The organism is Plantibacter flavus (assembly GCF_002024505.1).
GTDB lineage: Bacteria > Actinomycetota > Actinomycetes > Actinomycetales > Microbacteriaceae > Plantibacter > Plantibacter flavus_A.
In genome coordinates, this window is record NZ_CP019402.1 from 3,638,169 (window position 1) to 3,695,839 (window position 57,671).

Sequence of the window (57,671 nt, forward strand, 5' to 3'; positions counted from 1 at the left end):
CGAGGTCGCGGAGGAGCACGACGCGTCGGAGGCGGGCGATGTCGACGGGCAGGTACGAGCGGTAGCCGCTCCGGTTCCTTCCGGACGGCTGCGCGACGCCGATCTCGTCCCAGTGGTGCAGCGTCCGCACGCTGACGCCGATCTCGGCCGCCGCCCGACCGACGGTCACACCACCCTCGGCCCTCCCGTGCTCGTCCATCCCCCCAGCATCGCACCCGGGTCCGACCTGCGTCCTCTGCCCTCTGCCAGCGCGGTGCGCTGACGCGAATGCACCCGACCCGGCCCGAGCGCGCCCCACACCCGCGAGCGCGCCCCTCCGGAGACCCGCGCTCACGCGCCAGACCCGCGCTCGGCCCCAGCGCACCGCGCTGACACCGGTACCGAACTCGCCAGCGCGGTACGCCGGCGTGAGTGTGCCCCTCGGCGCGAGTGTGCATCTCCCGGCTTGAGCGCACCCCACCCGCGCGAGCGCACCCCTCCGGAGACCCGCGCCCACGCGCCAGACCCGCGCTCGGCCCCAGCGCACCGCGCTGGCACCAGGCCCGACGGGTGACGCGAACGGCCCCGGGAGCTGTGTGCTCCCGGGGCCGGCGGACGTTCAGTTGGTCAGGCCGCCCGGCGACGCGCTCGCATCGCGACGAGGACACCACCGAGGAGGACCAGCAGGACCCCAGCGCCGATCGTGCCGAACGGCAGCTCCGTCCCGGTCGTCGCGAGCGCCCCACCCGACGCCGCACCGTCGACGGTCGTCCCGTCGGCCGCGACGATCCGCACCTCGGTCCAACCGATGAGCGAGCCGTCCGCCGCGTAGACCGCGACCCGGTGGTCGCCCAGCGTCGCGTCGGCCGGGATCGTCGCCAGCAGGTCACCGGCGGCGTTCGTCGTACCGGCGGCGATCCGCGCCGGCGTCGAGTACAGCCACACCTCGACGGCCGTCGCGGCGAAGCGGTCCTCGAGGCCGACCGTCACGGTCTCGCCCCGCCGCACCGTGTCCGCCAGCGTGATCGCACCGCGGTTGGCCTCGGTGAGGCTCGTCCCGGGCAGTGGCGTGACCCCACCGGTCGGGGGCGTCACGGGCGGCGTGGTCGTTCCGGGCAGCGACCCGAGACGCAGGGCCTCGGAAGCGTAACCGTCGGCGAACCAGTACACGGGACGCTCACCGTCGACCGACAGGGAGGCCGGCGCGGTCGCGAAGCCCTCGTTGTTGAGGTTGGGCAGTCCCGCCGGACGCTCGACCTGAGCGATGCCGGGCTGCTCGGTCCCGTTCAGCGTGATCTGCGCACCGGTGCCCGCGCAGCCGTCGTCGCACACGGCCCACAGCACGCCGAGCGTCGTGTCGTAGTCGAGCGCCATGACCGCCGGGAGTCCCGGGTCGATCGTCGAGATCAGCGTGGCCGAGCCGTCGGCGTTCAGTGCGAACGCGTACACGTCGCCGGTGTCCTCGACGCCGACGAAGAACAGCCCGTCGCCGTGGCCCGCGTAGTTCGCCGGGTCGTACGTCGCCTTCGTGTTGTCGTCGAAGAGCTTGCCGGCGAGGTCGCCGTCAGCCACCCACTCGACGGCCTCGACACCGAGGTTCGCACCGACCGTCGGCAGCAGGGCCGTGAGGTCCCACTCCTGGGAGGCGACGACGTCGGGGCCTGGCGAGTTCGGGTCGACCTTGAGCACGGCGTTGAGCGTCGTGCCCTTCACGCTGTTGTCGCGCTCGACACCGACATAGACGGAACCTGCGCCGTCGACGGTGATGCCCTCGGTGTCGGGGCCGGCAGCGGCGGGGTTCGACGCGTCCTTCTGGAAGCGGGCGCGCTTGCCGTTCTCCCAACCGTCGACGAACGAGACCGAACCGTCGGCGGCGATCGCGAGCTTCCAGAACGAGCCGGTGCCGTTGTCGACAGCCCAGAGGAACGCGCCGTCGGCGGTGACCTGGGTGTCGAGTCCTGAGCTGTCCTCGAGGAACATCGGCGTGGTGTCGAGCACCGTCACGTCGGGCGAACCGGGCCACGGACCGACCGGGATCTCACCGGCGCAGACGTTGGCCGTGCCCTTGGTGGCCTCGGCCGTCGCAGCGAAGGCGCCGGTCGCGTCGGGGCAGCGTCCCCAGGTGTTCGCCGGGTGGCCCTCGCCCCAGGTGGTCGAGTCGAGCAGTGCGTCGCCCTCGAACAGGCGGACCGTGTCGCCACCGCCGAGCCCGAAGCCGAGGGCTGCGCGCTCGATGACGAGGTAGCCGCCGGCCGCGATGCTCGTGCCGGTGGGGATGGCGTAGGCGTGGGTGTCGTCGTCGTCCTTCACGACGATGCCGGAGACGTCGAGCGCCGCGGTCGTCGGGTTGACGAGCTCGATCCAGTCGTCGGGCGATCCGCCGTCGGACTCGACCTCGTTGATGCGCACCGGGTTGCCGCAGGCGTTGCGCAGGCCCTTGGTGGAGACGGCGGTGTCGACGAACTCGCCGGTGCCGTCCGGGCAGCGCGCGAAGACGCCGTCCGCGTGAGCCGCGTAGCTGTACTCGGCGACCGTCGCGCCAGCGGCGTTCCGCACGGTGGTGGTGTCGCCGTTGCCGAGCCCGAACGCGAAGTTCACGTTCTGGTCGAAGACGAAGTACGCGCCGGGCTCGAGGATCGTGCCCGCGGGCAGCGGGGTCGTGTCGGCGGCGTGGCCCACCGGGTCGTTGTCCATGAGCGTCCAGCCGGAGATGTCCAGCGCGGTCGCCTCGAGGTTGACGATCTCGACCCAGTCGGTCGTGTCCTCGTTCGACTCGACCTCGTTGATCGCGACGTTCGGGAGGACGCAGTCGTTCGCGGCACCCTTGGTGATGCGCGCGAGCGTGAAGTCGCCTTCACCGTCGGGGCAGCGGGCGAGCGTCGCGGCGATGAAGTCACCGTCGATGGCCGCGTGGCCACTCCACGTTCCCGAGCGGTCGATGAGGGTGCCGGTCGCGTCGAACAGGCGGATCTCGTCGGCGCTGCCGATGCCGATGGGGTCACGGAACGCGCCCTGCGTCTCGGTGCCGCCGACCAGGCCGATCGTCGCCTCGTCGACCACGAGGAACTCGCCGGGGGCGATCGACGTGCCGGGCAGGAACTGCCAGCGGTGATCGTCGGAGTTGTCGCGGATCTCGTAACGCGAGATGTCGAGGGCAGTGGTGCCGGGGTTGAAGAACTCGACCCAGTCGGACGGCTGGGAGTCGATCTCATTGATGCGGATCGCACCGTCGGTCTCCGGGACCTCGGGTGTGGTGAAGACGTTCGCGGCGCCCTTCGTCGCCTCGGTGGTCTCGGCCCAGCCGGCGCGGTCGGCGGTGACGCCGTAGGTGACCGGCGCGTGTGCGGTCCACGAGTATTCGTCAACGATCGCGGCGGTCGGGTCGAACAGCCGGACCGAGTCGTCCTTGCCGAGACCGAAGCCGAACTGCGTGTCGTCGATGACGAGGAACGCACCGGGCTCGACGACCGTGCCGGCCGGGAAGGCGTAGGGCTTGTCGTCCTTGTTGTCCTTCACGACCCAGCCGTCGAGCGTGACCGCGGTCGAGGCGGTGTTGGTGAACTCGATCCAGTCACCGGGGACGCCGTCGGAGGACTCGATTTCGTTGATCTGGAGCCCCGGCTCTGGGGCGGCGATGGCGGCGGCGGGCGTCGCGATGAGGGCGGTCGCACCGATGGCGCACGCGGCGGTCATCGTCAACACGCGGTTGAGGCGGGGCATGGGTCTCCAGGGCACGAAGGGACGGGGATCGTGTCCCATCCCATCGGCGCGGGGTGGCCGGGTGGAGGAGCGGGGGTGACCGGGAGGTGAACGACAGGTGGCTTCCCAGGCTGGACGTGCCACGATCCAGCAGATCTGACGCAGCGACCAGGACTACGCTCACCCCATGACCGACGACGCGACCACCGACACCGCTCCACGCGCAGACCTCACCGGCTGGGTGCGGACCCCGTTCACCGGCGGCGGCGTCACGCACGACCGCTTCGAGAAGGGGTCCGGGCCGGGTGTCGTCCTCATCCCCGAGCTGCCCGGACTCACACCCGAGGTCCTCGGGCTCGCAGAGCATCTCGTCGCGGAGGGCTTCACCGTCGCGATCCCCTCGCCGTTCGGTACCCCCGGCCACGAAGGGACCGTCGGCTACACCCTCGCCAGCGTCAGCAAGGTCTGCGTCTCCGCCGAGTTCAAGGCGTTCGCGACCGGTGCCCACCGACCCGTCGCCGACCACGTCCGGGCACTGGCCGCCGACCTTGCGGCCCGCACGCCTGGTCCTGGCGTCGGCGTCATCGGCATGTGCTTCACCGGCGGATTCGCGCTCGCAGCCGCCGTCGACGAGCACGTCCTCGCTTCGGTCATGAGCCAGCCGTCCACGCCGTTCCCCGTCAGCCGTGCCCGCCGCATCGACCCCGGGATGTCCGCCGCCGAGTTCGACGCCGTCGCAGCCCGTGCGGCTCAGGGCTCGGTCTGCGCACTCGGCCTCCGCTTCAGCGAGGATCGAGCCGTCCCACGGGAGCGCTTCGCCACCATCGCAGCCAAACTCGGCGACGCGTTCGAGGTCATCGAACTCGACTCCTCCCCCGGCAACGCAGCCGGCTTCTCGAAGACCGCGCACTCGGTCCTCACCGGCGAGGTCCGCGAGCACGACGGCCACCCGGCGTTCGAAGCACGCAAGCGCGTGGTCGCCTTTCTCCGCGAACGACTCGCGACACCGACCACGGCGGCCTGACCTTTCCAGCCGGCCGACACGCTGCGATCATCGACTCCATGACCTCGACACGACACGACCGCGCGACACCGAACCTGCCGTCTCGCAACTTCGACGCGACGGAGACGTTCTACTCGGCGTTCGGCTTCGAGCGCGCGTTCCGAGACGACGGCTGGCTGATCCTCGTCCGCGGTGGTCTGCAGCTCGAGTTCTTCCCGGCACCCGACCTCGACCCCGCGTCGAGCAGCTTCATGTGCTGCCTGCGTGTGGCTGACGTCGACGAACTCTACGACGCGGTCCAGCGATCGGGAGTCGTCGAGGCGACCGTCGGCGCGCCGCGACTCCACCCGGTCCGGATGCAGGACTGGGGACTCCGGGCCGGATTCCTGATCGATCCCGACGGCACGCAGCTCAGCCTGATCGAGCAGCGCGACTGATCCGCGACGGCACGATGTCCGCCGGTCGCTGCTCGGGACCGCCCTTAGAAGAAGGTGATCCCGTGCGGCGCGCGCGGCGTCTGGAGCATCGACCGCAGCAGGAGCGGCGCTGCGGGATCGGCCGCCTGCAGCACACCGGCTGCGGCGAGTGACACCGGCGAGACCGCTCCGAGCAGGAGCGAACCGAGGTCGGCCACGTCGAGCGCGAGGTCGGCGCCGGCAGCGTCGGTCTCGTCGCTCAGCTTCGTAGCCGTACCGCGGCCACCGGTCACCTCGAGGCGGAAGGTGCCCGCCGCGTAGCCGAGCGCGTCGGTGACGGCGATCGTCAACGTGCCGTCGACCGCGAACGGACGCGAGGCGAGGACGGCCGGAAGATCGAGGACGCGCAGCCACACGTGGTCCTCTTCGTGCTCGATGTCGTACGCGCGGTTGTCGCCGAGGGCCGAGACGATCGGGTCGTCGAGCCTGGCGCGGTTGTACTTCACGACGTCGTTGAGGTCGATGGAGAGCAGGAACTCCCAGAGCGACAGGTAGGCCGCGTCGGTCGCGTAGACGAGGTCGATGATCTCGATGCCGGTCTGTCCGCCGGGCTGCTCGACCATGCGCCACGTGACGTAGCCGTCTACCTCCTCGCCGTCGGCCGGGCGGTGCACGGCGGCGCGGGTGTCCTTCGCCGGTTCGCCGTCGCGACCCAGCGTGCCGAGGACCAACGGCCAGGATCCGGTGTTGCGGACCATGGACCCGATCGAGCGCTCGTCGAAGCGGTCGAACACTTGACGCGCGACGCCGTCGACCAGGTACTCGGGCGTGACGACGGACACGATGCCGCTCGTCGGCGCGAGGAACGGCAGCGCCTTCGCGCGCTTCACGACGACGTTGCGCTCACGGATCGCGGAGCCGAACCCGAAGCGACGGTAGATCGTGCCCTCGCTGGCGGTGAGGGCCGCGATCGCATAGCCGTCGGCGACGCCGCGCTCCAGAGCCTGCGTCATCATGCGGCGCAGGATGCCGCGCCGACGTTCGGTCGGGCGGACCGTGACGTCGGAGATCGCCTGCGTGTTGATGCTGGTGCCGTCGCCCCAGCTGAGCGTCTTCGGGAACCAGGAGAAGGTGCCGGCGGGCCAGGTCTCGTCGACCGAACCGGGCTGCGGCTTGCGGACGTAGGCGCCGAGCAGCACCGCTTCGTCGGCGATGAGGTCGTTCACCTTGCGCTTGCGCGCCTCCGGCTTCGGGGTGGGCTCGTGGAAGCCGAACCCGATGGCGTCGAGGGCCGCAAGGCTCTCGGGCGTCGGTTCGCCGTCGGCCCCGTTCGCGAACGGGAACTCACGGAGCTCGTAACGGGCGTCGAAATCTTTGCTGTTGGCCACGAGTCCACCCTAACGACCCGGCCTGACACGCCCCCGGGAAGCGCGTTGGGACCGCGACCTCACGGCAGGGTGATCGACACCTCGACCGTGTACTCGTCGGCAGTCTGGCCCAGCACCCGCTGCCGGAGCTCGGTGGTCGGCATCGTGATCCCCCGCTCCGCGATCGCATCGAACAGGGCGACCACCGCGGGGTGCGTCGATCCCTCCGGAAGCTCGACGCCCGGTTCGGGTCGCCAGACCGCAGCGAGTTCGGCCCGCTCGGGCAGCACGTCGACCGTGGTCTCGTCACCACCCCACGTCGGTTCGAGCTGCGACGAGGTCGGCCAGCAGCAGACGATCTCGACAGCCCCCTGCTCACCCGGTCTGAGCGCGGTCCAGAACGGCCCCGTCGGCCCGACGCCGGCCTCCTGCACGGCGACGTAGAGCTGCGAGAACTGCTCGTTCGCGTCGTCATCGGTCACCGAGTCCTCGTCGCCGCGCGGCACGGTGAGCACCCGGCCGACGTAGGGCTGGGGAGGGAGGGAGCGTTCGACGATCTCGACCGGTGCCGCGAGTGACGCGACGACCGCGCGGGCCTGTGCGAAGGCGTGGTCCTCCTGCTCCCGCTGCTCCAGGACGAGGCGGTGGTGCACGTCGATCGCGGTCGACGGATCCGCGCCGGCGACGGTCACGCCTACGGCGGCGAGCGGGACGCCGGCGTCGCGGAGTGCCTTCACGATCACGCCGGAACGCACCTGCTCCTCGCCGTAGCGGCGGTAGCCGGAGTCGGGATCGACCTCGGCTGGAACCAGCACGCCCTTCTCGTCGTAGTGGCGGAGCGCCTTCACGCTCAACCCGGTCATGCCTGCGAACTCTCCGATGTGCAACATGCTTCAAGCATCACGCCTCCCCCTACGGGAGGGTCAACTCCGGTCCGAGCGGCCTTGAAGTTGCGCCTAACAGGTTCCTTAGTGAAGGATAAGCACCTAAACTTCACTAAGAGCCCTCGTAACTGTAACTTGGGCCGGTTCAGGAGGGGATGATGACGACAGCCGTCGCGTATGAGCAGCGGCCCTGGCAGTCGCGCATCGCCCCCGACGCGTTGCCGAAGCGCCAGCGACTACTCCTCGCACAGCCATACGACGCCGCGGTCCCGCCACCGATCGCCGATCTCGACATCCGTCTGTCGGACGATCTCGTGGAGCTGCTGGGCGAAGCGCAGGAACGGATCATCCGTTTCGACAGCGAGGTCGGTCACATCACCGCACCCTTCTCGTCGATCCTGCTGCGGAGCGAATCGGCGTCGAGCTCGCAGATCGAGAACCTGACGAGCAGCGCGAAGGCGATCGCCGAGGCCGAGTTGGATGAGCGCGACACCGGGAACGCGCCGCTCATCGTCGCCAATGTCCGAGCTCTCGAGGCGGCACTCGCGGCATCGGAAGAGCTCTCCAACACGACGATCGTCGCCATGCAGGAGCAGCTTCTCGGCACATCGGCACCGGAGATCACCGGCCGGTATCGCGACGAACAGGTCTGGATCGGGGGCGGCAACTACAGCCCGCACGAGGCCGATTTCGTCCCGCCGCACCACGAGCGTGTACCGGCAGCGATGGACGACTTCATCGCCTACTCCCTCCGACCGGCACCCCTCCCGCTCGCTGCGATCGCCGTCGCTCACGCGCAATTCGAGACCATCCACCCGTTCCCCGACGGCAATGGGCGCACCGGTCGAGCGCTGGTGCAGGCCGCTCTCCGGCGAGTCGGGCTGACCAGCGGGGTCACTGTGCCCATCTCAGCCGGCTTCCTGCAGCAGCGTGACGACTACTTCGCTGCACTCACCAACTATCGGCAGGGCGACGTCGAGCCGATCGTCCGCGTGTTCGCCGATGGTGCGTTCCTCGCGATCGCCAACGGCCGGACGCTGGTGGAGGAGATCGAGACCATCCGGACGGCATGGCAGGAGGCCTTGCGCGACGTCCGCGCCGATTCGGCCGCGCATCGCATCACGGCACTGGCAATGGAACATCCGGTGATGAACAGTCGGCTCGTGCGCGAACATCTCGACGCCTCAGATCGCACGGTCTTCAACACCCTCGACACCCTCGTCGACCGTGGCATCCTCACGGTCGGCTCGTCGCGACAGCGGAACCGTCTCTGGACTGCGCCTCCCGTGCTGGCAGCGCTCGACGGGTTCGCTGCGCGCAGCATGCGACGCGGTTGACGGGAGCCCCCTCAGCGGGTCGATGGCGAAGTCACGCTTGAGGTCGAACGTCGCCCGCCCTCAGCGACGCCGATCACCCCGCCGAGTAGCCGTCGCACCTACCCCCGCGCCGCAACGAACGCGGCGACGCAGTCCTCGATGTCCTGCTCGCTGTGCGCGGCACTGATCTGCACGCGGATGCGGGCCTCGCCGCGGGGCACCACCGGGAAGCTGAACGGGATCACGTAGATGCCCTGCTCCAGCATCCGTGCCGCGACCTGGACCGCCTGCTGCTCGTCGTCGAACATCACCGGGATGATCGGGTGCGAGCCTTCCAGCAGCCGGAAGCCCTCCCCGGTCATGCGGGCACGGAACAGGTCCGCCTTGCGGAACAGTCCCTCGCGCAGCTCGTCACCCTCCGCCGCGAGCTCCACGGCTCGACGTGCCCCGGCGACCAGCGACGGCGCCAGGCTGTTCGAGAACAGGTACGGCCGGCCCGACTGCCGCAGCACGTCGACGATCTCCTGCTTCGCGCTCACATACCCGCCCGACGCACCACCGAGCGCCTTGCCCAAGGTGCCGGTGAGGATGTCGACCCGGTCCTGTACGCCGAACAGTTCAGGCGTTCCGCGACCACCCGGGCCGACGAAGCCGACGGCGTGCGAGTCGTCGACGAGGACCAGCGCGCCGTAGCGGTCGGCGAGGTCGCAGATCTCGTCCAAGGGCGCGTAGAAGCCGTCCATCGAGAACACGCCGTCGGTGACGATGACGGTGCGACGCGCGTCGGCGGCGTTCATGAGCTGCTGCTCGAGGTCGGCCATGTTGCGGTTGCGATAGCGCAAGCGTCGGGCCTTGCTCAGACGGATGCCGTCGATGAGCGACGCGTGGTTGAGCGCATCGGAGATGATCGCGTCGTGTTCACCGAACAGCGCCCCGAAGACCGCTCCGTTCGCGTCGAAGCAGGAGGAGAACAGGATGGTGTCCTCCGTGCCGAGGAAGGCGCTCAACTCCTGCTCGAGGTCGCGGTGGATCTGCTGGGTGCCGCAGATGAAGCGGACGCTCGCGAGCCCGTAGCCCCACTCGTCGAGCGCCAGCTTCGCCGCATCGACGATCGACGGCTCGTTGGCGAGGCCGAGGTAGTTGTTGGCGCAGAAGTTCCGCACCTCGCGGCCGTCGATCGTCACATGGCTGCCCTGGCGGGACGTGATCGCGAACTCCCGCTTCGTGAGGTCGTCGGCCTCGATGGCGTCGAGCTGGGCGCGCAGTTGGTTCTTGATGATGCCGTACATGTCGTCTCCTCGGGGTCGAGTGGGCGGTTGAGCTGCGTGTGGCGGTCGCTCAGGCGGCGGTCGCGGCGTTGGCGGTGACCGGTGCCTGTTCGTCGACGACGCCGGTGATGACGACGTCGCGGGTGTCGGTCCAGTCGATGAGCACCTTGCCGGCCGCTCCCCCGCGCGCGGTGTCGAAGGCGTCCTGCCAGGAGGCGAGCGGGAAGCGGGCGGTGACAAGTGATTCGAGGGCTTTTCGGAGCTCTGGGCTGTGGTCGACCATGGCGCTCGCGTGGTGCCAGGTGTCGAACATCTCGCGGCCGTAGATGCCCTTGATGGTGATCATGCGGGTGATGACCTTGGTCCAATCGATCTCGATGTTGGTCGAGGGGAGACCGAGGAGCGCGACCTTGCCGCCGGTGTTGAGGTTCTCGATGAGCTCGCTCGCGGCGGCGGCCTGTCCGGACATCTCGAGGCCGATGTCGAAGCCCTCGAGCATGCCGAGCTCGGCCTGGGCGTCGGCGACCCGCTCCTTCGAGACGTCGACCACGCGGTCGGCGCCCACGGCGAGCGCCTTCTCGAGGCGGTCGGCGACGACGTCGGTCGCGACGATGTTGCGCGCCCCGGCGACCCGGCAGACGGCGATGGCCATGAGACCGATGGGGCCGCAGCCGGTGATGAGGACGTCCTCACCGAGGATCGGGAAGCTGAGGGCCGTGTGGACGGCGTTGCCGAGGGGGTCGAAGAGGGCACCGAGGTCGGGGGTGACCTGGTCGCCGTGAACCCAGACGTTGGTGGCCGGCAGGACGACGTACTCGGCGAAGGCGCCGTCGAGGTTGACGCCGAGGCCGCGGGTGTGACGGCAGAGGTGGCGGCGGCCGGAGCGGCAGTTGCGGCACGTTCCGCAGACGAGGTGCCCCTCGCCGGAGACCGCTGCGCCGACCGGGATCCCCTCGACGCGGCTGCCGACCTCGACGACTTCGCCGGAGAACTCGTGGCCGGGGACGAGCGGGGCGTCGACAGCGCCGGCCGCCCACGGGTCCCACGACTCGATGTGGAGGTCGGTGCCGCAGATGCCGGTGCGGTGGACGCGGATGAGGACGTCGTCGGAGCCCATGGCCGGCATCGCGCGCTCGACGAGTTCGAAACCGGCGGTGTCGGGTCGTTTCCAGAGGGCGAGCAACGGCGTTCCTTCCTGCGGGAGCGGCGGCGGCCGGTGGTATCGGCTGACGCGGACGGGCGTCTTTGCGCTGTCCTGGTGACCAACGTAGTCAGATCGATCCGTCATGAATATTGAGGGTTTCCACGTGACCAGTTAGCTTGAGCTGATGAATCTCTCTCAGATGCGGATCATGCGCGAACTGGCCGAGCGCGGCACGATCGCGGCCGTCGCACGGCACTTGCATGTGACTGCGCCGGCGATCTCACAGCAGCTGGCCGCGCTGCATCGTGAGCTTGGCGTCGCGCTGACGTATCGGGTGGGGCGCGAGATCCGCCTGACCGAGGCCGGGATGGCGCTGGCCGAGATGGCGGGGACGGTGCACACGCTGATCGACCGCGCGGCCGAGACGGTGCGTGAGTACGGTGACGACGCGGGCGCGCGGGTGCGGGTGGCGGCGTTCCAGAGTGCCGGACAGGCGTTGCTGCCCGGGTTGCTGGAGGACACCGATGGCGGACCGGCACTGGTGTTCGGCGAGCACGATGTCGCGCAACCCGAGTTCGCCGAGCTCGTCGACCAGTACGACCTCGTCGTCGCGCACCGGATGGACCACGACGAGCCGTGGCCGTCGGAGCAACTGTCGGTGACGACGCTGTTGAGCGAGCCGTTCGACGTGGCGATGTCGGTGGATCATCCGCTGGCCGGTCGGCCGTCGGTGTCTGCTGTCGAGCTCGCGGACGAGTCGTGGATCGCCGCCCACGCGGGCTTCGCGCCGGACGTCGCGCTCGGGGTGGTCGAGGCGACGGCGGGCGTGCGGTTCCACCGCGCGCATCGGGTGAACGACTACCACCTGGCGGCGTCGCTCATCGTGGGCGGGCAGCTGCTGGCGCTGTTCCCGAGGTACACGGCGCCGCGGGCCGACCCGCGGCTGGTGCTGGTGCCGCTCAAGGACGTGCGGATCGCCCGCAACATCGACGTGCTCGCGCGACCGCACGCGCTGGCTCGGGTCGCGGTGGCGGGGACGTTGGAGCGATTGCAGGACGGAGCTGATGCGCTGCAGCGGGAGCGTCCATCGGCGCCGGTCGGTCCCGGGCTGCATCACGTCGAGGTGTGGCTCGCGGACGTCGAGGCGGAGCGCGCGAGCTGGGCCTGGCTGCTGTCCCGTGTCGGGTTCGTCGCGGAGAGCGAGTGGCCGGGCGGCGAGTCCTGGGAGGCCGGCGACACCTACGTCACGCTGACGGCGTCGCCGAACCTCAGCGCGGAGTCGCACGATCGGCGCCGTCCGGGCGTGAACCATCTCGCGTTCCGCGGCGGCACGCGGGAGGCCGTCGACGCGATCATGGCGGCGGGCCCCGAACACGGCTGGCGGCCGCTGTATCAGGATCGCTACCCGCACGCCGGTGGCGAGCAGCACTACGCGGGCTGGTTGGAGAACGAGGCCGGGTTCAAGGTGGAGGTGGTTGCGGGCCCTGGTCTCAGCGGGTCGCGGGCTGACGACGTCTGAGCAGCGCCGCCCGTATCTCGACGCTGACGATCGCGATGATGACCAGGCCGATGCAGCCGAGCCCGGCCGCCGTGTTGCCGCTGAGCAGGAAGATTCCTCCGAGCCCGAGGCAGACGAGCAGGAGATCGTTGAAGCTCCCGGCCCGGGCGGTGACGGATAGGTCCCGCTCGAGACTATCCGACCCGTCGACCCGACCCTTCGCTAGGAGGTGCTCCCGCAGCATCTTGGACCCCAGGCCGGCCGAAATGACGATCACCGCATAGACCGTGCTGGCGATCGGCGGCGGGACCTCCTGCCAGAGAACGGTCTGGACCAACCACGTCAGCAGAATGGCGCAAGCCACGGCCGCCGTGAAGATGTACCAGGGCTTACTCACCAGACTCTTCCCCTCACTGCGGATCGGCCGATGCCGAGCATCTCATCGACGCTAGGCGCAGCGCGAAGTGACGTCAATGCACTGGTGACATAAGCCACACGCGTTACCTGTGAGAGGAGCTGCTCTGCCGCTGATCACGCATCTCATGACGGTGCGGCGCAGGGGCAGCTCGCGAGAACCCTCACGCCAGCGGGTCCGCTCGGCGTCGGTGGTCGGTCGCCCCGTCACCGCTTGCCGAGATAGATCTCACTGGCACAGAGCGCAGCGACCTCTGGAAAGGCGAGGCTCGATTCGGAGGAAGCGAGCTCTGAGACGCACAACATGACCTCCATCGGCTCGATACCGAGCTTGTCGGTGACAGCGAGGACCGAACTCCAGGCTCTGGAGAAGTTGTCGGTCGTGACCGGCGTACCGGTCGCGACCAGCGCCGCAGCAGTCGCCTGCTGCACTCGTTCGTAGGAATACGAGCCACCAACCACCTCGCGTGCTTGTTCTATCGGATCATCTGCAGTCTGTAGCGAAGGAGCGTCGGCCGGCGGCGACTGCACCGACGATTGGCTGTCCGATTGCACGGCTGCTGGAGGACGCGATCCGCCGACGACAACGCTGACGACGACGATCGCGCCGATCGCCGCGATGATCGGACACGCGATCAGAAACTGCCCCGCCGCGGTTTGCGTGAACTTCATCGGCGCGGGTGGGTCTCCCCAGGGATCGACTTCGGGTTGCGCTTCGGACATGCGGAGGTCACTCTCCATCGGGTCAAGTCGGTGTGGTCGATGCTGGCCGGGGCTACCGGGCTCGTCGATCCACCTTGCGCTACCCTCCCACAACTCGGGCGCGTGACCCATTCTGGGACTGATGACCCCCGACCCTCCCCCGCCAGACTGTGCTTGGCCCGGTTCGCGGGTCCGTCCCCTGCCGTCGATGATCCGATGCCGCTGCGGGTCGCGTTGACTCGATGCAAGGACCGTTCCCATGAGCTCGACCACCCCGCCCTCTGCCACGCCCGCCGGTTGGTACCCCGACTACGCGGACCGGACGCAGCAGCGCTACTGGGACGGTGCCGCATGGACCACCCACACCGCGCCCGCCGCAGTCATGCCTCCGCAGCAGGCGGCGACCACTCCGCTCGTCAGCCAGCCGCTCCAGCTGCAGAAGACCGCACCGCCCGCGTTCGCCGCCGCCGCACCGGTTCCGTCGCCATACGCGTCACAGCCACGCACCACGTCCGGCGTGAGCGGCAAGGCGAAGGGTTGGATCATCGCTGGCGCTGTCGTCGGTTCGCTCCTGCTCGTCGGTGGCGTCTCGAACGCGATCAACGGCGGACGGACCGAGTCGGTCGCCGTCGCGCAGACTGCAACGCAGACGCCGACAGCAACTCCGACACCGGTTCCGACCGCGACGGTCGAGCCCATTGCCGAGCCCGCTGCACCGGCCGTGGTCGATGTCGCCGCGTTCCAGGCGGGCGCGAGCAAGCACACCGCGGACATCGACAAGGACCTCGACGACATGGTCACCACGCTGGCCGAAGGCGGCACCTGGCGGTTGATCTCCAACACGGCTGAGATCAGCTTCAACCTCGGTCAGCTGGAGTCGCTGGACGTGCCGGTATCGATCGCCGCCGAGTGGGCGCCCGCCCTCGTAGGACTGCAGACCAACCTCGACACGCTGACGACCGCGGTCTCGGGCGGCGACCCGGCCACCATCCAGGGCGCGATGGACGGCGTCCGCGCGTCGGCCGCCGTGCTGCGCGACATCGGTACTCGGGCGGTCTAGGTTGACTGACGAGCCCAACCCACAACCGAAGGATCACCCCATGAGTGACGAGATCGAACTGATCGCAGACGAAGATGGTCTGGCCGTCATCGGCGATCCAGCTGCTGTCGAACGGTTCATCACAGCAGAGGGATTTACATCGAAGCACCTCGGGCTTGAGCGCCTTCGTCCTGCTATGGGGCATGCCGCGACCGCCGCTCAGGTGGGATCTCACATCGCCGCAAGCTCCGGGCGGTGGGTGAAGCTGACGAAGGAATCCGCGAAGGCTCTGCAGAAGTACCCGCTGATGAAGGGTCCGTCTCCGGGCGTCAGTCGCGCCGTATTGATGGACGGCGGGAAGATCAACGGGATCATCCAGTTCGTGAAGGGTCCGGCAACGCTCGTCGCGAACCCTGCGATCCTGGCTGGCGCGGCAGGCATCATGACGCAGATCGCGATGCAGCAGGCCATGGATGAGATCACCGACTACCTGGCGAAGATCGACGCGAAGGTCGACGATCTCCTCCGCGGTCAGCGAGACGCTGTCCTCGCCGACATGATCGGCGTCGACCTCATGATCGAAGAGGCCATGACGATCCGGGAGCATTCCGGACGGGTTTCTGAGACCGGTTGGTCGAAGATTCAGAACTCTTCTGGCATTGTCGCTCGCACTCAGGCGTATTCACTGCTGCAGCTCGACGCCATTGCGGAGAAGTTGGAGCGGGAAGGGAACGTCGACGACCTCGCCGTCCTGGCAAAGGCCGCCGAATCATCCGTGGGCGAATGGCTCGCCGTTCTCGCTCGATGCTTCCAGCTGCAGGACGGCATCGCCATCCTCGAACTCGACCGGGTGCTGGATGGTTCACCTGCAGAGCTCGACGCTCACCGTGTGGGGCTGCAGGCCGCACGAAGGAACCGCTTGGACCGCATCGCGAAGACCACCGAGGCCCTCCTCGTTCGAATCAACGCGGCAGCAACGCTGGCGAATGGGAAGGTGCTGTTGAACCCGTTCTCCGCTCGCAAGGTCGTTCATTCAAGCAACCATGCATCGGCTGCCATCGTGGAATTCGAAAACCGACTGGGTATCGAGAGTGACCATGAGGCACTGCACGTGAAGCGATGGGGCGAGGCGGCTGCCGACGTTCGGGACAGCGCTCTCGAGACCGGCGCAGCCGGTGTCGGTGCAGCGGTCCGCCTCGGTAATGAAGGAGTCGACCGCGCTCGCGTCGCAGCGGGGACGCTGCTGGGCGGCATGTCCGAGCGGATGCTCCGGCGGCGAGGTGATGAGAAAAAGTAGCCCTAAGAACGGTGGCTGCAGATTCGACATTGGCGGCCCGTAGCCCGTAGTCGTGATCGAGGCGCAACCGGGCGAGCTAAGAGCCCGAATCAAGCCAGTCGACCGAGATAAGCTCACCAAGAGACCGACTCCTCGCTATGGATCGGCGCTGCGCAACTGGCGGCAAGCGAAAGGCAATGATGCTCACTCAGGTCACGTCCCCACAGAAAATCTTCTTTGCACCACAGCGTCTGGTTGTTCCACTGTTCCAGCGCCCGTATGTCTGGTCGAAGGACAACCAATGGGAGCCGTTGTGGGATGACGTCCTTCGCCTCGTTGAGATGATGGCCGACGGCGATCAACGAGCGACGCACTTCTTGGGCGCAGTTGTACTCCAGAGTCAAGAAGCCGTAGCGGGCACACTTGCGGTCTACACCGTCATCGATGGGCAGCAGCGTCTGACCACCCTGCAGATCTTCCTCGATGCCCTACACGCGCAACTCGAGGAGGCGGGTCTCTCAGCCCTCGCCGGGCAGGTCCTCGCGCTGGTAGAGAATCCCGAAGCGTTCCGCGCCCAGCCGGAGGACCGATTCAAGGTCTGGCCGACAAACCGGGATCGGCCGGCGTTCTCGGCGGCGATGTCCGCTGAAGCCCCGGTCAACCACGGGAAGCTCATCGCCGGGCGCCTGGTTGATGCCCACGCGTTCTTCTACGACGCGGTCAGGTCGTGGTTCGACGCCGAACCACAGGAGCGGGATGCTCGCGCCGCCCTCCTCGTCCAGGCGGTGACGTCGCGGTTGCAGCTCGTGTCGATCGAGTTGCAGTCCCATGAGGACGCGCAGGAGATCTTCGAGACCCTGAACGCACGCGGTACGCCCCTGACCGCTGCTGACCTCATCAAGAACTTCATCTTCCAACGTTTCGAAGGCGATGCCATCGCGACCGAGCGGGCCTACCAGGAGAACTGGTCGGAGTTCGAGACACCGTTCTGGGAGTCCGAGGTTCGCGCCGGTCGGATTCGGTACGCGCGGAGCTCTCTGTTCCTCACCCAATGGCTCACCGCCCGAACGTTGAGGGAGATACCGGCTAGGGAGGTATTTTTGCAGTTCAAGCGATACGTAGCCGACACGAAAGCTGACGTGTTGCCGCTACTTCGTTCGATTGGCGTTGCCGCCGCGAAGTACCGAGCTTTCACGGAAGGAGCGGCGGTATCAGACGGCCTGCTCAGCAGAATTGACCGATTTGTCTACCGCCTGGACAAGCTCGACTCCGAAATTGCGAAGCCCCTGCTGATCTGGCTCGCGGAACCTGAGCAAGCGGACATCGACGAGCCAACTCGGCACGAACTTCTGGAGGTCCTCGAGAGCTGGTTCGTGCGGCGCGCGCTCGTTCGCGCTCCATCGCAGGGAACCAACCGACTCATGCTTGATCTGCTCGTACAGCTGTCGCGTCGAGAGCCCGGGCAGACGGTTGCAGCGATCGCCGTCGACTTCCTCACCAGCCAGACGTCGCCCGTGGGCTACTGGCCTGACGACGCCGAGGTGCGGCGCGAACTCCAGAGCGTCGAGGCATATAAGCGGTTCCGCCGAGGACGTCTGCTCATGGTCCTGGAAGCGATCGAGGACGACCAGCGAGGGTTCACCAGCGGCAATCCGCGATCTATCTCGCCGATCACCCGCGGAGTAAGCACGATTGAACATGTAATGCCGCAAGAGTGGCGCGCAAACTGGAACGATGGACTGGATCTCGCGCAGGAAGCCAGTCGAGATCGCCTGATACACACAATCGGTAACTTGACCCTTGTGACGGGCAGCCTGAACGCGCAACTCTCCAACGCGGCTTGGTTGGGCGAGAATGGGAAGCGTGATGCGCTACGCCGGAGCGACACTCTACTGCTCGGTCGAGACGTGGTCGACGTGCAGGATGAGACCTGGTCCGATGCACACATCGAGAAGCGATCAGGCAGACTGATCGACGCCATTCTCGCGATCTGGCCGGTCCCCGATGGACATGCGAGCTCAACTGCGCTTTCAGCGGCGCGCGCTCAATACAAGGTAGAGGTGGCCGATCTCATTCGAGCGGGTCTCGTCGCCCCAGGGACCGTTCTCCATGCGAAGCCAGTAGCGCATCGTGGGCGCACTGCCATAGTGAACGCCGACGGCTCTCTCCTCCTGGACGGTGCTAGTTACACCACTGTGAGTGGCGCCGCTCGGAAAATACAAGGCGGCGGAACTGTCGCGGGTTGGAACTTCTGGGCGGTAGACCTCGCTCTGTCCCGGACGCTCGCGGACGTCCGCGCGACCTACGCGGGTTCGACTAACTGAATCACCCGCGACCGCGCTCCAATTAAAGCCTCGAAACGATCGTCTCTCCGCTCCGCGCCAACCTCCCCGAGCCCAACCCGAACTCGAGGGCCTCGTCGAGGCGGGCTCCGATCGCAGCCGTGACTCGCTTGCCACCGAAGATCGCGAGGGTCTCGCGGCGGAGTTCGTCGGGCGAGAGGCCGGCGGACTCCTCCGCTGCGATCGCCATCGCGTTCGCGATCTCCACCAGGGAGATGTGCTCGATCGCACGAGCCGCTTCGGCCGACGACTGACGCGCACCGCGCCACGTGAGCGGGTCGATCGAGGTCGGCCAGGCGAACGGCTCGTCGGAGCGGCCCAGCAATTCGGCCGGGACCTTGTCGAGGATGGACTTCGCCCGCGATCCCACCACCCGATCGAGACCGAACGCACCCGCGACCAGCTTCGCCAGACGCGTCACGTGGATCGGCCCCTCGGCCTCAACCGCAGCACGGATCGCACCCTGCACCGCAACGACCGACTGCCGACCCGGCAAGCGGTCGAGCACTTCGATCCCACCCAGCGTGGGTGCGTCCCAGGGCCGGTACTCGGAGAGCTCCGGGTGCCGCGCTGACGTGTCCGGCTCCGGCTTCGCCTCGACGGGCTGCGCCGCACCGACCTTCCGGTCGCGGAACTCCGACAGGGTCTCCAGTGACGCCAGTCGCTCCGACCACTCCCGCACTCGGGCACTGCGAGCGGGCGCGGGCGCATCCGAATCCTCGGGAGCGACATCGGCCTCATCGGCAGCCGAGGCATCAGCCGGATCCGACTCCGCACCAACCGCGACCTCCGCCGCTGCACTCCCCGCAGCAGCCCGCTCAGCCGCAGCCTCCACCGCCGCGACCAACCGGTCCAGCACCTCCTCGCGGTGGTGCAACCACTCCGGCAACCACACGCGCTCGACGCCCGGCCACCGCATCAGGCCGCTCAGCACCTCCACCGGGAGTCCGTCACGGTCCGCGACCGTCCGACGCTCACGCCACGATGCCCCGTCGAGCAGCACCGCCACCAGCGGACGGTCGGGCTCCGCCTCCGTCGCGATGCTGATGTCGACGCGGAAGTCTGACAAGCCCACATCCGTCCGCACCGCGTGCCCGGCGTATCGCAGCTCGTCGGCGATCTCGTCGCGGTGACGGTCGATGATCGCCTGACGACGCCCGTCCTCGCCGGCAGCCTCACTCCCGCGCTGCGCCAGCTCCAGATACGCCTTCAAGTGCTTGATGCCGATCGACGAGGTCTGCTCCGCCCGCAGCTCCGACGGATCGAAGCTCGTGAACAGCACCACCTGTCGCCGCGCCCGCGTCACGGCGACGTTCAACCGCCGCTCGCCACCCGCCCGCGTGAGCGGCCCGAAGTTCAACGGGATCACGCCTTTCTCGTTCGCACTGAACGCGATCGAGAACAGGATCGCGTCGCGCTCGTCGCCCTGCACGTTCTCCAGGTTCTTGACGAACAGCCCGTCCTGCTCGTCGAGCGCCAGCGCGATCCGCGGGTCGGCACTGTCACGCAGCAGATCCTCGATCAACGTCCGCTGCTGCGCGTTGAAGGTGATGACCCCGAGCGACGGCGTCTCCTCCGGCGAGGCCTCGAAGCGCCGCGAGATCTCCTCGACGATCGCCTGCGCCTCCACCGGGTTCGTCCGCAACGACTTGCCGCGGCCTCCCCGCTCGAACTGCCCGTCGAGCCGGACGAACGCCAGCCCGTGACCCGCGACCCCACCGTCACCCGCGCCCGCGAACGGCGCCGGGAACGACGACAACTGGCTGTCGTAGTAGTGGTGGTTCGAGAACGCGATGAGCGACTCGTCCTGGCTTCGGTAGTGCCACGACAGCCATTTGCTCGGCACCCGCGCCTGCACGCACTCGGAGAGGATCGACTCCTCGTCCTGCAGCACCTCGCTCGTGAAGTCGGCGTCGTCATCGATCGTCGCGCCGGCCTCGGCGAACGTCGTCGGCGGCATCTGCTTGCTGTCGCCCACGACGACGACCGAGCGCGAACGCCCCATCGCCCCGATCGCGTCGGCGACCCGGATCTGCGACGCCTCGTCGAACACGACGATGTCGAACAGTTCGGCAGCCGCTGGGAAGAACCGCGCGACCGACTCCGGGCTCGCGAGCGTGCACGGCATGATCTGCGTGATGAGCTCGCCGAAGTTCTCGAGCAGCGCACGGACGCTCATGCCGCCGCGCTGGCGGTCGATCTGCCGACGCAGCCCACCGACCTGACCGCTCTCCGACTGCGAACTAAACGTCCGCAAGCCGAGCACGGACGCCGGGATCGCCCGCGGCAACTCCTCTCGCACGGCCTTCACGCTCGTGGTGAAGCGGGTGACGCTGCGGTTGTGGGCGGTGGCGTCGAAGGCGTCGAGCGTGGTGGTGCGCTCGCGCTCGTCGATCGACGCCTGCGCGAGGCCCTTCTCGAAGGCGAGCGTCGCGTCCTCGGTCTCGATGCGACCGGCGAGGATGGCGGCACGGACGTCGTCGAGTCCGTGGGTGCGGAGCGGTTCGATGACCCGCACGAGGTCGAGCCAGCGTTCGAGGACGACGGGCTCGGCGGCGTCGAGACGGCGGGCATCGCGCGTCGACCGCCAGGCCTGCAAGAAGCCCTCGCCACCCGACCACGCCGACAGGCGCTCGGTGGTGACGGCCGCGGTGCGCAGGAAGTCGCTCCAGGTGCTCGCGAGCGTCGTCAGCGCCTGCGCCGCCTGCTGCGACGGCTGAGTCGTGGCGTAGTGGTCGCGGACGGCGGTGATGAACGCGTCGTCGGGCGTGCCCGGCAGGCGGAAGCCCTCCGACAGCCAGCGGTACCAGCCGAGGAGTTCGCGCACGGGCTGGGTCGGCTCGACGAGCGGGTTCCAGCGATCGCCGACGAGCGGCAGGGCGGTGGACCGGAGCGTGCCGCGGAGCTGGACGAGGCGGTCCTGGGCCGCCTTCGCCTCGGTGAGCTGCGGCACGAGCTGCTTGACCTTGAATGACGCTGCGTCGACGGCGAGCACATCGCTCAGCTGGGCGAGCGCGGCCCGGAGCCGCTTCTTGCGACCGAAGAAGCTCGACGCCGCGGCCTGCTCGGCGGCGCGGAGCGGGCCGGCGATGTCGCGGTCGAGGATGGCCGCCGTGAAGGTCGAGCGCCACTCGGCCTGGGCGTCGCGGAGCTGTTCGGCGGCGGCGAGGGCGTCGTCGAGCCGGGAGAAGTCCTCGGGCCGCGTTCCCGCCATCAGCGCGCCGATCGGCAGGCGCGGCGCGGCGACCGCGGTCGACCAGAGGCCAAGGAGGTCGGGGCGCGACGCGAGGCGCAGGGTGTCCATCGGGAGGCCGGCGTCCAGCGTCGTCACCAGAGCAGCGTCCAGCGCGCGGGCGGCCTGCTGCACGGTCGCGGCGTCGAGCCCGGGAGCTGACGGGCCGTCGAGGAACGCCCACGGGTGCGTCGTGCTCGGGCGCGCGAGGTCGGAGCGCTCGGGGAGGTCGCGGAACACCTGCCGCAGCTGCTCGAACGCCTCGGGCGTGCCGGCGGCGACGAGCTGCTCGGGGATCACCATCGGGACGAGGTCGTGGTCCATCGCGAGCAGGCGACTCCGCGCGGAGTAGAGGGAGAAGCCGGCGGCGTTGACCTCGTGGAGGCGGTCGGCGTAGCGGGTGAGGGTGCGGAGGCCGGACTCCGACAGCTCGCGGTTGGTGCTCAGCGCGTCGATGTCGGCCTTGGTGCGGAGGTCGAGGCCGGTCTTGATCTGCGCACGGACGACGTTGGGCCTGGCGCCCTTGTCATGGAGGTCGAGCGAGAAGGCGCCGAGTCCGACGTCTTCGAGTCGCTGCTTGACGACGTTGAGCGCTGCACGCTTCTCGGCGACGAACAGGACCCTCTTGCCCTCGGCGAGCGAGCGGGCGAGCAGGTTGGTGATGGTCTGCGACTTGCCGGTGCCGGGAGGGCCTTCGAGCACGAAGGTGCGGCCGGCGACCGCTTCGGCGACGGCGTCGAGCTGCGAGGAGTCGGCGGCCACCGGGCAGTCGAGGCCGAGACGGTCGAGGTCGGTGTCGGTCTGTGCGGGCGTCGGGTCGGCGTAGGCCTCGAGCGGCGAGTTGATGAGGTGGTCGACGAGGCTGTTGGACGCGAGGGTCTCCCAGTTCTCGTCGAGGTCCTTCCACAGCCGGTACTTCGCGAACTGGAGGATCGACAGCGACGCCGTCTCCTCCACGCGGAACGGCAGGCCGGCGTCGAGGATCGCCTGGCGCACGGCGGTGAACGCGGCCGGGAGGTCGATGCCGGAGCCGTCCTCGACGGGGTTCGCGAGTCCGGGGATCTCCAGACCGAAGCTCAGGCGCAGCTTCTCGAGCAGGCAGTAGTTGGGCGTCGACGAGCCCGACTCGTCGAGGGTGAGGCGGTAGGAGGAGCCGCGGCTCGTGGTCGTGAGCGTGACGGGCACGAGCACGAGGGGTGAGCGGAGGTCGCGGTCGCCGAAGCGCCAGCTCAGCATGCCGAACGCGAGGTAGAGGTTGTTGGCGCCGGTCTCTTCGACGATCGTCTTGGCCTTGTAGGCGAGGGCGCGGAGCTTCGTCGGGTAGGCGGCCTCGGTGACGTCGATGAAGGCGCTCTTCTTGTCCTCGAGGAAGGTGATGCGGTCGCTCTCGGCGAGGTCGCGGCCGAAGCGGATGCCGCGCTGCTGGTCGATCGTGGCGACGCTGTCGGAGGCGACGAGGGTGAGTGGGGTGCCGTGGTTGATGCTGTCCTCGAGGCGGCCGAGTGCGGGGCCGGGGACGGCGAGCTCGAAGCCGGAGCGGTCGGTGTAGTTGATGAGCTTGTTGCGGAGGCTGAGGTCGAGGAGGGCGTTCTTCCAGGTGGAGACGCGTTTCGGGACGTCGGGGCTGTGGCCGGCTGCGGTCGACTCGGCGGTGGCCAGGGCGTCCTGCGTGAGGGCGCGGGCTTCGGGTGCCTGGTAGAGGGTGACGACGGGTTCGCCCTCGGCGCCTACGCGGCGGCTCGGCAGCGGGTAGATCTTGCGGAGGCGGGCCTGGACGACGTCGGTGACGCCGATGAAGTCGTCGAGTGAGCCGGCGAGGTGTTCGGTGTGGGGCCGGCGGGAGGCCTCGGCGAAGGTGGCGGAGCTGCCGGTGAGCATGGTGGTCTCGACGACACCGATGCGGCCGAGTTCGAGGGAGTTGACGGCTTCGGAGACGTCGGTGCTGGCGACGACGTCGAGGGTGGTCTGGACGCGCCAGTAGCCGAGGAAGATGTGGTCCTTGAGCAGCCAGAGGAGGGGGTGGATGCCGATGGCTTCGAGGACGGACGCGAGCAGGATGGTGGTGTCGAGGCAGGTGCCGAGGTGGCTGGTGAGGACTTCCTCGGGGGTGCGGACCTTCTGGCCGCTCTGGCCCCAGCTGGCGGGCGGTTCGGCATAGCGGATGTCGCGGGCGCGGGCGGCGGCCCAGACGGCGGCGACGATGGCGTCGATGCGGGCGGGGTCGTCGAGTTGGTAGGTGGCGAGGGAGCTGTTGCCGGTCTGCTTGTCGAGGAGGTCGGAGACCTCGAGCATGAGTTCGCTGACGACGAGGGCGTTGGGCTGCACGTGGGCGGCGAGGAGTTCGAGGCCGAGCTGCACAGGTGCGGCGATCCACTGGTTGGACGCGAGCACGGTGACCGGGCTCTCGACCGTGCCGAGCTCGGTGCCTGCGGCGTCGCGCACGGTGACGCGGATGACGCCGGGGCGCTGTTCTTCGCCGAGGAGCATGCGGCGCGGGTCGAGGAGGACCTCGGGGCTGCGGAGGAGGGTGGTGCGGCCTTCGCCGAGGTCGGCGAGGAGCACCTTGGTGTCGGCGAGGGCGCCGTCGGCGGTGACGACGTCGATCTCGACGGACGCCGCGCGCCGTTCCCCACCGTGGTTCTCGAGAACGATCTCGTCGATCACCGCGATGCTGCAGTGCGCCATCGCGTAGCTGAGCGTCGGCGTCGCGCTGACGCGGATGGAGACGGAGGTGGGGACGGCGTCGGGTGCGGACGAGGAGCCCGCGGCGCCGTCAACGGAAATGGAGGCTGCGGCGCTCTGCCCATCTTCCGCTTCGGGACCGTCGGCCAACCCTGTCGACGCAACCGCTCCGGTCCCTGAGCCTGTCGAAGGGCCCATCTCGTCTTCGTTCGCCGTCTTCGTCAACGCACCCGTCTCGGTCCCTGAGCCTGTCGAAGGGCTCAACACCCGCCCCTTCAACACCCCCACGGCCGCAGCCTGCTCCACCGCCCCAACGCTCTCCAACAACAACTGCATCGAATCCAACGCCCGATACGCAGACTGCTCCGTGAACCCTGCGTTGTGCGCCCAGGCGTTCCGAACCTCCCGAAGCTCGCTCGCGTACCCGCGAGCACTCCGCGACAGCACGCGGTCGAACGGGTACCCCAGCTCCCCGATCCGTTCGGTCATCGCCCGAAGCATGAGCGACACGTCTGTCGCAGAGTACCGCCCGTGCCCGGTCCCGCCCGCGCGATCCTTCTCTTCGATGATCCGAGTCCACTCGACCCCTGGCGCCGCCTCGGCGAACGCGCCCTCGACGACGGGACGAAGCCCCGACCCGAGCTGCTCGAGCCCCTGGCCGACAGCGGTGTTAAGTTCAGGAGGGTTCACGAGAGGGGCCTTTCATCTGGTCCCGCGTGTTGCGAGATCACGTTCGCCTGCAACACGGCGGCGTCTGCCGTTTCGGCATTTAACTTCGAACCGGCCCGCCCCCGAAAGTCCGGACTCAACAAGAGCCTAGGTTGAGGTCTCCCACATCGACCCTAACGAAAGGATGCGACAGCTAGCTGCCGACGTCTGCTCCTGCGCTGATCCTCGGTGAGCACGATGTCGCGCAACCCGAGTTCGCCGAACTCGTCGACCAGTACGACCTCGTCATCGCGCACCGGATGGACCATGACGAGCCGTGGCCGTCGGAGCAGCTGTCGGTGACGACGCTGTTGAGCGAGCCGTTCGACGTGGCGATGTCGGTGGGTCACCCACTCGCTGGGCGATCGTCGGTGTCGGCGGCCGAGCTCGCGGACGAGTCGTGGATCGCAGCGCACGCTGGCTTCGCGCCAGATGTCGCGCTCGGTGTGGTCGAGGCGACGGCTGGGGTGCGGTTCCAGCGGGCGCATCGGGTGAACGACTACCACCTGGCGGCGTCGCTCATCGTGGGCGGGGAGTTGCTGGCGTTGTTCCCGCGGTACACGGCGCCGCGGGCGGACCCGCGGTTGGTGCTGGTGCCGCTGGAGGACGTGCGGATCGCGCGCAACATCGACGTGCTCGCGCGGCCGCATGCGCTCGCGCGGGTCGCGGTGGCGGGGACCTTGGAGCGGCTGCGGGGTGCTGCGGATGTCTTGCAGCGCGCGCGGCCCTCGGCGTCGGCTGCGGTTGGTCCCGGCTTGCACCACGTCGAGGTGTGGCTGGCGGACGTGGCTGCGGAGCGGGCGGGCTGGGCGTGGTTGCTCGGTCGTGTCGGCTTCACGATGGTGAGCGAGTGGTCCGGCGGTGAGTCGTGGGAGGCCGGCGACACGTACCTGACGCTGACTGCGTCGCCGAACCTGAGCGCGGAGTCGCACGACCGGCGTGTACGGGGTCCCATAGGGGGCTCATGATCCCCGAGCGAAAACCCCGGGAAGTCAAGGGTGTGGCGCGCTCCCTCGCGCTCGATTGATGGGGGTCTCATTTGGACACCCCATCAAACGAGCGCAGATGAGCGGTCGGTGCGTGGCATCCGGCGGCTGAGCACCTGAAAACGACCGCCCGCATCAACGAGCTCCTCTGCTTTCCAGCCTGTGCGTGAAGGGATGTCCAAGCTGCACCCCCGATGATCGCGGCGAGGCGCTCGCGCTGTTCGGCGTTCAGCTGCGGAGCTGCTGCAACGACGCGCGCCACGGCAGAGTCGATCTCCGCGGCCGCACGTGGACGACCGACGACCGGCTGGGCCATCGAGTCGAGGTGTGCCGATTCCACGTAGAGTCGACGCCCCACCCGTTCTGCCGGCAGATTGCCGTCAGCAACGCGCTTGCGGAGCGTGGAGTAGCCGATGCGCCGCGCGTGCGCGGCCTCTTGAAGGGTGATGAATCGAGAATTGGTCTGGGGTGTGGCGTGAGTAGGCAAGCCCACTCCTCTCATGAGAGAAAGGAGCACCTGCATGTCTCACGGGCCACCTGCCGGTGCCTTCTCGCCAGGACCCCGCCGTCGCGATCCGTTGTTCATCAGTTCGATGACCGTCGGGTCATCATGCGCTGGTGTCGCATTCACCGGGGCTGTGGCCTCATATATTCGACGGGCGGGGGGCCATTCCCGTGGTTCCCGTCGGGTGCAATCCGTTTTCGGATCCCGAAGAACGCAACACTGTTGAGCGTTTCGTTTCAATTCATTAAGTCTCGTTTACGAGCAGAAAATGAGACTGCTGCGCGGGCCGTCGTCTCTCGCGATCTCGCGCGTCCACCGCGCGCGGTCACTGCTCGGCTTCAGCGGGATCATCGGCCCCGAGCGCTCCCGTAGATTTGAACCCGTGAAGTCATCGCAGGCGACCGAAATCCGAGGAGTCGTTCAATGCCGGTTGAAATGAGAATGTGGCGAATCGATGGCCAGAACCCGAAGCCGCTCACGCCGTCAGCCCTTCCTACGGAGAGCGAGCTGCATCAGTTTCTGCGTCAGGACCCTTCGCTACTGGGCACGGCGCTTCTCGTCATCGGCAGTGAGGTCATTACCCCATACGGCAAGCGTTTGGACTTGTTGGCGATTGATGCCGACGGAAATCTGCACGTGCTCGAGCTGAAGCGCGATCTCACACCACGAGAGGTCGTCGCGCAGGTGCTCGACTACGGTTCGTGGGTGTCCACCCTATCCCGTGACGACGTCATCGACATCGCTGAGAAGTACCTTGACCAGTCGTTCGAGGCGTCCTTCGAGGAGGTGTTTGGCGGCGCACCACCAGACGAGCTCAACGGTGAGCTGCAGCTCACGGTGGTGGCCTCAGGACTTGACGCGAGCTCGGAGAGGATCGTCACGTATCTTCGTGGGTTCGGAGTTCCGATCAACGCCGTGTTCTTCACGTACATCGAGGACGACAACCGACGCTATCTGGCGCGATCGTGGCTCACGGCATCTGATGACCGAGCCCCGAGTAACATCGCGAAATCGACATCGAAGCGTGCTGCGTGGAACGGGCTCGACTGGTACGTGTCGTTCGGTGGGGAGCGGTCCTGGGACGATGCCCGCCACTTCGGGTTCGTGTCTGCCGGCGGAGGGAAGTTCTACTCGCAAACAATCCGTGCTCTACCCGCGGGCGCAAGAATTTGGGTCTACATCCCACAGACCGGCTACGTCGGCGTTGGCACAGTTGTGGCCCCCGCAGTCCGATTCAGTGAGGCGCAAGTGGTGGTAAGCGGTACGCCGGTACTGCTCGCGAACCAGCCGCTCACTGGCTCCTATGCGCACCCTGGCGCTGAGACGGACGATGACGACGAGTGGGTCGTACCAGTTCGGTGGATCCACACCGTTCCGCAGGCCGAGGCATATCAGGAGAAGGGGCTCTTCGCGAATCAGAACAGTGCCTGCAAGCTGCGCCAGGAGTTCACGCTCGAACGGCTCGCTCAACACTTCGACGTTCAAGGCGAAGGGGAATGAGTTCCCGGTCGCGAGACTCCCGCCTCTGTCGACCCGATGTTGGGCAGCCCCATATTCGACGGTGGCCGACCGGACAGCGAGAAGGGGCGCCTCTCGTTGAGCCCAGTAAGCTCCAGGCTTCCCTCATGGCGAAGAATATGCGGCCTAGGTAGCTTCCTCGTCCTCGCGGTGCTAACAGGTGGAATCTGGCTGACTTGGATCTTCGTCCGGGAAATGCGCCGCCGGTAGCGAGCTACCCGCTGCGACGGCCCAGTGACGGCGGGGCACTGCGCAGCACCTATCGGATAGATGCGCCGGTCGAGCCGGTCGGGTGCGTCGGTGCCGCATTGACCCGGTTGCGTGCGGTTGTCCGTGGGCTGGGAGTTCATCTCGCGAATCGCGCAAGCAAGTGCTCGCTGCCCTCACCTCCTCCGTTAGAGAATCGCTCGATGAAGTCTCGCTGACTCATCCGGTCACGAGCGGATCACTCGTACTCCCACAAGGCAACGATGCACGCGGAAAATAGCCACTCGCCGAAAGAACAGATACCGTCAGCATCGAGAACTCCACGACTTCAGGAGACCTGAATCAACCAGCAATGGCGCAATCTCGTGAGCGAAACGCAGCTTGCAACCGAAATGATCCTTGACGGGATCCGGCGCGTTTCCACCGTGCCCATGGGATGGGACAACCAGCGTCTTGTCAACGTTTCCTACGATCAGACATACCCCCTGCAGCTCGGGTTGCACCTGTACACCAGTGGCCTGGAGCGCTTGTGCAAACTAGCTCTCGCATGTCACGGCTTGCTTGAGAGCGGATCCTTCACCAGTGTTCGAAGGTATTTGCACCGCCTCAGTGATCTACTGGACGGGTTGGAACAGCTGGACCCGACACGCTTCGAGGTGGCAAGCAGTCGCTACCTCGACCGCCCTGAGGACGAGTTCGGAGAGGACTTGGTCGCCTGGCTGGAGGGCTTCGCGTCGGGCGGCGGTCGTTACGAGCTCATCGACTCGCTTTCTCGCACCGATGCCGAAGTCCTCACGTGGGATATGTGGGCGGGATTCTGCTCGCGCGGCGTCGTCTCCGATGACGTGAAGCTAACCATGAGCGTCCACGCAGGTGTCGGTAACGCTCTATCGGACGTATGCACGGCTGCGGACCTGGAGAGTACGACCAGTGCATACGTGGAGATGGCTCAGCGCGAATTTTCTCAGCCGGCTGTCGCGGTTGGTCTCGCAATGCACCGTCGTGCGCGTTGGGCCGCCGAAATCTTGAGCGCCATCACTTACTACACGAGCAATCGACTGCCGATCCTGCAGGAAGTCGTGTACGTCCTGACTCACCCGTCCGATGAGTTCTTCATGTGGGAGATCGCCCGCCTTTCAGATCGCGGCGTCATCACGGAGGAGCTCACGACTCACTTTGAAGCCTTCACCCGCGACGAGCCCGACGATGAGAACGGAGCCCTCGAAGACGGGGATTGGTGATCGTACAGAGAGCAGGCGGCCCTACCCGCGAGCGCTGCGTTCGACTGCGATAAGACCTTCGAGCTCGGCCGCCGTTGAGGCGGGCCGGCTCGCAGCCTTATCCTCACCATCAGAGGCACAAGCGGCCCAACGCCGCCTCGCTTGCATCCGCAGGGCATGCGTAGGCTGTGCTAATGAGCGATTCGATTCCTGCGGCGTTCGCTCCCATCGCTGAAGGCTGGGCCATGGTGCACGCTCGTCTAGCTCGAGCGGAGGAACACTACGCGGCTTTCGGGCGAATCTGGGCGGAGCATCTCGATCAGATGCCTCATCGGCTGGAGATGGAGACCGAGGATGAGGACACGATCAAAGTGCGGGTCCGCCGAGGCCGTGACCTTCCCGTCGAGCTGTCCGTCGTGTTCGGCGAGCTTCTGTACGAGCTTCGATCAGCGTTAGACAATTGCCTCTATGCAGTGGCAGTGCTGGTATCTGGCGAGGATCCGCCACCGAATGCCGCTCGACTGGAATGGCCCACCCGGCTCAGCGCAGCCGAATGGATGAACCAGTCGTCACTGGTACCGCCAACTTCCCGACTCGATTACCCAGGCGCTGGAAGCGATTCAGCCATACAAGGCCGAAACACCGAGCTGGAACGCGCTGGGGATCCTGCACGACCTTGCTCGTGTAGATCGTCACCGATCACCGCACGGTCTTGGCATCTATCTCACCGAGGCCCGTCTCGCCCTCAACAACAAAGAAGTCGACCTGCTGGACCTACGCCACAGCGGGATCGTCTGCGACGGCGACACAGTCGCTCGCGTACGACTGCTGCACGGGATCGAGCTTTCGCCGTCCAACTTTGATCTCGACCTCCAATTCACCGTCGATGTCTCAAGCGTGGAAGCATCCATCGGACCGCACGGGAAGATCGGCCGCCCCTGGGGTCCGCTGGACAACCGACTTCGTGCTCTCATCAAAGCTGCCCGTGAGTACACCGACGGACTATTCGGTATCGCCGCGGACCACATCAGTCGGACCGGAGCCTGACCAAGGGCGATCGCCTCACGTCAGCGCCCGAGGTCATCGCACGCCAGATGAGGTGCCTGAACGAAAAAATGAGGCCAGCTAGTCGCGGCCGCTCGCAGCATCCCTGTTGGCCTTCCGCCACAACCAAAGCGTTTCATGGAAGTACAGGTTCACGAGACGCGTCGCGCGTCGATGGCCGCGGTGAGCTCAAGCGCAGAAAGCTACAGATCTCAGCGGCGGTCGCCTGTCTCGAAAACTCGTCTCGCATTGCGGCGTGTCTCATGGAGGGTTGTGCGGGTTTCTGAGACATGCATGAGGCACATCGGTTACACCAGAGTCAGCACCGCTGGCCAGGACGCGCAACTACAGCTCGACGCGCTCGTAGCTGCCGGCGTCCAGAAACGTGACGTGTTCGCCGACGTGACCTCCGGCCGCAAGACCGCGATCGAACGCCCCGGTATGACGAAGCTGCTCGACTACGCCGAGGCCGGAGACACCGTGGTCGTGTGGCGAATCGATCGACTCGGCCGATCCCTTATCGACGTCCTCAACTCCGTCGAGCTCCTTCGGAGCCGCGGGATCCACGTGCGATCCCTCTCCGATGGGATTGACCCCGCGACGTCGACGGGTCGGCTGATGCTCCACATGCTCGCCACCTTGGCCGAGTATGAGCGCGAGCTCATCGTTGAACGCGTCAACGCCGGTGTCGCCGCAGCACGTGAATCGGGCACCCGGTTCGGGCGACCTCCAGTGAACCCAGATATCATCGCGGAGAAGCTCACCATCGTCGCCGACGCCCGCAGTCGCGGACGCACGGCCGCAGAGGCTGCTGCACTCGTCGGCTGGAGCAGAGCGACGCTCTACCGACATCAATCTGAGACCTGAAGAAGGATCCCATCGCCTCAACCATGGGACTGCCGGGGCTTCCACCCCTCGCCAAAGTCGGGATACAGATCTACATTCTGTAGCTGGTGGATAAGCTTGACCCGCGTGAAGATTTCGGCTGAAGGTCGAGACGACATGCGCGAAGATCTGCTGGTTCTTCTCAGGCCTATAGCGTGTACGAGAATAGGAAACACCCATGGCGAGACTGAGTCTCAAAGCCGTCGAAGAGCGCGTTGCTCCGCTTGCCAGTCGTGAGACCTACGACCGGGAGTTCATCTTCGATCTGCTCCTCGCGTTCGGGAAACCGCAGGGCAACGTCACCCGCCTGCGGAACGGTGCACTGAACGTCGCCGCGGATCCGATGTTCGAAGTCGCGCAGAAGAACACGGTCTACTTCAAGGAGACCACCGGAGACCTACTCGCGATCATCGAGGAGCTCAAGTCCTCGCCTGCAGTCGTCCGATTCAGCACACGCTTCGTCATCGTGACCGACTACGTCGATCTCATCGCGACAGATTCGAAGACCGGCCAGATGATCGGGTTCCCGATCCGCGAGATCGACCAGCACTTCACATTTTTCCTGCCGTGGGCAGGTATGGAGAAGGCTCAGTACGTCGCCGAAGCTCACGCTGACGTCAAAGCTGCTGAACGCATGGGCAGGCTCTTCGATGAGCTGCTGCACGCGAACCCCGGACTCTTCGAGGACGACCGCGGCCGGCACGCCCTCAACAAATTCTTCACTCGTCTGCTGTTCTGCTTCTTCGCGGAAGACACAGGAATCTTCAAGGACAATCAGTTCACGAACGCCGTCAGCTCGAACACGCAGCCTGACGGATCAGACACCGCCGAGTTCTTGACGGACATGTTCGCGGCGCTCGACACAGAGAGCCCAAAGGCAAAGCCGAAGCACCTCGCAGATTTTCCCTACGTCAATGGTCGTCTCTTCGCGATGACCGACGAGCATGTGGTGCCGCGGTTCACCAAGACCGCTCGCGAGGAGCTGATCTCGTCGGGAATGCTCATCTGGCGTGAGATCAACCCCGACATCTTCGGCTCGATGTTCCAAGCGATCGTCACACCCGGCAAACGCAGTGACCTAGGTCAGCACTACACATCGGTGCCGAACATCCTCAAGACAATCGAGCCACTGTTTCTTGACGCTCTTCGGGCAGAACTCGATGCGGCGTACGACAGCGAGCGTCGTCTTGTCCGGCTGCTGGACCGAATCGCCGGAATCAAGGTATTCGACCCCGCATGTGGGTCGGGTAATTTCCTCATCATCGCGTACAAAGAACTGCGGAAGGTCGAACACGCGATCCTCGAGCGGCTCGCTGAGCTCAGCTCGACGTACCAAGTGCTGTGGGCGGATTCGAGGATCAGCATTGAGAACTTCTACGGCATCGAAATCGATGATTTTGCCACCGAGGTTGCCGTGTTGTCATTGTGGATCGCGAAGCACCAGATGAACAGCGAGTTCCGTGAGAAGTTCGGCGTTTCGATTCCTCTGATTCCACTGAAAGAGACCGGTCAAATCCAGGTCGGGAACGCCACACAAGTGGGATGGCAAGAAATCTGCCCAAACGACGGCGAGTCGGAGATATATCTGATCAGCAACCCTCCGTACGTTGGTTCGAGTATGCAGACGAAAAGCCAAAAGGGTGAGTTCAAAGCGGTGTTTGGCACACGGCGGTTCTCTCCAAACCTCGACTATATTTCGCTATGGTTCGTGAAAGGTTCGGACTATATCCGAAACTCGCGGGCACAACTGGCCTTCGTGACCACAAACTCAGTGTCGCAAGGCGACCACGTAGGCCTAATGTTTCCTGCCGTTTTGTCGGGTGGAATTGAAATCGGTTTTGCCTATACCTCTTTTAAGTGGGAGAATAATGCGAAACGTAATGCTGGCGTGACCGTCGCTGTAATCGGTTTACGAAACCGAAGTTCGAACAGTAAATTTATCTACGTTGATGGTCTTCAAATTTCTGCGACCAATATCAATGGGTATCTCACTGATGGTCCAGACGTCTATATATCGCGTCGGTCCAAGCCTCTGGGGAGTGGTTTACCCAGAATGGTACGCGGATCACAGCCTTCCGATGGCGGTCACCTCATTATGGAGGCAACCGAACGGGACAATTTGCTCGCCGAAGCACCCCAAGCCACGCCTTTGATCAAGCGGTACATGGGGGCATCAGAGTTCATCAACGATGGGCAGCGATACTGCCTGTGGATTCAGTCGCAAAACGCAGATCAAGCGCTGGCCATTCCGACGGTGGCTGATCGCTTGGGTCGAGTGGCAGAGTTTCGCAGCAGCGCCAAGCGGAATGACGGGGCAACGAAAGCCCTGGCAGCGAAGCCGTGGCAGTTCAAGCAACCGGCGTACAAGCCCACCGACTCGATAATCGTGCCTCGCGTGTCGTCAGAGCGACGCCCCTACATGCCCATGGGATTCCTCGGTCCCGAAACTGTCATCTCCGATGCGGCGTTCGCCATCTACGACGCGGAGCCATGGTTGTTCGCGCTCTTGAACTCGGCGATGCACATGGCATGGACGCGAGCTGTCGGTGGCCGAATGAAGACCGACTACCGATATTCAAACACCATCGTCTACAACAACTTCCCTGTACCACCGCTTTCGGAGTCGAATATAGAGAAGCTGACGGTCGCCGCCCTGCGAGTGCTCGATGTCCGCGAGTATCATTGTGAACAGACCTTGGCGGAGCTCTACGACCCGGACAAGATGCCGCAGGATCTTCGCGCGGCTCACGCTGAGGTCGATGCGCTCGTGGACTCGATCTACTCGAAGAAGACCTATGAGACCGAAGAGCAGCGTCTCTCGGACCTGTTCGCGATGTTTGAGCGCATGACCGCTGCGGAGACTGCGAAAGCGCCGACGAAGAATACCGGAGCTCCGAGGAAGGCAGCATCCAAGTGAATGCGATAACCAAGCCCGTCAACGTCGTTGACGTCACATACGCCCAAACGAAGGCCTCGGTGCAGACCGACGAGCTCGGTATGCGCGAAATGCAACAGCTTGTATTCGCAAAGCGTGATGCCCAGCACCTGCTCGTGAAGGCCCCGCCCGCGTCCGGGAAGTCGCGTGCACTCATGTTCGTCGCGCTCGACAAGCTCTACAACCAGGGTCGCAAGAAGGTCATTGTCGCGGTACCGGAGCGTTCGATCGGTGCCTCGTTTGCGTCGACGACGCTAACGGATTTCGGTTTCTGGGCCGACTGGGAGGTCAACGATGCTAACAATCTCTGCGACGCGGGCTCGTCGGCTGGCAAGGTCGACGCGTTCATCAAATTTCTAGAAGGGCCCGATGCGGTGCTCGTGTGTACGCACGCGACGCTGCGCTTCGCCTTCGAGAAGCTCGCCCCCGAGGCGTTCAACGGGACCGTGCTCGCGATCGACGAGTTCCACCATGTCTCTGCGGACACCGAGACCTCGCGGCTCGGTGCGTTGTTGCGCGACGTGATGAACGGTTCGGACGTGCACATCGTCGCGATGACGGGCTCCTACTTCCGGGGCGACTCGGTGCCAGTTCTTGCACCCGAGGATGAAGCCAAATTCACACCCGTCACGTTCAACTATTACGACCAGCTCAACGGGTACGAGTACCTGCGCTCCCTTGGTATTGGCCACCACTTCTATCAGGGCCGTTACACCGAAGCGATCCATGAGGTCCTCGACCTCGACAAGAAGACGCTGGTGCACATCCCGAGCGTCAACGCCGCCGAATCGACGAAAGACAAGATCGAAGAGGTCGGTTTCATCATCGATGCCATCGGGCATGTCGAGGCCACCGACCCCGACACGGGCATCATCAGCGTGCGCCGCACCGACACCGGTGCGATCGTGCGGGTCGCGGACCTCGTCGACGATACCAACCCGCAAAAGCGCGGCGACACCCTCCACTACCTCACACACACCGCATCGAGGCAGCGTGACGCCGTCGACATCATCATCGCTCTAGGCATGGCGAAGGAAGGTTTCGACTGGCCTTTTGCGGAGCACGCGCTGACCGTCGGCTATCGGGCCTCGCTCACCGAGGTCATCCAAATCATCGGCCGAGTGACCCGCGACAGTGAGGGCAAGGAGCATGCCCAGTTCACGAACCTCATCGCTGAGCCCGACGCATCACAGGGCGAGGTCAAGGTGTCAGTGAACAACATGCTCAAAGCGATCACGGCCTCACTGCTCATGGAGCAGGTGCTCGCGCAGAACTTCACGTTCAAGACGAAGAAGTTCGGCGACGACGAACCCGCGAAGAAGGGCGAGTTGAAGATCAAGGGCTTCAAGGAGCCCACGAGCGAGCGCGTGAAGCAGATCGTCGCGACGGACATCAACGACCTCAAGGCAACCATCCTGCAGGACGACACATTCGCGCGCGCTGCGGCTGGCTCGATCGACGCCGAGACGACCAACAAGATACTGATCCCGAAGATCATCCGTGAGAAATACCCGGAACTGGACGAGACGCAGGTTGAGGAAGTCCGCCAGCAGGTCGTCGTTGACTCGGTCATCAAGAACAGCGAAGTCCGCGAGGGCGGCGACAAACGCTTCATCAAGATGGCCGAGAAGTTCGTCAATATCGATGACATCAACATCAACCTCATCGACTCCGTCAACCCGTTTCAGCGTGCCTTCGAGGTGCTGTCAAAGTCGGTCACGCCGTCTGTGCTGCGGATCATTCAGGACACAATCACGGCGACGAAGATCGAGTTCACGGACGAAGAGGCGCTGGCACTGGTCCCCAAGATCAAGACGTGGCGACAGGTGACCGGCAAGAACCCGGACATTCGATCCGAGGACCCGACGGAGAAGCGGCTCGCGACGGCGTTGCTGTATCTGCAGAGGCGCACCGCCGAGCACAAAGCCGAACAGCGCGCAACCGAAATGGTGGAGCCGTCATGACGCCCGCTGACTCCACGAACGACGAGAACGTCGTCCTCACACTCGACGACATCCTCGACGACGACCTGTTCACCGCTCCAGAGAAACCAAAGCAGCTCACGTCGTCGGACCGGCTCGAGCGAGCGTTTCTCGAGATAGCTGAGTTTCGTCGCGTCGAGGGGCGGCCTCCGAGTTCGCAGACGCGCGAGATTGCCGAGCGGAAGCTCGGAGCACGGCTCGATGGGTTCCTCGCCAATGACGAGAAGGCGTCCGCAGTCAGGCACCTCGATGAGTTCGGTCTACTCGTAGCACCGGCTGGGCCGTCGTCGCTCGATGAACTGCTCGAAGGCGCTGACCTCGACAACCTCCTGGGCGATGAAACCGGGATCCTGGATGTGTCCGGTCTGCCGGTGATCAAGCGTCCCGAGTCACCGGAATCGGTCGCACAGCGTGTTAAGTCTGAAGACTTCGCAATGTTCGAGCCGTTATTCAAAGCCAAACACGCTGAGCTCGCCGAGGGCACGTTGGAGCTCCGGACGTTCACGGGCATGGACCTCATCCGTGAAGGTGTGTTCTTCATTCTCAGCGGCGTCATGTGCTTTGTCGCCGAGGTTGGCGACGATGTGGACCTCGTCGTGGGTGGCAAGCAGAAGAAAAAGCAACGGCTGCGCGTCGTGTTTGAGAACGGCACCGAATCGGCGATGTACAGGCAAAGCCTCATGACACGCATGTACGAGGCACAGGGACAGGTCCTGGCCCGCACCGGGATCGACGCGAGCGAAATCCTCGATGCCGATGTCGAGAGCGGCCACATCTACGTCCTACAGTCCATGAGCACTGACCCGCTGATTTCAAACTTGACGGATCTGCACAAAATCGGGTTCTCAACCACAAGTGTCGAACAGCGCGTCAAGGGCGCCGAGACCTCGCCGACCTACCTCATGGCGCCGGTCAAGATCGTCGCGGACTACCGCCTCTACAACGTCAAGGCCTCAGCGCTCGAGCATCTGCTGCACCGCGTGTTCGCAGACGTCCGACTGGACCTGACACAGGTCGACAGAAAGGGTCGAAATTACGATCCGTCCGAGTGGTTCGTCGTGCCGCTCAACGTGATCCACACCGCTGTGGCGATGATCATGTCCGGTGAGATCACCGAGCACATCTATGATCAGGCGCAGCAGCGACTGGTCGAGAGTAGCTAATCACACACGATATCCGCATGGCTATCTCGCGGTGTCGTTCGAGACGCCACCCCGACGATTGATCCACTAGGTTGACGGCATGACCACCAACGGCTACCGCGACCAAGCGAAGAAAAGGGATGCCGCGAAACGTGCCGCGAAACCGAAGGCGTTCTGGGCGAACATGATCGCCACCGGCATCTTCATCCAAACTGCCCTCGGTATCGTGACATTGATTCTCACCTCAGCGCTCGGCAGCACCGCGACCGCGAACCTTCCTGACGGGCGGCTCCAGCAATTCCAACTGCTTGCCGTCGTGCTCGCCTTGATTCTTGCGCTCATCGCCGGCGGGTACAGCGTCTCAGATGCTGACTGGACCACCCCATGGAAGCTCCGCTGGACCACCATCTTCGTATGCACTCTCATCGCTGTGATCATCTACTGGACGTTGTTGGGCGCCGGGCTTCGTGCGCCGTGACCAGGTAATGGCCCTGAGGCGGCCTGTGACGCAACTTCACTCCTGACTTTTCGAGCCCGGGTATGAGAGTAGAGACGCGGTCTGCAGCAACAGCCCATACCGACGTAGATGACCGCTACAACAACTCGCGTCCGCAGTTCGTGCAACCGACATGAACCCACAACGGGCAATCCGTCAGCGGTCGCGTTCCTGCCAGCGCGCCCCGCGTTCTCCCAAGGTCAACGTCTACCCGCTCCAAGGCCTGCTTCAATGCGCTGCCCGCATGCGGTACTGAAATGCGGCGAAACTGCTGCGGCACTCGCGCCGTGCTCGGTACCGACCACGCGACGGAATTGAACTGATTGATCGTTGAACCACGACCAGGAACTTAGTTCAGATCGTTGAAGAGCCGTCGTATCTGTCCTTGACGAATGCAGAGCCGGTTGCCTCATCGAACGCGATTGACCGCACTTGTCGTAGCTCGTCAATGCGGTCGAGCAGACTCTCCGCTGCTACGAGCTGCCGACCGTTCAGAAGTACGTGGAAATACAGGTCCATCGCTGCGACCACCGTCAGTGCCGCACCTCCCTCTCCAGACCGCGCGGGGCTCGGCATCCACCGAAGCTGCGTCTCCGCTTGCAGCTCTGGCGGTGGGATGACGATATATTGCCACGATCCGGGGTGCGCTATGTAGGTCATCCCCCATCTCCCGTGATGCATCGCCAGGACGAGACCCGGTCCAGGTTGGCGTTCTACAGAGACGGTGAGAACCTCAGCAAACCACGAACTCATGAACCTTGCGAGGCTGCGGAGTTGATCCTCGGACACCTGATCAGTCATATTTCCACGATAGTGACTGATCTGGCTTACCAAAGCCGGCAGCCGCGAGAGTTGTTGCTGTACCAAGCCCTCTCCCGCCGAGTGAGGTCGACGACAGCCTACTCAAAGACGTAGGGGGCCTTTTCCGGAGCCGGTCGAGCAGATCCTCGCCCACGGTCGCTTCGACGCGGCCAAACAGCGTCCTCGATCACCTTGATGGGATCGGAGATCTCATCCATCAGCTCATCCGGGACGCCGCTCGTCACGACAATCTCGACCGTCGCCGGCCAAAAGGCGCGGGGACTTCCCGGGCGAGCGCGCAGTCGAACCCCTGCGGATACGTCGCGAAAGCAGCCCTACCGGAGTCGTTGATGACGTAAAGCCCGCGCTCCGGGCGGTCAGCCCAGTTCGTCTTCCCGAGGTGGCTCAGAGCCCAACCCATTCGCTGTTCGTAGCGGATACCGCCAGACTTCAGCGTCTCGGCCCGGGCGTCATCGCTGATATCCGCTCGCTCGGCGACGGCGTCGACCACCTTCCTGCAGCCGGCTCCGACCGTCAGCGAGGACCTGGAGCGTCGAGACCACCAGTACGGGCCAGATTGGGACGCGGAGAGGTCATCGGATATAGAGACGATTATCCCTGCGCGGTGTAGCCCATCGGAGTGCACGCACAGACGACCGCAGAATCAACGAAGCTCTTCCCATCTGGTAGGCGTCCGTTCGCTGGAAACGAGCTTCAGTTCTGACGAGTGAACAGCGGGGCTGTTCAGGTCGCTTCGCGAGCGCATCGACGCCGGAGCTCGGCGATCAGTGTCCGCTCTTTCGCATTGATTTCGCCGTCGACTGCTGCGACGACTTCCGCTGCTGCGACGATGTCTTCGAGGTCGCCCATCTCTCCCGCGATGAGGGACCAGACCTCGGATGGATCAATATCGACGACACGAGCGAGCTTCTCATCCTCGATCTCATGTAGCTCCTTCGCGAGACGCAAGAGATGCCGCAGGAGCAGGGTTTCATCGTCGGTATTTTTGCCGTCGCTGTTGATCACGAGCCACGTGACCCAGAGCAGCAGCTGTGGGTGTTTGCTCTTCGAGAGCAGGCGGTCGGCGATCTCGATCACTCGGCCTTCGTTCCGGAAGATCTTCTGCGCATGCTGTCCTGCGACCATCGTCGTCCAGTAGTTCATGCCGACCGCGAACGGAATGCCGATTACCGGTATGCCGATCTTGATGAGGTTTCGTTGGAGCAAGAACTTGCCAACGAACGGCAGGCCTTTCGTCGCAGCGAGTACTGGGCCGGAGAAGAACTTTTTGATCAGTGGCCTCATGATCGCAGGGACCATGACGATCGCCCCCTCACGAGCGATTTCGCCGCTCTTGATCGTAAAGGCAACTCTGATGAGTTTCCAGAGGTCTTCGGGGTCTTCAAGGTCGAGCGGGACGTTGTAGAGAACCGAAATGTCGTAGGCCGTTCGGATCTGAAGCTGTGAGATGTACGCAAGATCGACCGCCACGGTCCCAACTGCGGCCGGAACAGTGACCGGCGACGCAGCCCCGGCAGTGCCGAGCGTTGCGATGAGTACACCGGTGTAGGCAGTAGCGGTGAGACCGCCCTCAATAGCCGCATAGCGTGCAGCGAGCTTGACGCGCTGACCCACGATCGCGTCTGGCGGTACACCCTTGTACTTCTCTTGGAAATAGGCCCAATCAACCTTCTCCGTGTAGACCCCGAGAGAGACCGTCAGCAGCTTCGCGAACCATCCACCATTCTTGATTTCATCGAACCGAAGGTTCTTCACCAAATCCTGCAGTTGACTCAACTCAGCCTTGACCTCAGCTACTTCTTCAGGGGTAGAGTCCTCCGCACCAACAGAAGGTCCGGCCTTCGTCATCTTCCGAGGCTCGCGGGATTCCTTTTCTGGCATGTGCACATTGTCGCAGGCCGCCGAGCGCTTCTCCGAACCTGCTGCACATCATGTTCAGTCGCAGTCTGTCTTCGTCACCTGAGCGAGCAGCGCCTGCTGAGCGTCTTCAACCCAATGTCTCAGACTCTATTGAAGTTGACCGGCGAGCGTCGGCACATTCGGCATCCATAGCCCTGAGATCAACGGTCCGTCGGGGCAACCTCGCCATCGGCGGGTTCCTGGGGGTCGTCATCGCGAAGAACTGCTCTCGTTGTGCTCGCCGCTTATTCCCCACGATGCGAAGCACCGGTCGCGGATCCGCCACGCCGAGGAGGCCGCGTACCTGCGCCGGCGGTAGCCGGAGCGCCTCCGCGATCGCGGGCACGGTAACTCCGTGTTCGGCGGCGAGCTCCGCTGCACGGTTCAGAAGAGTCGGGATCTCTCCAGCGTAGGAACTCGTGGGGTCCGCTGCGGGATCGTTCGTCCTCCGATTAACATCTCAAAGAACCCTGAAAAGCTCGCCCGACTGCGCCGCGCCAGGTCGGCGATGGCTGACGAGGCGTCCCTTTGGCCGGCGGAGACCTCACAGTAGCGACACCGTGGATCCACGAACCCTCCTCCTACAGCTTCGCCCGTTTCGTACTTGGCCGCGCAGGGAGCAATCCACTCATGCGCTTCGGCATCAACCGATCGACCGCCAAGCTCCATCAAGCCAAGAGACCTCGTCATCTCACAAGACCCGAAGAGTCACCAACGTCACGGCCGAGTACAGCTACGCCATGAGCGCGCACAACAGACATAGCGCAAGCGGGCGGCAGGCTACACAACTCGCCCCCTCCGACCCGGACGAGCCAAAGACGGTCCGCGGGGTCCGGAACATCCACGGGGCGGACGGCGCGGGCCGACGACGACCGCCTACGGTCTCGCCCCTGATGAACTGGCACGAGCGCTACTTAGCTCCAAGAACTCCGCGGCGTGAGATGGCGCAGGTCTTGTCGGGTCGCCGACGATAGACCCCCTGGATTTACCATTTCGGGTCCTGGGGGGGGCTTTGCGCCTCAGCTAGTTCGCGCTGTTCCGGCGCGCGTCCACAGCTGCGGCGCTTGTTTCACGACCAGGCTTCGGCCCGTGCACCGCAGCCTGTACCTTCCAGAAGGGAAGAAAAGTATCGGTGTAGAGCATGTGCATTCGCCGTATCGACAAGAGAAAATAGACGACAACGAGGGAGCTGAGGCCGACCGTGATCGCTGTGGCAATCTCGGAGACAACCATGTCGATCGGGACTGACACCGACACAACTGAGAGCCACATCGCATCGACGCCTGACAGCAGCCCGGCGGCGAGGAGCGTCAGTGCGCTCTCATCCATGAGTCGGGCGCTCTTCCGCTCCAGAACTTTTGTTGGGCGCGCCGCGATGTTCACGCGCAAACCGAAGACTACGGCGAACGCCGACACAAACACACCCGCAATGAGGCCGAGCGCCCCCACCAGACTGCCCACGGACTCCATCCTCCAATGGAAGTGCAGCGAGATGCCGAAGGTGATAGGCCCGACGAGCAAAACTACCGCTCTCGTAAAGTAAGCCGGTCGATTCGAGGACAGGTTGGTTAGAAAACGGAACTGATCCGAGAGAAGCCCAAACACGTTGAGCCTCGACAGCGCTTGAACCCACTTGGGTGAAGACATACCTTAACCTACTTCACTGCGCCGGTTTCTGGGGAGGCGGGCTCACCGGGGACGCCCAGTCGTCAACGACGTTGACCTGATTCGTCGCGGAGATGCTGTTCACCACGTCTGCGACGCTTGCGATGAAAGTATCGTCGTCGGGTCTGACATTGCCGAGATCGTATGTGAATCCCTCTGCCATGTCGAGCGGCTTCAGACGCTTCGTCCGGTTCTTGCCCTGGACGACAACCTCTGCGTTTTCGAAGGAGACGTTCTCGGCGACCTGGGGCCAGAGCCACGACGCAAGCGAGTTGGCCTCAGCAGCTGGGTCGGGCTTGTCCTGCTTCGCTTTGTTGGCCTTCGTTGGGAGCCACGGCAGAAGGCGGCTCAGCAGAGATTCTTCCTCAGCCGATCCCTTGCCGATCTTGAAGGTGAGTGTCGCCGGGACCGTTGTGGAGTGTGCCGTGTCTGCGCCGGTCACGGTCTGGAACAGACTCACCTCGGGGATGCGGGCTCCGTTCATCAGGTCGCGGATTGACGCGTCGTCAGCAACAGCGCCGAATGTCCGCAGCTTGAACGTGTGGTTCTTGGCCCCCTGCCACAAACGACTCGTGAGCCGAGCAGCCGCGTGAGATCGCGAAATTACCTCCACGGCAAGGAACCCATTTACTCCCTTCTCAGGAGCAACGATCAGTGCTCGGTAGTTTCGGGTGGTCGCGAGCTTCGTCAGGTCGGCGTCGTCCAGGACACCATCGGGGTCCACTGCCCGGGAGTGGTCGCCAACGATGCCGTACACGGTGTCAAGAAGGACGGCTCCCTTGTATCGTGTCGCAGATTCGATCCTCACGACAGCGAGTGGTTTACGGATGTCGTCACTTCCTCCATCGTCAGGATCCTCTGCGACCATGTCATCGGAACCGATCGCAACTTCGATGACCTTGCCATCGTCGGTTTCATCGACAAATTCGGCAGGGGGCGGTTCAGGGGTGAAGTCAGCGATCACTCGATCTAGGTAGTGCAGCTTGTCTGTGTCGCCAAAATCCAGAGGAGTTCGCGCTCGACCGCGGAACACCTGAATCTCAAGAAGTTTGAAACCATACGTACCCAAAATGCCCCGATCGCCAGTGATAGTGTCCGTCAGAGACAGATTAGGGCCTTTGCCTCGTTTCGCTTCGTAGGGCCTCCCCTACATACGTTTTTTTGCTTCAACGGTCGCGATGATCGCAATTAGAGACTCAGCGGCCGCCAGATTCGCCGAACGACTCCGCTCGCTCCACATCCAGCAACGCGTCCACCGACCCCACCTCAGCAACGAGCGCATCCCAACCACGCTCCCCCGCGATCGCGGCCTCCCCGTCCGTGAGCAGCCGCAACGTTCGCACGTGCCCGACCACCTGGCCGGCCTCGTTCCGGATCTCGTCGAACGACGCTCCCCAGCGCGACGGCGTCACCAGGAGCGCAGAGATCGCCGTCCCGTTGAGGAAGGGCGTCCCGTTGCGCCACGGCGCGAGCACCGGAGGCACCCGGCGGTTGGTCGCGATCTCGTTGATCACGATGCGCAGCGCGACCATCGCGGCACCCTGCTGACCGTCGACGATCTCCACGGCGAGCTCGATCCGCTCACCGGAGTCGGTCGCGAGCCGTGACACTCCAGAGGTAAGGATCGTCACCGGCCCGTTCTCAGGCCGCTTCTCGATCACCATCACCGACCCGCCGATGCGGTCCTTGAACACCACCGGGTCCAAGCCGAGGACGTCGAAGATGTGGAGCGGGAAGGCGTCTTCGCCCGGAATGAGTGGGACATCGCTGCTCATGGGCCGAGCCTAACGAAGCGTGCGGACGTCCGGCAGACCCTCGTGAAGCAGAGCCCACGCCGTGCGTCGTCCGCACGACACCGCCGTCACCGGCGTTCCGTCCACCCCTGCCCCTGAACGCCTGCCCTCGCTACGGTGGAACCAACGCAGTAGAGAGGCACCACGCGCATGTCGTATTCGAATCAGCCGCCCGCCCAGAACCAGCCCCATCCGCTGCCGGTGCCCGGCCCGGCTCCGGTGAAGACCGGCAAGCGCGGCAACGGACTCGGCATCGCCGCCCTCATCGTCGGTGGGTTCGCGCTCATCGGTGCGTTCATCCCGATCCTGAACTACATCGCCGGGTTCGTCGGACTCGTCGGCCTCGTGCTCGGCATCATCGCGCTGTGCCTGAAGAACCGGAAGAAGGGCTTCGCTGTCGCCGGCACGATCGTCTCGGCCATCGCGATCGTCCTGAGCGTCATCCTCGCGATCACGTACACGGCCGGGTTCGCCGGGCTCATCGGCGACGCCGTGAAGACCGCCGAAGCGAAGTCCTCCGAAGCCGCCAACAAGGAGATCTCCGTCGTGTACGAGGTCAACGGCACCGCGACCGACGCCTCCATCACCTACTCCACGTACTCGGCCGGCAGCAGCAGCACCGAGCAGTCCTCCGGTCAGGCGCTCCCCTTCATCAAAGAGCTGACCGTCAAGGCCGGCCAGCAGTACGACTTCGCCTCCTACTCCCTCCAGGCGCAGAACGGCGCGGAGGACACCGGGTCCGTGAGCTGCAAGATCACCGTCGACGGCGACGTGGTCGCCGAGCAGACGTCGACGGGCGCGTATGCGACGGTGTCGTGCTCCGCGTCGGGTGCCGACGGAGTGTCGGAGAACAAGTAGGGACATCGGGGTCTCGCAGCACGGTCCGGCTGCGATGTTGGCCGCGACCCCTGGAAACTGAGCAACCGAACCAACCGCGCGTCCGTGACTGCAAACGGGTCGCTACGCAGCGGTGACGGTCACGCAATTCGACGCGACGTCAGCCGATGTCGCGATCACCGTGTGGGAGTAGCCGCCAATAGCGAACGGTTCGGCGCATCACTGCACAGAGTCAGAATCCGTGCATCACGAAGCTGATGAAGAGCGCGACCAGCTGTGGCGCAAGATCAATCGTCAGGCGCGCCAGCACGGTACGGCTGACGATGTCGATGACACCTGCACCGATCAACAGGAGGATCTCGCGCTTTCTGAGCCGCAATCGACGCACAGGGGTACTGACGTGAGGCGTCGAATGCTCCGTGACAGCGTGGGGCATGGTTCTCCAATCGGTCATGACGATCGGGCCAGTGTGCCGCGACGAGAGCGTTCTTCCAAACCTTCTCTCACCTAGTCAAAATGACCCTGTCGGCTCAGTGAATCGCTCTGGCCGCGATGAACGCCGAGCGATGTCAAACGACGGCCCGGGAGGGTGCGGCGGAGAGCACCATCAGTACCGCAGCGGCCGGGCGATGGGCCCGGACCGAGCGCATCTCGAGTCCCGGTCAGCCCTTCGACAGGCTCAGGGACCGAAGGGTCAAGGACCGGCAGAGGGTGTGAGCGGGCCGCCCTTGGACAAGCTCAGGGACCGGTACCGGCTTCCGGAGACGCTCGCCGGCCTCGTCTCGGAGCTCGGCGAGCACGCCACCGCCGGCACCGCCCTCGACTCGGCCGAACGCGGCGACATCGCGATCGTGACCATCCCGCTGTACGCGATCGACACCGTCCCCGTCGAGCCACTCGCGAGCAGGGGCGTCATCGACGCGAACAACCACTTCCCCGAACGCGACGGCCACATCGCCGAGCTCGACGAGGAGACCACCACCACGGCCGAGATGCTGCAAGCGCACCTCCCCGCGGAGGAATCGGTCGCGGACGATGGGAAGGCCTTCGTCGGTAGCCCGTAGCCGCACTCGAGACAATGACGAGTATATTCTTCATAAAACGCTATACTGGCGACATTAGTCGTCTTTATTGGAGTCTCTCGTGCCACAGGACCATCCCGCCGCGGTACTGCGCGCCGCTCGCGAGGTCGGGCTGGACTTCGCGGGCTGGCGAAAGATCCTCGGGCTCACTGCCGCGCAGGTCGCAGACCGCGCCGACATCACTCGAGACACACTCCGCAAGCTTGAACACGGAGACCCTGGAGTAAGCTTCCATGTCGTGCTGCGCGTCGCACGCGCCCTCGGCGTGCTCGACACACTGACCCACTCGCTCGACCCCCTCGATACCGATCTCGGCCGCGCTCGCGCGAGCCAGCTCGAGCGGAAGCGCGTTCGATGACGCTCTACGACTCCGTAGAAGTGCATGTCGATATCTCAGGAACGACCCTCCTAGCAGGACGTGCCCAGTTCCATCGAAGCCGCGGCACGCTCACATCGACCACATTCCAGTACGACACGACCTACCTCGAGAACCCGACCGCATACGAGCTCGACCCCGCACTGCGAATGGTGTCAGGAACACAACAAACGCGCGGGTTGCCGGGAGCGTTCGCGGACGCGGCACCCGACCGCTGGGGCCGCAATCTCATCAAGAAACGCGAACGGGCGCGTGCACGCGTGGAGAATCGCAGACCACGCGAGTTCGACGATGCCGACTTCCTCACAGAGGTGAGCGACCAGACTCGGCAGGGCGCTCTGCGGTTCCGGGCGACCACTGGAGACCGCCCTGAGTTCCTCAGCGCCGGACACGAGGTGCCGCGTCTCATCCGCCTGCCTGAGCTGCTTCGTGCCGCCGATGCGGCCGCGAACACGACCGAGGCCGACGATTTCGAAGCCGTGAAAGCGCTGCTCGCGGCAGGAACCGGGTCCCTGGGCGGAGCTCGACCGAAGTCAGCGGTGCTCGACGACACCGGCCGGCAGATGATCGCGAAGTTCCCCCACCAGCATGACGAATGGGACGTCATGGCGTGGGAGGCGACCGCTCTGGACCTCGCAGAGGCAGCCGGAGTGCGTGTTCCACGACGCCGTCTCATCCGCGTGGAGGGCCGCCATGTGCTCCTTCTCGACCGATTCGACCGCGATCCCGCGCGCATCGGCTACATGAGCGCGATGACGGTGCTGGAATTGCATGACGGAGACCAATCGGACTACTCGGACATCGCGGATCGCCTCGCGGAGGTCAGCGCGCAGGCCTCCGCAGACGCGCGCGAGCTGTTCCGCCGCGTCGCAGTCAGCGTCGGACTGAACAACACGGACGATCACCTGCGCAATCACGGCTTCCTGCATGGCCGTGGCGGATGGTCACTCAGCCCCGCATTCGACGTGAACCCGAACCCGAATCCAGAAATGCGGCAGACGGCGATAGCCGGCGCGGACCTCCCCGCCGACCAAGCCGAGGGGCTCAAGGAACTCGCCCGGTTGTGCCGACTCTCTCCGGACGAAGCACGCACCATACTCAACGAGGTGGCTGAGGCGATCGCGGATTGGCGCGACGCGGCGCGGCGGAACGACATCACCACGGCCGAGTTCGGTCGATTCGAGGACTCGTTCTCGACCGGCCTGCAGTCGCTTCGGTCTGTGTGATGTGACTCAGCCTCCCACCTTCGTGACCACGACCTCCACGGGCGTCGGGTTCTGGAACAGGTCGAGGACGGGGCAGTGCGCGTCGACCGCTGCACGGAGCTCCTGGTAGCGATCGTCGGTCTCGGGGCCGGTGAGACGGATGTCGAGCCGGATCGTCGAGAAGCCGGGACGGACCTCGTCGGTGATGCCGAAGAGGTTGCGCACATCGAGGTCACCCTCGGCGTCGATGCTGATGTCGTCGAGCTGGATGCCGAGCGCGTTCGCATACAGGCGGTACACCACGATCTGGCATGAGATGAGCGCACCGAGCGCGAACTCCACCGGGCTGGCAGCGACATCGTCTCCGGCGAGCGCCGCGGGCTCATCCACGATGAAGCGGTGCTTGCCGGCGGCGATCGCGCTCGCGACGGAGCCCTCGCCGGAACCGGACACCCGGTAGGTGAGCGCGGCACTCGACGGCGCGGACGCGATGCGCTCGGACCATGAGGCGCCGGCGGCGTTGAGTCGGTCCGCTCGCTCGGCGACCGAGGCAGCCGGGACGGCGGGGGCTGTGGGGGCTGTGGGGGCGTTGTCGGCGAGGAGAGTCATGCGGACAGCTCAACCCATCGGCGGCGACCACGCCAGCGGTACGCGTCACAAGTCGTCATCGGGCGGCTCGGGGAGGTCTTGCAGCACGGGTCTCAGTGCCAGCTCTGACGACAATCCGTGGACGCCGCTCTAGGCTGAGGCAACTGACCTCGGGGGACGTCATGCACAACCGCACCACGCGCGATCGCAGCGCGCACATCCACAGCTGCAGACGCAACCGCAGCCGTATCGCCGCGGCGCTCGGCGTCGTCGCGCTCGCGATGACCCTCGCCGCCTGCACCGATCCGGCGACGAGCTACTCGGACTTCGGCGGCACGCAGGTGTCGGAGGACGAGCTGCGGGCGGACACGATCGCCTTCGCCGCCGACCAGGACTTCGACATCGACCCGTCGTCGTCGCGTCTCGTCGCCGTGCACGAGGACACGGACGTGTTCCTCGCCCGCGCGACCCAGAACGGCGAGGACCTGATCTGCGTGCTCCTCACCGGCCCGAACGGCGGCGCGTTCAGTTGCTCGGCGCGCAACTTCAGCGTGAGCGACAGCGTCAACGAGTACCGTCCGCTGTCGGACGACGTCGCGGACACCGAGCTCGACGCCGCCGACGGCTGGATCCGTCTCAGCGAGAACGTGTTCACCCGCCCGTTCGACGACGGCCCCGAGGACACGCAGTAGTCAATCCGTCGGACGCACGAGAACCGTCCGTGGTCTGATGCGGTCGGCCGCCGTCAGCGCGGGGTGTCGCGCAAGAAGGCCTCGAGGGAGCGCGGCGGCGTGCCCGCGATCGCCTCGACATCGCGACTGATGGCGGCCATGTCGCCACTCGCGATCGCGGTGTAGGTGCTCACCCAGGCGTCCACCTGCCAGCCAGGCGCGCCATAGTCGGCCCGCGACGCATAGGCCTCGTCGAGGGTCTCGTCCACGAAGGAGACCTGCGTACCGCGGACGGCCGTGATGATCGCCGCGACCTCGGTGAGGCTGAGCGCCTCCGGTCCCGTGAGTTCGTAGGTGCGACCGGCATGCTCGGCCGGTGCGGCGAGGATGGTCGCGGCGGTTCTGGCGACGTCGACTCGCGCCACGACCGCGACACGCCCCTCGCCGGCAGGACCACGGATCGCGCCGTCCTCCCCCACGAGCGCCTCCATGAAGTCGATGTAGAAGCTGTCGCGCAGGAACGTCCACCGCATACCGGAGGCTCTGAGGTGCTCCTCCGTCGCGAAGTGGTCGCGCGCGAGCGTGAACACCGCGTCGGGAGCCGCAGCGACGAACGAGGTGTAGACGACGTGCTCCACACCGGCCTCGGCTGCAGCGTCGATGAAGGTGCGGTGCTGGTCGAGGCGATCCGCACTCTCCGCCGCGGACACCATGAACAGCGTCTCCACCCCCTCGAGGGCGGCACGGGCCGCATCGCGGTCGCCGTACTCGACCGGGTGCACCGTCGACCCGGCGAGCTGCGGCGCCTTGGTCGGCGTGCGGACGAGCAGTCGCTGCAGAATTCCGCGTGCGGCCAGGTCGGCAGCGACGAGGCCGCCGACGACACCGGTCGCTCCCGTGACGGCGAGGGTGGAGGAAGCGGTCATGTCGGCGTCCTTTCGAAGGTCGGCGCTCCGGAGACGACGCCGCTCTCGCAGGCTACCGCCCCGTCGGCTGGCCCGGTGACCCGACTGGGCGGAGTCCGAACGCCTCGACCACTGCGTCCGCGGGCGGGTCGCCGATCGTGGGCCCCGTCGACGCTCTGGCGCGATCCATGATGGTGGTGGTCGTCACCCTGGGCCACCGGAGGGATGTGTGCAGCACATGAACCTTGGCGACTCGTGATCAGCAGTCGACGGCCAGCACTCACATCGAGAGGCGGCGCACGAGCTCCTCGACGGTTGAGAACTTGATCGACTCGACGCCCTCTTCGTCGTCCTCGTCGGGCTCGACCTCGACGGCCTCGAACGCGAGGTCGGCGTCGAGCTGCACGAGCACTGAGCTGTCGGGGAACTGCTTCGGTGCGTCGAACGAGAGCAGCACCGCGTCGATGAAGACGATCACCGAGCGCAGCACGAGGTCGTCACGCAGGTCGGCGGTCTCGATGACCTCGTCCGACTCGACGGCCTCCTCGATCTCCGACGCCACCCGGTCGAGCAGCACCTTCCACTCAGCTGTCGGCGTCGAGAGGACCCGCTGCGCCAGGTCGGCGAGCGCCGCCGGCTCCGGCTCGCCCTCCTGCTCCTCTGGTTCGGGGTCGACGTTGAGCATGACCTCGGCGTCGATCGCGTCGAAGCGGGCGAGCCCGTAGACGAAGGTGTCCTCGATCTCCGGTGAGGCGACGAGGCCCCGACGCGTGAGTTCTTCGGCCAGGGCAGTCAGCGATGCAGTCATGCGCGCCAGGCTATCGCGACCGGGTGAACGGAGGCGGAACGTGCCGTCGCGCTGAGTTGCCCGGTTGTGTCCAGAATCGGGCGGTTTTGGAGCAGTTCCGGGCGACTCAGGACAACCCCGGCTGACTCCAGAGGCGGCAGCACCCGGTCACCCTGAGTTGCCCGAATGTGTTGCGAATCGGGCGAGCTTGGAACAGTTTCGGGCGACTCAGCTCAGCCGGCGACGCCCGCGCACGTTGAGTCGCCTGGAAATGTCCCAGAACGGGCGAAATTGGCACACTTCCGGGCAACTCAACCCAGCCCCGGCACCACACCTGTCAGCGGCACACGCCATGATCGCCGTATGCCCTTCGCAGACGAGCTCCTCGGCACCGCCGTCGCCCGAAACCTCACCCGCTCGCTCCAGGAGGCCGCGCCGGGCAACACGTTCGCCGCCACGGCCGATGCCGCCGAGCACCTCGACGGCCTCGCCCTCCGCGAGCGCGCTGACCTTCTGCGCGACGCCCTGCTCGAGGACGTCCCCGGCGACTACGCGACGCTCGCCGGCATCATCCGTACCGCCCAGGCCGCGAACCCCGCGTTCACCGGCTGGCTGATCTGGCCGGTGACGAGCGCCGTCGCGGCCCGCGCGGTCGAGGAGGGCACCCCGGATGCCTTCGACGACGCGATGCGACTCCTCGCCGAACTCACCGAGCGGCTCAGCGCCGAGTTCGCCATCCGCACCCTCCTGCGCCACGATCTCGACCGCGCGCTCGCCATCGTCCTCGACTGGACCACCTCCGACAACGAGCACATCCGCCGCCTCGCCAGCGAAGGCACCCGCCCGTACCTGCCGTGGGCGGTGCGCGTGCGGGAGATCGTCGCGAACCCGGGCGTCACCGTCCCGATCCTCGACGCTCTCTACCGCGACCCGAGCGAATACGTGCGCCGGTCCGTCGCCAACCACCTCAACGACCTCAGCCGCGACGACCCCGACCTCGTCGTCGCAACTGCCGACCGCTGGCTGGCCGACCCCGACGCCAACACTCCGGCGCTCGTCCGCCACGCGCTCCGCACCCTCGTGAAGCGCGGCAACCCTGGTGCGCTCGCGGCCCTCGGCTTCGGTGCGGCGTCGACGGAGGTCGAAGGCTTCGCGGTCGATAGCGCCCACATCCCGTTCGGTGGGACGGTCCGATTCGTCGCGACCGTCCGCAACACCGGCACCGACACGGCCCGCTTGGCGATCGACTATGTCGTGTACCACCAGAAGGCGAACGGCTCGCAGACGACGAAGACGTTCAAGCTGACGACGACCGAGCTGGCGCCCGGCGAGCACATCCTCCTCACCCGGGAGCACTCGTTCCGCGCGATCACTACCCGCCGCTACCACCCAGGCGCACACGGGATCGCGCTGCAAGTGAACGGGGTCGCGACCGAGCCGCTGGCGTTCGAGCTGCTGCCGCCGGTGGAGTGAGGCGGGCGTCCCCACGGCAGAGCCCCGGTCCTTGAGCTTGTCGAAGGGCGCCACCATGCCGGTCCCTGAGCCCGTCGAAGGGCGCCACCGTCCCGGTCCTTGAGCCTGTCGAAGGGCGCACTTCGACAAGCTCAGTGACCGACGCGGGTGCTCGGTGACCGGGACGGTGCTCGGCCGCACCGGACGGCGCTCGGCCGTACCGGACAGCGCTCGGCCGGAAGGGGGACGGTGCGCGGTCGAACGGGGATGGCGCTCGGCCGAACGCGGACGGTGCCCGACCGAGCGACGGTGTTCTGACCACCGCGGCGAACGGCCGAACCTGAACGGCGGCTCCAGATCCGAGCCGGACAGGAATGCCCGACCCCACACCAACCGTTCCCCTGAACATGACAACCATCGGAATCATCGGTTCAGGAAACATCGGCTCTCAGCTCGCACGCCTCACGGTGGCGCAGGGTCACGACGTCATCGTGTCCAACTCGCGCGGACCGGAGACGCTCACCGACCTCGTCTCGGAGCTCGGCGAGCACGCCACCGCCGGCACCGCCCTCGACGCGGCCGAGCGCGGCGACATCGTCATCGTCACCATCCCGCTGCACGCGATCGACACCGTCCCCGTCGCACCGCTCGCGGGCAAGGTCGTCATCGACACGAACAACTACTACCCCGAGCGGGACGGCCACATCGCCGAGCTCGACGAGGAGACGACCACCACGGCCGAGATGCTCCAGGCGCACCTCCCGGAGTCGAAGGTCGTGAAGGCGTTCAACCACATCTACGCCGCGGACCTCACCACCAAGGGCAAGCCGTCCGGCACCCCGAACCGCCGGGCCCTCGTCATCGCCGGTGACGACGCCGACGCGAAGGCCACCGTCGCCGCACTGATCGACTCCTTCGGGTTCGAGCCGCTCGACATCGGTGCGCTCTCCGAGGGATGGCGCATCCAGCGCGACACCCCCGGCTACGGCCCGGACGTCGACGCCGACAAGCTGCGCGAACTCGTCGCCGAGGCCAAGCGCTACCGCGACATGTAAGTCACGCCGCATCGCGAATCGCCCTGGACCGCACCGAGCCACCGCTCGGCTCGCGGATCAGGGCGATTCGTCGTTCTCGGGGAGTGGGCGAACGACCTTCGGATGAGCGCGTCCCGTCAGATGAGCGCGTCGACCGCCGCCCAGCCGGCGCCGAAGAGCACGGCGATCCAGCCGGACAGGGCGAGAGCGTCGCGTTCCCTGACGCCGAGCTTGCGAGCGTCCTCGGTCGCGTGGACGACCTGGAGCAGAGCCCCGACGAACAGCAGGAGCGGAGCGATTGCAGGGAGGATCGGCCACTGCTCGACGACCGCGAGTGCTCCGACCACGAGGAGTCCGAGGGTCGGCAGGTTCGTCAGGACGAGGACGGCGAACGCCCGGCCCGACCAGGCCGGCTTGCGGAGGTATTTCATCCATCCGGTAAGGACCACCACGACCGCGAGCGCCAGCAGGGTCAACCAGATCAGTTCTTGAGCCACCGTTGGAGGTTAGCGGGATCCGTCCGACTGGGCCCGCCACTCGAGGAGCAGTGGTGCCCGCTCGAACCCGGCACGGAGGTAGACCGACGCGGCCTCCTCGTTCGCGCTGACGGAGACCCGGCCGATGTCGCGAGCGCGGGCGGCATCGAGCAGTCCGTCGATCAGGCGACCGGCGATGCCGCGACCACGGAACTCCGGGCGGACGAACACGCTCTGCACGTCGCCGGTCAGCCGGCGGAGGGCCCCGACGTTTGGGGCGCGGGAGAACACGACCAGCCATGCCATCCCGACGACGCGGTCGTCCGCGACGGCGACCAGGCACACCCGGGAGTCGGGGTCGACCGCGATCCATGAGACGAGGTCGTGGGCGAAGAGCGCTCGTTCCCAGTCGGCGAGCGGAGCGGCCGGCGGCGACATCAGCAGCTTCAGCTCGGCGAGCCCGGCGGCATCGGCCGGCGTCGCGACGCGGATCTCGACCTCGGGTTCCATGGGTCGAGTGTCGCATGGGCCGCTGTCATGGGAGGGAGTAGTGCAGCCCCCATGCTCATTGTCGGTCGCAAGACCTACTCTCCAGGGGAGTCCTCATTTAGGAGGACAACTGAGCTCAAGGAGGAGCTATGAAGACAGACCCGTCCTACTCGATCAACCCGTCGGACCCGGACGTGCACCACGTCCACAGCGACTGTCCGGCCGGAGCACGGATTCCGGCGGAGAACCGGCGATCCGGGACCAACGGATACCGCCTGTGTGAGCGTTGCGCTGACATGTAGCCGAGCGTGGTGGTACTTCGGCAGCCTGTCGAAGTACCACCGCATCCAGCGACAATCGCCCGCGCTCAGGAGAGGTTTTGCGCTCCAAGCGCCGCGAAGCGGTCCAGGGCCGCACGCAGCACGGCGCTCTCCTCGGCGCCGCCGTGGCCCTCGGTCTCGACGATCGTCAGCTCACTCGCCGGCCACAGCTGATGGAGGCGCCAGGCGGTCACGGCCGGTCCGCTGATATCCCGGCGGCCATGGATAAGCGCGCCGGGGATGTGCGCGATGCGGTCCATCCGCGACAGCACCGCCCGGTCGCCGGCGACGAAGCCGTCGTGACTCCAGTAATGGGTGACGAGCGTCGCGAACGCCTCTCGCACGGTCGCGTCGGCGAACAGCTGGCCGACGCGTTCCGGGTGGTCGAGTGACACGTGCGCACTCTCCCAGCGGTCCCAGGCGGCCGTGGCGTGTGTGCGGTCCGTCGCGTCGCCCTCACGGAGGCGGCGCGCGTAGGCCTCGACGACCCGCTCGCCATCCCGCCGGTCGCTTGCACCTTCGAATCGCGCCCACTCCTCGGGGAACACGCGGCCGACGCCCTCGGTGATCCAGTCGACCTCGTCACGACTCGTGGACGTCACCGCGACGAGCGCCAGTGCGATCACCCGATCGGGGTGCTCCTGCGCGTAGGCGAGGGCGAGCGTCGTCCCCCACGAGACACCGGCGACCACCCAGCGCTCCACACCCGAGGCGACGCGCACCGCCTCGATGTCGGCGATCAGACGCTGGGTCGTGTGCTCATCCAGCTGGTCGCGGGCGTCGACGATGTTCGGCAGGCTGCGTCCACTTCCGCGCTGATCGATGCCGATGAGGCGGTACCGCGACAGGTCGAAGTGCGAGCGGTACCAACCGGAGCCGAGCGAGCCGCCGGGGCCGCCGTGCAGCCAGAGGGCGGGGACGCCGACGGGATCGCCGGACTCCTCGACGAAGATCGACGCACCGCCCTCCACGTCGATGAAACCGTTGGTGTGCGGGTCGGCTTGCTCCTCGGTCATCCGTGCCACGCTACACAGCTCGGGTCCTGCGTGCAGGCCCTTCGACAGGCTCAGGGACCGGGAACGGTGCGCGCCCTTCGACAAGCTCAGGGACCGGGGTGGCGCGTTATGCCGATACGGCCGCGGGACTGCGTGGGCCCTTCGACAAGCTCAGGGACCGGCGTGGTGCGTCGGGCGGAGACGGCCGCGGACTGCGTGGGCCTTTCGACAAGCTCAGGGACCGGGCTGGCGCGTTGTGCGGATACGGCCGCGGGATTGCATGGACCCTTCGACAAGCTCAGGGACCGGCGTGGTGCGTTGTGCGGATACGGCCGCGGGACTGCGTGGGCCCTTCGACAGGCTCGGGGAGCTATGAGACGAGTCGCTCGCGCAGGCGTTCGCCGGACGGGGCGGCGGCACGCCGGGTCGGGCTGATCGTGGCCCAGACCTCGTCGAGGGAGAGGCCGAGCACCTCGGCGATCGCGGCGATGGTGGAGAACGCCGGCGTCGCGACCCGGCCCGACTCGATCTTCCGCAGCGTCTCCGGCGAGAGGCCGGCGTCGAGGGCGATGTCGAGCATCGACCGCTCACCACGAGCCTCGCGGAGGAGCGCACCGAGGCGCTGACCGCGTTCGACATCGGTGGGGGTGAGCGGGAGGCGGACCATGCGCCCAGTGTAGTACGGGATAGTTTGACCGGTATAGTTATTGGTCGAGCGCCGTTCGCGGCACGAACACCACCGCACCACGAACGCAGCACGCCGATGGAAGGGCCCCGCATGATCGAGATCTTCACCCCCACCGAGGTCGCGAAGGCACGTCGCACCGGCGAGCTCGTCGCGAACATCCTCCACACGCTCAAGCACCGGGTGACGGTCGGCACCAACCTCCTCGAGATCAACCGCTGGGCCAAAGCGATGATCCTCGAAGCCGGCGCCGTCTCCTGCTACGTCGACTACGCACCCTCCTTCGGTCGCGGTCCCTTCGGCCATTACATCTGCACCGCCGTGAACGACGCCGTCCTGCACGGCCTCCCCCGCGACTACGCGCTGGCCGACGGCGACCTCCTCACCCTCGACCTCGCCGTCCTCCTCGACGGCATCGCCGCCGACTCGGCCATCAGCTTCGTCGTCGGCACGGCGACCCCCGAGGACCTCGCGCTCATCGAGACCACCCAGGAGGCCCTCGCCGCCGGCATCGCCGCCGCCAAGCCGGGTGCGAAGATCGGCGACATCTCCTTCGCGATCGGCACCGTGCTGCGTGGCGCCGGCTATCCGGTCAACATGGAGTTCGGTGGCCACGGCATCGGCACGACCATGCACCAGGACCCGCACGTCTCGAACGACGGTCGCGCCGGCCGCGGCTACAAGCTGCGCCCGGGCCTGCTCCTCGCGATCGAGCCGTGGGTCATGGCCGACACCGACAAGCTCGTCACCGACGCCGACGGCTGGACCCTCCGCAGCGTGACCGGCAGCCGCACCGCCCACAGCGAGCACACCATCGCGATCACCGAGGACGGCGCCGAGATCATGACGCTGCCGACCGTCTCGTTCTGAGCACCTGAAGGCCCGTCGAGCCCGCTCGACCGACGCGACAGACCGTGTCTAGGCTGGTGACATGACCGACGATCGCGGCACGGTCCTCCGGCGCCGGTACCTGAGCCTCGGACTCGGTGAGCTGTTCGCTGCCGTCGTGTTCATCTGGGTCGCGTCCGTGTCGGTGCTGCCGTTGCTCGAACGGCCGAGCGATGCGCTCGCGTTCTGGTCGGCCCTCGTACCGCTGCTGGTGATCCTCGTGCAGGCCGGCGTCTACTGGCTGCTCGCCCGGCGATGGGTCAGGCAGGGCACGATGCCTCGCGGACTCGCCGCCATCTATCGCGGCTTCCGCGTGCTCGACGCGGTACTGCTGCTCGCCGGACTCATCGGCATCATCGTCTGGTTCCCCGCCCACCCCTTCGCGGTCATCGGCATCCCATTCGTCTGGCTGCTGGGCGTCGTCGAGTACGTGAACTACTTCGTCGTCCGGCTCGCCTACCCACCGTCCAAGTGGTTCCAGCGGGTCGGCGAGTGGCGCACGCCTCGACTCATGCAGGACGTCCGGGCGGCTCAGCGGAGCTGACGCTCAGCGAGCGGCGTCGAGCCCGTCGATCCACTGCGCGAACTTCTGCGCACCGCGCTGCGCGTCCGGTCCGGCGAGGGTGGTGCCGTCGCGCATCGCCTTACCGAAGCCGCCGGGCAGCGGGATCTGCACGACCGGGCCGCGGATGCCCGTGGCTGCGGTGTAGGCCTTGACCATCGCGGTCATCCGCAGTTCCTCGGGGCCAGCGAGATCGGCCGGGCGCCCCTGCGGCTCGCCCTCGGCCAGCTCCACCAGGCGCTCGGCGACTT

Annotated in this window: 48 protein-coding genes and 1 pseudogene (2 of these 49 cut by a window edge); 25 read left to right on the forward strand and 24 right to left on the reverse strand. The window is 66.0% G+C overall.

Features of this window, described 5'->3' with window-relative positions; all coding sequences use genetic code 11:
- Both BWO91_RS16730 and BWO91_RS16735 read right to left on the reverse strand, forming a co-directional pair.
- On the reverse strand, positions 1-199 hold the start of the coding sequence (locus BWO91_RS16730) for a MerR family transcriptional regulator (protein WP_079003361.1). 608 nt of this gene lie to the left of the window's left edge; only the first 199 of its 807 coding nucleotides appear in the window; the start codon lies at positions 197-199; its stop codon lies beyond the left edge, outside the window.
- Between the two features lie 407 nt (positions 200-606).
- Positions 607-3,699 (reverse strand): lamin tail domain-containing protein, encoded by a 3,093-nt coding sequence (locus BWO91_RS16735; protein ID WP_079003362.1) that lies wholly within the window; start codon positions 3,697-3,699, stop codon positions 607-609.
- Between the two features lie 166 nt (positions 3,700-3,865).
- On the opposite strand from BWO91_RS16735, the gene BWO91_RS16740 reads away from it, so the two are divergent.
- Together BWO91_RS16740 and BWO91_RS16745 are read left to right on the forward strand one after the other, a co-directional pair.
- Positions 3,866-4,702: a dienelactone hydrolase family protein gene (locus BWO91_RS16740; protein ID WP_079003363.1), complete on the forward strand. Its 837-nt coding sequence runs from the start codon at positions 3,866-3,868 to the stop codon at positions 4,700-4,702.
- Positions 4,703-4,740: 38 nt separating this feature from the next.
- Positions 4,741-5,118, forward strand: coding sequence for a bleomycin resistance protein (locus BWO91_RS16745; RefSeq protein ID WP_079003364.1), 378 nt, complete (start codon positions 4,741-4,743; stop codon positions 5,116-5,118).
- Positions 5,119-5,162: 44 nt separating this feature from the next.
- On the opposite strand, the gene BWO91_RS16750 is transcribed toward BWO91_RS16745, so the two are convergent.
- Positions 5,163-6,485 (reverse strand): GNAT family N-acetyltransferase, encoded by a 1,323-nt coding sequence (locus tag BWO91_RS16750; RefSeq protein ID WP_079003365.1) that lies wholly within the window; start codon positions 6,483-6,485, stop codon positions 5,163-5,165.
- A gap of 59 nt (positions 6,486-6,544) precedes the next feature.
- A complete protein-coding gene (locus BWO91_RS16755; protein WP_079003366.1) occupies positions 6,545-7,354 on the reverse strand; it encodes a MerR family DNA-binding transcriptional regulator in 810 nt (269 codons plus the stop codon).
- Positions 7,355-7,506: 152 nt separating this feature from the next.
- On the opposite strand from BWO91_RS16755, the gene BWO91_RS16760 reads away from it, so the two are divergent.
- Entirely contained in the window at positions 7,507-8,685 is a 1,179-nt protein-coding gene (locus BWO91_RS16760) for a Fic family protein (RefSeq protein ID WP_240555557.1), read from the forward strand.
- Positions 8,686-8,783: 98 nt separating this feature from the next.
- Here BWO91_RS16760 and BWO91_RS16765 read toward each other — a convergent pair whose 3' ends face one another.
- Positions 8,784-9,953 carry a glycine C-acetyltransferase gene (locus BWO91_RS16765; protein WP_079003368.1) on the reverse strand — a complete coding sequence of 390 codons (1,170 nt, stop codon included), beginning with the start codon at positions 9,951-9,953 and terminating at the stop codon, positions 8,784-8,786.
- 49 nt (positions 9,954-10,002) lie between these two features.
- Positions 10,003-11,115 carry an L-threonine 3-dehydrogenase gene (gene tdh, locus BWO91_RS16770; RefSeq protein WP_079003369.1) on the reverse strand — a complete coding sequence of 371 codons (1,113 nt, stop codon included), beginning with the start codon at positions 11,113-11,115 and terminating at the stop codon, positions 10,003-10,005.
- 160 nt (positions 11,116-11,275) lie between these two features.
- Between tdh and BWO91_RS20285 the strand changes: the two are divergent.
- Positions 11,276-12,121 (forward strand): annotated as a pseudogene (locus BWO91_RS20285) (LysR family transcriptional regulator); the annotation flags it as partial.
- 24 nt (positions 12,122-12,145) lie between these two features.
- Positions 12,146-12,595 (forward strand): VOC family protein, encoded by a 450-nt coding sequence (locus tag BWO91_RS20290; protein ID WP_240555832.1) that lies wholly within the window; start codon positions 12,146-12,148, stop codon positions 12,593-12,595.
- On the opposite strand, the gene BWO91_RS16780 is transcribed toward BWO91_RS20290, so the two are convergent.
- Both BWO91_RS16780 and BWO91_RS16785 read right to left on the reverse strand, forming a co-directional pair.
- Positions 12,567-12,971 (reverse strand): hypothetical protein, encoded by a 405-nt coding sequence (locus tag BWO91_RS16780; RefSeq protein WP_079003371.1) that lies wholly within the window; start codon positions 12,969-12,971, stop codon positions 12,567-12,569. The genes BWO91_RS20290 and BWO91_RS16780 overlap by 29 nt on opposite strands.
- Positions 12,972-13,195: 224 nt before the next feature.
- On the reverse strand, positions 13,196-13,711 hold the full coding sequence (locus tag BWO91_RS16785; RefSeq protein WP_153303524.1) for a hypothetical protein: 516 nt from the start codon (positions 13,709-13,711) through the stop codon (positions 13,196-13,198).
- A 238-nt stretch (positions 13,712-13,949) separates the two neighbouring features.
- On the opposite strand from BWO91_RS16785, the gene BWO91_RS16790 reads away from it, so the two are divergent.
- The 3 genes from BWO91_RS16790 (at position 13,950) to BWO91_RS16800 (ending at position 18,329) form a co-directional block, all read left to right on the forward strand.
- Positions 13,950-14,750 carry a DUF2510 domain-containing protein gene (locus tag BWO91_RS16790; RefSeq protein WP_079003373.1) on the forward strand — a complete coding sequence of 267 codons (801 nt, stop codon included), beginning with the start codon at positions 13,950-13,952 and terminating at the stop codon, positions 14,748-14,750.
- Positions 14,751-14,790: 40 nt separating this feature from the next.
- A complete protein-coding gene (locus BWO91_RS16795) occupies positions 14,791-16,026 on the forward strand; it encodes a hypothetical protein (protein ID WP_079003374.1) in 1,236 nt (411 codons plus the stop codon).
- A 176-nt stretch (positions 16,027-16,202) separates the two neighbouring features.
- Positions 16,203-18,329 (forward strand): GmrSD restriction endonuclease domain-containing protein, encoded by a 2,127-nt coding sequence (locus tag BWO91_RS16800; RefSeq protein WP_167620521.1) that lies wholly within the window; start codon positions 16,203-16,205, stop codon positions 18,327-18,329.
- 22 nt (positions 18,330-18,351) lie between these two features.
- On the opposite strand, the gene BWO91_RS16805 is transcribed toward BWO91_RS16800, so the two are convergent.
- Positions 18,352-24,951 (reverse strand): DUF4011 domain-containing protein, encoded by a 6,600-nt coding sequence (locus tag BWO91_RS16805; protein ID WP_079003376.1) that lies wholly within the window; start codon positions 24,949-24,951, stop codon positions 18,352-18,354.
- A 200-nt stretch (positions 24,952-25,151) separates the two neighbouring features.
- On the opposite strand from BWO91_RS16805, the gene BWO91_RS16810 reads away from it, so the two are divergent.
- The 8 genes from BWO91_RS16810 to BWO91_RS16845 all read left to right on the forward strand — a co-directional run bounded on the left by BWO91_RS16810 (position 25,152) and on the right by BWO91_RS16845 (position 37,871).
- Positions 25,152-25,937, forward strand: coding sequence for a LysR substrate-binding domain-containing protein (locus tag BWO91_RS16810; RefSeq protein ID WP_276207398.1), 786 nt, complete (start codon positions 25,152-25,154; stop codon positions 25,935-25,937).
- Positions 25,938-26,883: 946 nt separating this feature from the next.
- Positions 26,884-27,960 (forward strand): hypothetical protein, encoded by a 1,077-nt coding sequence (locus BWO91_RS16815; RefSeq protein ID WP_079003378.1) that lies wholly within the window; start codon positions 26,884-26,886, stop codon positions 27,958-27,960.
- A gap of 590 nt (positions 27,961-28,550) precedes the next feature.
- Complete coding sequence (locus BWO91_RS16820; protein ID WP_079003379.1) at positions 28,551-29,426, forward strand: hypothetical protein; 876 nt, start codon at positions 28,551-28,553, stop codon at positions 29,424-29,426.
- A gap of 1,317 nt (positions 29,427-30,743) precedes the next feature.
- Positions 30,744-31,316 (forward strand): recombinase family protein, encoded by a 573-nt coding sequence (locus BWO91_RS16825; protein WP_079003380.1) that lies wholly within the window; start codon positions 30,744-30,746, stop codon positions 31,314-31,316.
- A 196-nt stretch (positions 31,317-31,512) separates the two neighbouring features.
- Positions 31,513-34,251, forward strand: coding sequence for a DNA methyltransferase (locus BWO91_RS16830; RefSeq protein ID WP_079003381.1), 2,739 nt, complete (start codon positions 31,513-31,515; stop codon positions 34,249-34,251).
- Between the two features lie 59 nt (positions 34,252-34,310).
- Positions 34,311-36,233 (forward strand): DEAD/DEAH box helicase, encoded by a 1,923-nt coding sequence (locus BWO91_RS16835; RefSeq protein ID WP_240555558.1) that lies wholly within the window; start codon positions 34,311-34,313, stop codon positions 36,231-36,233.
- Complete coding sequence (locus BWO91_RS16840; protein WP_079003383.1) at positions 36,230-37,414, forward strand: GIY-YIG nuclease family protein; 1,185 nt, start codon at positions 36,230-36,232, stop codon at positions 37,412-37,414. The genes BWO91_RS16835 and BWO91_RS16840 overlap by 4 nt, the downstream gene beginning before the upstream one ends.
- 79 nt (positions 37,415-37,493) lie before the next feature.
- Positions 37,494-37,871, forward strand: a complete 378-nt coding sequence (locus tag BWO91_RS16845; protein ID WP_079003384.1) for a hypothetical protein — start codon at positions 37,494-37,496, stop codon at positions 37,869-37,871.
- 372 nt (positions 37,872-38,243) lie between these two features.
- Here BWO91_RS16845 and BWO91_RS16850 read toward each other — a convergent pair whose 3' ends face one another.
- The 6 genes from BWO91_RS16850 to BWO91_RS16885 all read right to left on the reverse strand — a co-directional run bounded on the left by BWO91_RS16850 (position 38,244) and on the right by BWO91_RS16885 (position 44,050).
- Complete coding sequence (locus BWO91_RS16850) at positions 38,244-38,690, reverse strand: hypothetical protein (RefSeq protein ID WP_079003385.1); 447 nt, start codon at positions 38,688-38,690, stop codon at positions 38,244-38,246.
- A 241-nt stretch (positions 38,691-38,931) separates the two neighbouring features.
- A complete protein-coding gene (locus tag BWO91_RS16855) occupies positions 38,932-39,201 on the reverse strand; it encodes a winged helix-turn-helix domain-containing protein (RefSeq protein ID WP_167620522.1) in 270 nt (89 codons plus the stop codon).
- Between the two features lie 233 nt (positions 39,202-39,434).
- Complete coding sequence (locus BWO91_RS16860) at positions 39,435-40,592, reverse strand: hypothetical protein (RefSeq protein WP_205847543.1); 1,158 nt, start codon at positions 40,590-40,592, stop codon at positions 39,435-39,437.
- A 1,041-nt stretch (positions 40,593-41,633) separates the two neighbouring features.
- On the reverse strand, positions 41,634-42,257 hold the full coding sequence (locus BWO91_RS16870; protein ID WP_153303525.1) for a hypothetical protein: 624 nt from the start codon (positions 42,255-42,257) through the stop codon (positions 41,634-41,636).
- 13 nt (positions 42,258-42,270) lie between these two features.
- A complete protein-coding gene (locus tag BWO91_RS16875; RefSeq protein WP_153303526.1) occupies positions 42,271-43,239 on the reverse strand; it encodes a hypothetical protein in 969 nt (322 codons plus the stop codon).
- Positions 43,240-43,471: 232 nt separating this feature from the next.
- A complete protein-coding gene (locus BWO91_RS16885) occupies positions 43,472-44,050 on the reverse strand; it encodes a suppressor of fused domain protein (RefSeq protein ID WP_240555559.1) in 579 nt (192 codons plus the stop codon).
- Positions 44,051-44,218: 168 nt separating this feature from the next.
- Between BWO91_RS16885 and BWO91_RS16890 the strand changes: the two genes are divergently transcribed.
- On the forward strand, positions 44,219-44,926 hold the full coding sequence (locus BWO91_RS16890) for an MmpS family transport accessory protein (protein WP_079003391.1): 708 nt from the start codon (positions 44,219-44,221) through the stop codon (positions 44,924-44,926).
- A gap of 211 nt (positions 44,927-45,137) precedes the next feature.
- Here BWO91_RS16890 and BWO91_RS16895 read toward each other — a convergent pair whose 3' ends face one another.
- Positions 45,138-45,341, reverse strand: coding sequence for a hypothetical protein (locus BWO91_RS16895; RefSeq protein ID WP_139205285.1), 204 nt, complete (start codon positions 45,339-45,341; stop codon positions 45,138-45,140).
- 292 nt (positions 45,342-45,633) lie between these two features.
- Here BWO91_RS16895 and BWO91_RS16900 point away from each other — a divergent pair, with 292 nt between their 5' ends.
- The 3 genes from BWO91_RS16900 to BWO91_RS16910 all read left to right on the forward strand — a co-directional run bounded on the left by BWO91_RS16900 (position 45,634) and on the right by BWO91_RS16910 (position 47,589).
- Complete coding sequence (locus tag BWO91_RS16900; protein WP_079003392.1) at positions 45,634-45,969, forward strand: hypothetical protein; 336 nt, start codon at positions 45,634-45,636, stop codon at positions 45,967-45,969.
- Between the two features lie 79 nt (positions 45,970-46,048).
- Positions 46,049-46,345, forward strand: coding sequence for a helix-turn-helix domain-containing protein (locus BWO91_RS16905; protein WP_079003393.1), 297 nt, complete (start codon positions 46,049-46,051; stop codon positions 46,343-46,345).
- Positions 46,342-47,589 carry a type II toxin-antitoxin system HipA family toxin gene (locus BWO91_RS16910; RefSeq protein ID WP_079003394.1) on the forward strand — a complete coding sequence of 416 codons (1,248 nt, stop codon included), beginning with the start codon at positions 46,342-46,344 and terminating at the stop codon, positions 47,587-47,589. The genes BWO91_RS16905 and BWO91_RS16910 overlap by 4 nt, the downstream gene beginning before the upstream one ends.
- Before the next feature lie 6 nt (positions 47,590-47,595).
- Here the strand turns inward: BWO91_RS16910 and BWO91_RS16915 are convergent, their stop codons facing one another.
- A complete protein-coding gene (locus tag BWO91_RS16915; protein ID WP_079003395.1) occupies positions 47,596-48,177 on the reverse strand; it encodes an OsmC family protein in 582 nt (193 codons plus the stop codon).
- 161 nt (positions 48,178-48,338) lie between these two features.
- Here BWO91_RS16915 and BWO91_RS16920 point away from each other — a divergent pair, with 161 nt between their 5' ends.
- On the forward strand, positions 48,339-48,848 hold the full coding sequence (locus BWO91_RS16920) for a hypothetical protein (RefSeq protein WP_079003396.1): 510 nt from the start codon (positions 48,339-48,341) through the stop codon (positions 48,846-48,848).
- Between the two features lie 53 nt (positions 48,849-48,901).
- On the opposite strand, the gene BWO91_RS16925 is transcribed toward BWO91_RS16920, so the two are convergent.
- Together BWO91_RS16925 and BWO91_RS16930 are read right to left on the reverse strand one after the other, a co-directional pair.
- Positions 48,902-49,753 (reverse strand): SDR family oxidoreductase, encoded by an 852-nt coding sequence (locus BWO91_RS16925; protein WP_079003397.1) that lies wholly within the window; start codon positions 49,751-49,753, stop codon positions 48,902-48,904.
- 259 nt (positions 49,754-50,012) lie between these two features.
- Positions 50,013-50,540: a hypothetical protein gene (locus BWO91_RS16930; RefSeq protein ID WP_079003398.1), complete on the reverse strand. Its 528-nt coding sequence runs from the start codon at positions 50,538-50,540 to the stop codon at positions 50,013-50,015.
- 342 nt (positions 50,541-50,882) lie between these two features.
- Here BWO91_RS16930 and BWO91_RS16935 point away from each other — a divergent pair, with 342 nt between their 5' ends.
- Both BWO91_RS16935 and BWO91_RS16940 read left to right on the forward strand, forming a co-directional pair.
- Positions 50,883-51,992, forward strand: a complete 1,110-nt coding sequence (locus tag BWO91_RS16935) for a DNA alkylation repair protein (protein WP_079003399.1) — start codon at positions 50,883-50,885, stop codon at positions 51,990-51,992.
- A 353-nt stretch (positions 51,993-52,345) separates the two neighbouring features.
- Positions 52,346-53,026 (forward strand): NADPH-dependent F420 reductase, encoded by a 681-nt coding sequence (locus BWO91_RS16940; protein WP_346425807.1) that lies wholly within the window; start codon positions 52,346-52,348, stop codon positions 53,024-53,026.
- A 116-nt stretch (positions 53,027-53,142) separates the two neighbouring features.
- On the opposite strand, the gene BWO91_RS16945 is transcribed toward BWO91_RS16940, so the two are convergent.
- The 4 genes from BWO91_RS16945 to BWO91_RS16960 all read right to left on the reverse strand — a co-directional run bounded on the left by BWO91_RS16945 (position 53,143) and on the right by BWO91_RS16960 (position 55,952).
- Positions 53,143-53,502, reverse strand: a complete 360-nt coding sequence (locus tag BWO91_RS16945) for a hypothetical protein (protein ID WP_064296795.1) — start codon at positions 53,500-53,502, stop codon at positions 53,143-53,145.
- 9 nt (positions 53,503-53,511) lie between these two features.
- The gene (locus BWO91_RS16950) at positions 53,512-53,991 is read right to left on the reverse strand and encodes a GNAT family N-acetyltransferase (RefSeq protein ID WP_079003401.1); all 480 of its coding nucleotides are present in this window, start codon (positions 53,989-53,991) and stop codon (positions 53,512-53,514) included.
- 346 nt (positions 53,992-54,337) lie between these two features.
- Complete coding sequence (locus BWO91_RS16955; protein ID WP_079003402.1) at positions 54,338-55,306, reverse strand: alpha/beta fold hydrolase; 969 nt, start codon at positions 55,304-55,306, stop codon at positions 54,338-54,340.
- A gap of 349 nt (positions 55,307-55,655) precedes the next feature.
- On the reverse strand, positions 55,656-55,952 hold the full coding sequence (locus BWO91_RS16960; protein ID WP_071258464.1) for a helix-turn-helix domain-containing protein: 297 nt from the start codon (positions 55,950-55,952) through the stop codon (positions 55,656-55,658).
- 111 nt (positions 55,953-56,063) lie between these two features.
- Here BWO91_RS16960 and map point away from each other — a divergent pair, with 111 nt between their 5' ends.
- Positions 56,064-56,840, forward strand: a complete 777-nt coding sequence (gene map, locus BWO91_RS16965; RefSeq protein WP_079003403.1) for a type I methionyl aminopeptidase — start codon at positions 56,064-56,066, stop codon at positions 56,838-56,840.
- A 61-nt stretch (positions 56,841-56,901) separates the two neighbouring features.
- Positions 56,902-57,402: a hypothetical protein gene (locus tag BWO91_RS16970; protein WP_079003404.1), complete on the forward strand. Its 501-nt coding sequence runs from the start codon at positions 56,902-56,904 to the stop codon at positions 57,400-57,402.
- Positions 57,403-57,405: 3 nt separating this feature from the next.
- On the opposite strand, the gene BWO91_RS16975 is transcribed toward BWO91_RS16970, so the two are convergent.
- Positions 57,406-57,671 carry the 3' end of an SDR family oxidoreductase gene (locus BWO91_RS16975; protein WP_079003405.1) on the reverse strand. The gene runs 487 nt beyond the window's last position, so 266 of the gene's 753 nt are visible here — the last part of the coding sequence; its start codon lies beyond the right edge, outside the window — the gene reads right to left on this strand; the stop codon is at positions 57,406-57,408.

Bases quoted from the DNA above. Each gene is read 5' to 3' on its own strand.
- BWO91_RS16910 (WP_079003394.1), top strand. From the start codon at position 46,342: ATGACGCTCTACGACTCCGTAGAAGTGCATGTCGATATCTCAGGAACG.
- BWO91_RS16845 (WP_079003384.1), top strand. From the start codon at position 37,494: ATGACCACCAACGGCTACCGCGACCAAGCGAAGAAAAGGGATGCCGCG.
- BWO91_RS16935 (WP_079003399.1), top strand. From the start codon at position 50,883: ATGCCCTTCGCAGACGAGCTCCTCGGCACCGCCGTCGCCCGAAACCTC.
- BWO91_RS16960 (WP_071258464.1), bottom strand. From the start codon at position 55,952: ATGGTCCGCCTCCCGCTCACCCCCACCGATGTCGAACGCGGTCAGCGC.
- BWO91_RS16915 (WP_079003395.1), bottom strand. From the start codon at position 48,177: ATGACTCTCCTCGCCGACAACGCCCCCACAGCCCCCACAGCCCCCGCC.
- BWO91_RS16785 (WP_153303524.1), bottom strand. From the start codon at position 13,711: ATGTCCGAAGCGCAACCCGAAGTCGATCCCTGGGGAGACCCACCCGCG.
- BWO91_RS16920 (WP_079003396.1), top strand. From the start codon at position 48,339: ATGCACAACCGCACCACGCGCGATCGCAGCGCGCACATCCACAGCTGC.
- BWO91_RS16970 (WP_079003404.1), top strand. From the start codon at position 56,902: ATGACCGACGATCGCGGCACGGTCCTCCGGCGCCGGTACCTGAGCCTC.
- BWO91_RS16740 (WP_079003363.1), top strand. From the start codon at position 3,866: ATGACCGACGACGCGACCACCGACACCGCTCCACGCGCAGACCTCACC.
- BWO91_RS16815 (WP_079003378.1), top strand. From the start codon at position 26,884: ATGCCGGTTGAAATGAGAATGTGGCGAATCGATGGCCAGAACCCGAAG.
- BWO91_RS16940 (WP_346425807.1), top strand. From the start codon at position 52,346: ATGCCCGACCCCACACCAACCGTTCCCCTGAACATGACAACCATCGGA.
- BWO91_RS16830 (WP_079003381.1), top strand. From the start codon at position 31,513: ATGGCGAGACTGAGTCTCAAAGCCGTCGAAGAGCGCGTTGCTCCGCTT.
- BWO91_RS16890 (WP_079003391.1), top strand. From the start codon at position 44,219: ATGTCGTATTCGAATCAGCCGCCCGCCCAGAACCAGCCCCATCCGCTG.
- BWO91_RS16930 (WP_079003398.1), bottom strand. From the start codon at position 50,540: ATGACTGCATCGCTGACTGCCCTGGCCGAAGAACTCACGCGTCGGGGC.
- BWO91_RS16765 (WP_079003368.1), bottom strand. From the start codon at position 9,953: ATGTACGGCATCATCAAGAACCAACTGCGCGCCCAGCTCGACGCCATC.
- BWO91_RS16860 (WP_205847543.1), bottom strand. From the start codon at position 40,592: ATGCCAGAAAAGGAATCCCGCGAGCCTCGGAAGATGACGAAGGCCGGA.
- BWO91_RS16795 (WP_079003374.1), top strand. From the start codon at position 14,791: ATGAGTGACGAGATCGAACTGATCGCAGACGAAGATGGTCTGGCCGTC.
- BWO91_RS16790 (WP_079003373.1), top strand. From the start codon at position 13,950: ATGAGCTCGACCACCCCGCCCTCTGCCACGCCCGCCGGTTGGTACCCC.
- BWO91_RS16840 (WP_079003383.1), top strand. From the start codon at position 36,230: ATGACGCCCGCTGACTCCACGAACGACGAGAACGTCGTCCTCACACTC.
- BWO91_RS16955 (WP_079003402.1), bottom strand. From the start codon at position 55,306: ATGACCGAGGAGCAAGCCGACCCGCACACCAACGGTTTCATCGACGTG.
- BWO91_RS16895 (WP_139205285.1), bottom strand. From the start codon at position 45,341: ATGCCCCACGCTGTCACGGAGCATTCGACGCCTCACGTCAGTACCCCT.
- BWO91_RS16950 (WP_079003401.1), bottom strand. From the start codon at position 53,991: ATGGAACCCGAGGTCGAGATCCGCGTCGCGACGCCGGCCGATGCCGCC.
- BWO91_RS16870 (WP_153303525.1), bottom strand. From the start codon at position 42,257: ATGTCTTCACCCAAGTGGGTTCAAGCGCTGTCGAGGCTCAACGTGTTT.
- BWO91_RS16925 (WP_079003397.1), bottom strand. From the start codon at position 49,753: ATGACCGCTTCCTCCACCCTCGCCGTCACGGGAGCGACCGGTGTCGTC.
- BWO91_RS16825 (WP_079003380.1), top strand. From the start codon at position 30,744: ATGAGGCACATCGGTTACACCAGAGTCAGCACCGCTGGCCAGGACGCG.
- BWO91_RS16800 (WP_167620521.1), top strand. From the start codon at position 16,203: ATGATGCTCACTCAGGTCACGTCCCCACAGAAAATCTTCTTTGCACCA.
- BWO91_RS16885 (WP_240555559.1), bottom strand. From the start codon at position 44,050: ATGAGCAGCGATGTCCCACTCATTCCGGGCGAAGACGCCTTCCCGCTC.
- BWO91_RS16755 (WP_079003366.1), bottom strand. From the start codon at position 7,354: ATGTTGCACATCGGAGAGTTCGCAGGCATGACCGGGTTGAGCGTGAAG.
- BWO91_RS16745 (WP_079003364.1), top strand. From the start codon at position 4,741: ATGACCTCGACACGACACGACCGCGCGACACCGAACCTGCCGTCTCGC.
- BWO91_RS16760 (WP_240555557.1), top strand. From the start codon at position 7,507: ATGACGACAGCCGTCGCGTATGAGCAGCGGCCCTGGCAGTCGCGCATC.
- map (WP_079003403.1), top strand. From the start codon at position 56,064: ATGATCGAGATCTTCACCCCCACCGAGGTCGCGAAGGCACGTCGCACC.
- BWO91_RS16850 (WP_079003385.1), bottom strand. From the start codon at position 38,690: ATGACTGATCAGGTGTCCGAGGATCAACTCCGCAGCCTCGCAAGGTTC.
- BWO91_RS16735 (WP_079003362.1), bottom strand. From the start codon at position 3,699: ATGCCCCGCCTCAACCGCGTGTTGACGATGACCGCCGCGTGCGCCATC.